The organism is Spongiactinospora sp. TRM90649 (assembly GCF_029382225.1).
GTDB lineage: Bacteria > Actinomycetota > Actinomycetes > Streptosporangiales > Streptosporangiaceae > Spongiactinospora.
In genome coordinates this window covers 56038-113280 of sequence record NZ_JARLTC010000014.1, presented here as the reverse complement: position 1 = coordinate 113280, position 57243 = coordinate 56038, and the positions used below count along the sequence as shown (strand labels likewise).

Below are 57243 nucleotides of genomic sequence, written 5' to 3'. Positions count from 1 at the left end.
ATCCCCCAGTCGCTGCCCGGCTCCAAGATGGCCAGCGCGGGCTCCGACTGGCAGACCAACCCCGCCACCCAGATCAAGTGGGGCCTCGGCTACATCAAGGGCCGCTACGGTTCCCCCTGCGGCGCCTGGGGCCACTCCCAGCGCGTCGGCTGGTACTGATCCCCACCGGCCCCTCCCAGGCCCCCAGACACCCCTAGAGCCCCCGGACGGCACCCGGGCCGGTAAGGCAGGGGGCAAGGGGCGGTATTGACACCACGCGCTTCGCGGCGTGCACGGCACGCCGCAGTGCGTACGGCACGCGCTGCGCGCAGGCTTGCCGTCATGGGTGTGAAGGTCAGCGTGGTCATGCCGGTCCGCAACCCCGGCCAGGAGGCCGACGCGGGGTTCCGCTCGGTGCTCGAACAGTCGCTCCCCGCGGACGAGTACGAGGTGATCATCGCCGACGGCGGGTCCGTCCCCGGCGTCGCCGCCCGGCTCGACGCCATGGCCGCCGACCGCCCCAACGTGCAGGTGCTGCACCTGCCCCGGGCGGGCTGGCCGATGCGCGCCCGCAACGCCGGGCTCGCCGCCGCCCAGGGCGAGTACGTCTACCTGCTCGACCAGGGAGACCGCCTCGCGGCCGGCGCGGCCCGCCTGATGTACGAGCGGGCCAGGATCGCCGAGGCCGACGTCCTGGCCGGTCGGATCGTCCGGGACGGCAGCCTGCCCCCCGCCGCCTTCCAGGTGGACCGCGACCGCGCCGACATCCTGCGTGACCGGCTGCTCGGCCAGCTCACCCCGCACAAGCTCTACCGGCGCGAGTTCCTCGACCGGCTCGGGCTGCGCTTCGACGAGCGCGGCGGCCCGCTCGCCGAGGAGGCGTTCGTGCTGCGCGCCTACCTGTCGGCCAAGGTGGTCGCGCTGCTCGCCGAGTCGATCTGCTGCCGGGTCGCCGCCAGGACCCGCCGTGAGCAGCGGCCCGCCTCCGCCGCCGCCGAACTGGACGCCCTGCTCGACATCGTGGACGACCACACCCCGCCCGGCAGGCAGCGCGACCGCATGTACGCCCACTGGTTCCGCACCGTGGTGCTGCGCCCGTTCTCCACCGGCAGGTTCCTGTCCTCCTCCCAGGACCGCTCGGAGATGTACGGCGCCATGCGGGAGATCACCGTGCGCCGGTTCCCCGCCCGGCTCGACCCGCTGCTGCCCGTGCATCTGCGCGCCGTGGCCGCGCTGCTGCGCGCCGGACGCCTGGACCGGCTCATCGTCCTCGCGGGCGTCACCAAGGGCGTGGGCCTGCGCGTGGGCCTGCGCGAGGCCCACTGGGACGAGGGCGTGCTCACCATGCGCCTGGCCGGCGAGCTGACCCAGCCGGACGGCGACCCGATGTGGTTCCGCGTCGCCGACGACCGGCTGTACTGGGTCCCGCCGACCGACATCGACCCTGTCGTGCTGCCGCCCGCCCTCACTGAGGTCGGAGACGCCGTGGCCAGGGCCCGCCTGCACGTCTACGTCCGCCACGAGGAGAACGGCGAGATGTACGTCGTCCCCACGACGAGCGAGATCCACGTCTGGGGCGAGGGCGACGACGTGCGGCTCGTGCTCGCCGCCGAGGCCCGGCTGGACGTCTCGACCGTGGCGGTGGGCCATCCGCTGGTCAAGGGCATGTGGGAGGTCCACGCCAGGCTGCAGGGCGGGGCCTACCACGCCCGCGCACGCGTGACCGGCGGACGCGCCGGGGGAGCCACCGGCCGGGTCGGCGTAGGCACCGACCCCGGCCACGCGTGCGCCGGTGCGGTGGCCGAGCACCCGCGACGTCTGGTGGTCCCGTTCTGGTGCGACGGCGGGACGCTGCATGTGTGCGTGGAGCCCCGCTCCTATGCCGAGTCCATCGCGCTGGTGTCGCCGGGGGCGGCGATCACCCGGCGCGACGGGCACGTGTTCGTCGTGATGCCGGTGCCGTACGTGCCGCCGAGCGGCGGGCCGCCCGTCGAGCTGGTGCTGCGCAACGGCGCCCGGGAGGTCTCCGCCCCCGGCCTCGTCGAGCCGGGGGAGCCGGGACGGCTGGCCGGGCAGCTCGTGGCCAAGTTCCCGGCGCGGCGGCTGCCGTCGGCCGGGTTCCTCGGCCCGGGGGCCTGGGAGCCCGCGCTGCGCGCCGACGACCGCGAGACCGCGCTGCGTTTCACGCTGGACGTGGCCGTCGGCGGCGCGATCGCCGTACGGCAGGCGGGGGAGGCTCCGCCCGTCCCCCTGATGCGGCGGCTGCTGGCCGGGCTCCCCGGCGCCCGCCGCGCCGTGCGCGGGGTCCGGCGCTACCGGTTCTAGCCGCTCACGCGTTGGGCGGGCGGGTCATGGACAGCACGTCGAGGATCGCGTCGAGTTGCTGCTCGGTGAGCGTGCCCTTGGCCACGTGCCCGCGGTCGAGCACCGCCTGCCTGATGGTCTTGCGCTCGGCCAGGGCGTCCTTGGCGATCTTGGCCGCCTCCTCGTAGCCGACGTGCCGGTTGAGCGGCGTGACGATCGACGGCGAGGACTCCGCGTACTCCCGGCACCGCTCGGCGTTCGCCGTGACGCCGTGCACGCAGCGGTCGGCGAACAGCCGGGAGACGTTGGCCAGCAGCCGGATCGACTCCAGGATGTTGCGGGCGATCACCGGCATCATCACGTTCAGCTCGAAGTTGCCCGCCGCGCCGGCGAACGCGATCGCCCCGTCGTTCCCGATGACCTGCGCGCACACCATGCACACGGCCTCCGGCACGACCGGGTTCACCTTGCCCGGCATGATCGAGGACCCCGGCTGGAGGTCGGGCAGGTTGATCTCGCCCAGCCCGGCGCGCGGCCCCGACCCCATCCAGCGCAGATCGTTGGCGATCTTGGTGAGCGCCACCGCCGTCACCCGGAGCTGACCCGACAGCTCCACGATCGCGTCCCTGGCGCCCTGGGCCTCGAAGTGGTCGCGGGCCTCGGTGAACGGCAGCCCGGTCGCCTCCCGCAGCCCCGCGATCACCTTCCTGGCGAACCCGGGCGGGGTGTTGATCCCGGTGCCCACCGCCGTGCCGCCCAGCGGCAGCTCGGTGACCCGGGTGAGCGCGGAGTTGACGCGCGCCACCGCGTTGTCCACCTGCGTGGCGTAACCGGCGAACTCCTGGCCGAGCGTGACCGGCGTGGCGTCCATCAGGTGCGTACGGCCGGACTTCACCACCTGGGCGAACTCGATCGACTTGGCGCGCAGCGAGGTCGCCAGATGCTCAAGGGAGGGGATGAGGTGGAAGACCGTCTCGGTCGTCGCGGCGACGTGGATGGAGGTCGGGAACACGTCGTTGGAGGACTGGGAGGCGTTCACGTGGTCGTTGGGGTGGACCCGCCGTCCGCCGCCCAGCCGGGCCTCGGCCAGGGTGGCGATCACCTCGTTGGCGTTCATGTTGGACGAGGTGCCGGAGCCGGTCTGGAAGACGTCGATCGGGAACTCGGCGTCCCATTCGTTCTCCGCGACGTCGGTGGCGGCCTGCGCGATGGCCTCCGCCAGCTCCTTGTCGATCACCCCCAGCTCGCCGTTCACCTCCGCGGCCACCGCCTTGACCAGCCCGAGGGCCGCGACGTGGGCGGGTTCGAGCCCACGGCCCGAGATCGGGAAATTCTCCACGGCCCGCTGGGTCTGCGCACGCCACTTCGCCCCGGCGGGCACGCGCACCTCGCCCATCGAGTCGTGCTCGATCCGAAACTCGCTCATGTCCTAAGTCTGCGCCGTGGCCCGCGCGCGCGGACCACCGGCTCAGCCCAAGGCCCACACCACGAAGATCACGACCACCGCGAGCAGCAGCGCGCCCGTGCAGACCAGGATGAACATCCGCGCCCGGCTCTTCGAGTCGGTCGCCTCGGCCGGAGGCGGCCCGGCGATCGCGAACAGGTCCGTACCCAGTCCGCCGCCCAGCGTGTCGCCGTCCTCCGACATCGACGGCACCCGCCCCGGCCTACCGGTGCCCGGCACCCCCGCCACGGGAATCCCGGGGTAGGAGGAGGCGGGCGGCCCCGAGACGGCCTGCCCCTGCGGCCCACGCGGCCCCAGCCCCGGAAGCCCGAACCCCTCGGTACCCGGAAGCCCACCTGCCGCGTACCCCTCGGCCCCGGGAGGTTGGCCCGGCGCGTATCCCTCAGTTCCGGAAGGTCCGCCCGGGGGGTATCCCTGAGCGCCTCCGGGACCACCCGGTGCGTACCCTTCGGCCCCGGGAGGTTGGCCAGGCGCGTATCCCTCGGTCCCCGGAGGTCCGCCCGGCGGGTATCCCTGAGCGCCCGCGGGTCCACCTGGCGCGTACCCTTGGCCGCCTCCAGGCCCGCCGGGGGCATACCCCTGGCCGCCCGAAGGGCCGCCCGGCGCGTATGCCTTCGCTCCCGCAGAGCCGAAACCCTCGGCCCCGGCCGGCGCCCCCGATCCATACCCATCGGGCCCCGGTGCGTGTCCCTGAGCGCCTGGACCACCCGGCGCCTGCCCCTGGGCGCCCGGGGTCCCGGGCGGGCCGTAGCCGTTCTGCGGGATCCGCCGCTCCTGCGTGGGCGTGCCCGCGCCCCAGGGGGCCTGTCCCGGAGCCCCCTGTGGCCCGTGCGGGGCCTGCGGGCGCGAGTCGGGCCCGGAACCCATCCCGCCCCGCGCCGGCGGCCCCTGGGGCGGCTGAGGCCCCGCCGGGCTCACCAGGGGGCCGGGGACGTGCCGCGGCGGCGTCCGCTTCACCCCGGACGGCCGCGACACCGCGATCGTCTGCTCCGGGTCGTACCGCGGAGCGTCCCGCTCCCGCTCCCGCCCGGCGCTCGGGCCCGAAGCGGGCGCGGGAGTGGGGCGTGAGGTAGGTCCGGAGACAGGCCCCGAAGTCGGCCCCGAAGATGGCCCGGAAACCGGTCCGGAGGGTGGCCCGGAGTCGAGGTCGCCGGTCGATCCGGGCACAGCCGGCCCCCGCCCGCGCTCCGCGCCACCGACCTCTCCCGGCCCCGCCCCACGACCATCAGAGCCTGGCCCCTGCCCGGCCCCGAACGCCGAGCCGTGTCCACTGCCGGGCCGAGATCCATGCCCGTGCCCGTCACCGAAGCCGGGTCCGTGTCCGGTCCCAGAGCCGGTGCCGGTGCCGGTGCCGAATGCCGAGTCGCGTCCGCCTCCAGAGCCGGTCCCGGGGCCGGGGCCGGAGGCCGAGTCGTGTCCGCTTCCGGGGCCGGCGTCCTGGGCGGGGCCGAAGGCTCCTTGGGGGGGTGGGGCGGACGGCGCGCCGAAGGCGCCCGCTCCGGCTGGGGGGCCGAAGGCGCCCTGCCCCTGTCCCCTGTTCGCGCCGAAGGCCCCCTGGCCCGGTACGGCCGCGCTCGGCGGATACGTGGGGGCCCGGTCCGGGACCGGGCCCGGACCCGGCCCGTGAGGGCCCTGAGGGCCGCGGCCGGGGGTTCCCGGCGGTGGCGGTACCGGGCTGGACAGCGGCGGCGCCGCGTGTCCCTGAGGCGGGGCCGCGAAGGTGCCGCCCGCGACGAACCCCTGCCCCGTGCCCGGTCCTTCCTGCACCGGCTCGTCCGACGGAGTGTCGGCGACCGCGCGCAGCATCGACGCCGCCCGCCCCGCCGTCAGCCGGGTCGCATGGTCCTTCTCCAGCAACGCCTCCAGCACCGGCCGCAGCGGCCCAGCCTGCGTGGGCGGGTCGGCGCTCTCGGTCATCAGCGCGGCCAGCGTCGCGGCCACCGACGACCGCTCGTACGCGGGCCGTCCCTCCACCGCGAAGTACAGCGTGGCCCCCAGCGACCACAGGTCGGACTCCGGCCCGGTGTACTCGCCGCGCGCGCGTTCGGGCGCGGTGTAACCAGGGGACCCGATGACCATGCCGGTCTTGGTGAGGTTCTTGTCACCCGCGGCCTTGGCGATGCCGAAGTCGGTCAGCACCACCCGGCCGGTCTCGGTGAGCAGCACGTTGCCGGGCTTCACGTCGCGGTGCAGGATGCCCTGGGCGTGCGCGGCCCGGAGCGCGCCGAGCAGGTCGGAGCCGATCTCGGCGACGAGCCGGGGCGGCAGCGGCCCCTCCTCGTCGATGACCTGTTCGAGGGAGCGGGCCTGGACCAGTTCCATGATGATCCACGGCCTGCCCTCCTCCTCGATGGCGTCGTAGACCACCGCGACGGAGGGGTGGTTGATCCTGGCGGCCGAACGGCCCTCGCGGAGCATGCGTTCGCGCAGCTCGGCGCGCTGGGGCTCGCTCAGCCCGGATTCCTGGCGGATTTCCTTCACCGCCACGTCGCGGCCGAGTGAGTGGTCGCGGGCTCGCCAAACGGTACCCATGGTGCCACGGCCGATGGGGGAGATCAGCTCGTAGCGGTCGGCGAGCAGGCGGGGCTGACGGTCGGGCGGCATGGATAGACGATAGCCATATTCGGTTACGAACCGCTTTAGCCTCGCTTGCGAAGCTCCCGGGGCCAGAGGCGGCGGGGCAGCACCATTCTGATGATCGTGGACATGCGCAGCACGAGTGGCCTGGGCTGGGGCGGCTCGACCGGCTTGCGGTGGGAGCCCTCGGCCGCCCTGCGATGCCCGCGCTGCGGCTGCTGCTGAGGCGGGATCGACGGCGTCGCGAAGGGCTGCGGGCGCTGCGCCGTGCTCGGCACGTGGCGGGTCACCGGAGGCCGCGACGGCTCGGCGCGGTGCACGCCCCGGTGCCCCGGACGGCGTGGCATCACCGGCTGCGCCGTGGTGCGCACGGACTTGCGCGCGGCCTGGCCGAGCGGTTCCTCGGCCGCGCCGCCCGCCGCCACCCTGGCCAGCATGAGCGAGGCGCGGGCGGCGTCGAGGCGGGTGTCGGGGTCGATGCGGAGCAGGCCGCGCAGCACCGGGGCGAGCGGCCCGGCCTTCTCCATCGGGATCGGCTCGCCACTGGTCAGCGCGGCCAGCGCGGCGGCGGCCGTACGCCTGCCGTGCAGGCCCTTGCCCTCGGCTGCGGTGTAGAGGGTGGCGCCGAGCGACCAGAGGTCGGCGGCCGGGCTGGCCTTGTCCCCGAGCACGCGCTCGGGCGCGATGTACCCGGCCGAGCCGAGCACGATGCCCGCCTGCGTGATCGACGCGTCGCCTTCCAGCGCGGCGAGGCCGAAGTCGGTGAGCACGGCGCGGTCGTGGGTGACCAGCACGTTGCTCGGCTTCACGTCGCGGTGCAGGATGCCCTTGGAGTGGACGGCGCGCAGCGCGCCGAGCACCTGGCGGCCGATCTCCGCGACCTTGCGCGGCGGCAGCGCGCCCTCCTCGCGGATGAGCTGCTCCAGCGATCTCGCCTGCAACAGCTCCATCACGATCCAGGGCCGGTCGTCCTCGGTGACCACGTCGAAAACGGTGATCACGGACGGGTGGGCGACCATGGCGGTGGCACGGCCCTCGCGCTCGGTGCGGGCGCACAGCTCGGCGCGCAGATCTTCGTCGAGGACGAGCGGGAGGCGCACTTCCTTGACCGCCACCTGACGGTCGAGAAGCTCATCGCGTGCTCGCCAAACGGTGCCCATGCCGCCGCGCCCGACCGGTTCGCTCAGCCGATAGCGCGCGGCAAGAAGGTATCCCGAGGGCGCACGCATGGGTGGCAGCTTACCGATTTGCGTAATGCGACCTGTAGAGACAGCGCCGCTTTTTTGTTGAGATCTTCGGTCAGAGCCAGCCGGGGGTGTGCGTCCCGCGCGCCCCATGCTCTCAGAGATCACAGTCAGCCGGTAGGGCGAGCCACTATTGCGAAGAACTTGCAACTGCGTGGAGTTGCGGGGGCCCGACGAGAAGCCGGTGTTCGAGGGCGTCGACATGTGCAACGAGTACACCGGCGCCGTGATCGACAAGGGCGTGGTCAAGCTGCCCCGGGCGGGGAAGTACGACCTGACGGTGGCCGACGAGGTGGACATGTGCGACTCGTTCAGCGGCGCCGTCCAGGACCGGCCCGACGTGCGGCTCCCGCGACGGGACGGTACGACCTCGTGGTCTCCGGCGCGGAGGACGTCACCGGCTCCTACCGGTTCTCCGTCAGCCGCCGATCCTGATCTCGCGCGCGTCGCCGGGCGGCGCCAGGAAGCCGAGCAGGTCGCCGCCCTCCTTGGTCAGCTCGTCGACGTCGGCCGGGCGCAGCGGAGCCCACGGGCGGATCGTCAGGACGGAGGTCTGCCGTTCCCTGGTCACCCGCCAGTCCCCGGCCGTGAAGCCGTCGATCAGGAACAGGTTCGGTATCCACCCGTGCGGGTCGTACCGCTGCGCCGCGAAGGCGTCGGTGACCACCCGCGTGCGGTCGGCGTGGGAGAGCAGCAGGTTGTCGAAGTCGTAGAGGAAGCGCGCGGGGGCCGGGGTGTCCGCGTCGGGGCGCGGGGCACCGGGCAGGTCGAACAGCCGCACGCCGTGCTCGTCGCGGAAGGTCACCAGGTCGCCCAGGCCCGCGACGATCTCGGACAGCCGCGTCAGCCCCGACCACTGCTGCACGTCCTTGACCGACGCCGGGCCGAAGGCCGCCAGGTAGCGCCGCACCATCGTCTCCGGCGTCATCGGGGGCACGTCGTCACGCCCGAGCCAGGTCTCCGCCGTGGTGTGCGCGACGGGCCCGCTGCGGCCCCACAGCCCGCGCGGCGGCACCTGGACGAGCGTCAGCCACGCCCGCGCGCCCTGGCCGAGCGCGTGGGCGTCGTGCTCTGGCCACTCCTCGGCGAGGAGCTTGCCCAGCTCGGCGAACGTCAGCGGGCGCTCGGCCAGGTGGGCGCGGGCGGTTGCGGCCAGCCGTACCGGATCGACCCCGGCCAGCCGCTTGCGGAACGCGCCCATCGTGCCGCGCTCGATGACCGGCTGCACCAGCGGGCGCAGCGCCATGCAGTCGTCGGCGGAGACCAGGTGGATGGTGCCGCGCATCAGCGCGACCCGCACCGCCCGGCGCTCGGTCAGCAGCTCGGCCGCGTCCTGCGGCCGGAAGCCCGTCAGCCGCGACCACAGCCCGGTGTACCAGGTGTGCGGGGTCTGCGCCTGGAGCCCGCCCAGGTGCTCGACGGCGTCGAGCACCGAGAACTCGGCGGGCTCCGCCCGGCGCAGCAGCAACTGCCTGGCCAGGGTCGCCCGGTTGATCGCCCGCCTGCTCAGCACGTCGTCCATGCGTCACACGCTAGAGGGCGATTAGGACGACTCCCGACCGCATTGCCGCTAATGCCCCCTTTTCATCGGGAGGATCGCCGACCGATGGACAGCGCCGGCCCCGTGGTGTCGGTGAAGAAGTCGTTGCCCTTGTCGTCCACCACGATGAACGCCGGGAAGTCCTCCACCTCGATCTTCCAGACCGCCTCCATGCCCAGCTCCTGGTACTCCAGGACTTCCACCTTCTTGATGCAGTCCTGCGCCAGCCGGGCCGCCGGGCCGCCGATCGAGCCCAGGTAGAACCCGCCGTTGCGCCGGCACGCCTCGGTGACCTGCCCCGAGCGGTTGCCCTTGGCCAGCATCACCAGCGAGCCGCCCGCAGCCTGGAACCGCTCGACGTAGGAGTCCATCCGCCCGGCCGTGGTCGGGCCGAAGGAACCGGAGGCGTATCCGGCCGGGGTCTTGGCCGGTCCGGCGTAGTAGACCGCGTGGTCCTTCAGATACGACGGCATCTCCTCGCCCGCGTCGAGCCGCTCGGCGATCTTGGCGTGCGCGATGTCGCGGGCCACCACCAGCGGCCCGTTGAGCGACAGCCGGGTCTTCACCGGATACTTCGACAACTCCGCCAGGACCTCGCCCATCGGGCGGTTCAGATCGACCCGCACGACGTCGCCGCCGAGCTGCTCGCCGGTGGTGTCGGGCAGGAACCGCGCGGGGTCGGTCTCCAGCCGCTCCAGGAACACGCCCTCCGGCGTGATCTTGGCGAGCGCCTGCCGGTCGGCGCTGCACGACACCGCGATCGCCACCGGGCAGGACGCGCCGTGCCTGGGCAGCCGGATCACCCGCACGTCGTGGCAGAAGTACTTGCCGCCGAACTGGGCCCCGATGCCGAGCCCCTGGGTCAGCTCGAAGACCTTCTTCTCCAGTTCCAGGTCACGGAAGCCGTGCCCGGTGAGCGAGCCCTCGGTGGGCAGTGCGTCCAGGTAGCGGGCCGAGGCGTACTTGGCGGTCTTCAGCGCGAACTCCGCGCTGGTGCCGCCCACCACGACCGCCAGGTGGTACGGCGGGCACGCCGCCGTACCGAGCGAGCGGATCTTCTCCTCTAGGAACTCCAGCATGCGCCGCTCGTTGAGCACCGCCTTCGTCTCCTGGTACAGGAACGACTTGTTGGCGCTGCCGCCGCCCTTGGCCATGAACAGCAGCTTGTACTCGTCGGCGTGGCCGTGCGGGTCCTCGGCGTAGATCTCGACCTGGGCGGGCAGGTTGCTGCCGGTGTTCTTCTCCTCCCACATGGAGATCGGCGCCATCTGCGAGTAGCGCAGGTTGAGCCGGGTGTAGGCGTCGTAGACGCCGCGCGAGACGTGCTCGGCGTCGCGGCCGTCGGTCAGCACGTGGCGTCCGCGCTTGCCCATCACGATCGCGGTGCCGGTGTCCTGGCACATCGGGAGCACGCCGCCCGCCGAGATCGAGGCGTTCTTCAGCAGGTCGAGGGCGACGTAGCGGTCGTTGCCGCTGGACTCTGGATCATCGACGATCTTCCTGAGCTGGGCCAGGTGCGACGCGCGCAGGTAGTGGGAGATGTCGTGGACCGCCGCCTCGGTCAGCGCGCGCAGCGCCTCCGGCTCCACCTCCAGGAACGTACGCCCGGCCGCCTCGACCTTCCGCACCCCCTCAGTGGTGATCAGCCGGTACTCCGTCTCGTCGGGGCCCAGCGGCAGCAGGTCGGTGTAGTCGAACTCGGGCATCGTCGCGTCGTCCTCCTCGGTCGTCCCCGGGCGTCCCGGCGCCCGCCGGTCGCTCCGCCCTGTTGAGATTACGGCGGACGGCGAGCGCGCGAATCACCCGCCCGCCGTACAGGCCGACGGCGATGCCCGCGATCACCAGCCCGGCGCCGGCCAGGTCGCCCGGAGTCGGGACGGCAACCCCGAGCAACAGGCCGGTGACGATCGCGCCGACCGGGATCATCCCGGCGAACAGCCCCGCCACCGCCGGGCCGAGCCGGGGCAGCGCGGTGTACCAGAGGAAGAACGCGCCGGTGGTCACGGCGATCGCCAGGTAGGCCAGGCCCCCGGCCTCCGGCAAGGTCGGTACGCGCAGCATGCCCGCGCCGTCGGTGACCAGCCCGAGCACGAGGAACAGCGGCACGGACAGCGCCGTCGAGTACGCCGACACCAGCACCGCGCCCAGCCTGGGCAGCAGCGGCAGCGCCAGCAGCGAGAACGCCACCTCGCAGGCCAGCGCCACCAGCGCCCACAGCAGCGCGGGCAGGTTGCCGCTGCCCAGGCCCGTCGCGATCGTCGCCCCCGTGACGACCACGCACGCGCCGGCCAGGACATGCGGGGCCGGGCGCCGCCCGCCCAGCAGGGCGAGGGCCAGCGGGACCGTTCCCAGGACGGTGCCGACGAGAGCCGGTCCGGCGTGCCTGGCGGACTCGATGACGGCGACGTTGAACACGATCAGCCCGGTCAGCGTGAGGGCGAGCAGTCGCAGCCACTCGCGGAGCGTCGGCCGCAGCAGGCGCCGCCCGAGCAGCCGCGCCAGGACCAGCAGGGCCGCCGCCCCCGCGGCGTAACGCATCGCCTGGCCACCGTGTACCGGGTAGTTCTGGATGAGGTCGGACACCCCGGCCAGGGTGCCGACCAGGAACATGGCCGTCGCGGCCATGGTGATGTTCTGTGCTGAATTACCACCCCTGGAGCTCATAGCAGGAGATGCTAGGAATTGATTGGACCGATTGCCGGGTCCAATCTGTGGCCGGAAATGAGGACCATTTGGCGGATCTGCACCTTTCTGTGGACCGGACGTCGGGCGGGGTGACCTCGCAGATCGCGGGGGAGCTGCGCACCGCCGTACGGGAAGGACGGCTGTCGCCCGGCGCGCGGCTGCCCGCCAGCCGCGACCTCGCCCGCGACCTCGGAGTGTCCAGGGGAGTCGTGGTCGAGGCGTATGAACGCCTGGTCGCCGAGGGGTTCCTGATCTCCCGGGTGGGATCGGGCACCCGCGTCGCCCCGGCCGCCGGGACGCGCCCGCGCGCCCAGGAGGCCATCTCCGACCAGCCGTACTACGGCGAGCGCGCCACCACGCCCGACCTCACGTCGTTCCCGCGCGAACGATGGATGGCCGCGCTGCGTCACGCCCTCGCCACGATGCCCAACGAGGCGTTCGACTACCCCGACCCCGGCGGGGTGCCGGAACTACGCCGGGAACTGGCCGCGTACCTCCGGCGGGTGCGCGCAGCCGACGCCGAGCCCGAGGACGTGATCGTGGCCGGTGGCGTGGCCCAGGGCCTCAGCATGGTCGTCCGGCTGCTCGCCAATGACGCGGGCGGGCACGTACGGCTCGCCGTCGAGGACCCCACCACGAATCGCCAGGTCCCGCTGCTCACCACGGCGGGCGCGCGCCTCGTCCACGTGCCCGTGGACGAGGAGGGCATCGACGTCGCCGCCCTGGCCCGCAGCGGGGCGCGCTACGTGCTGCTGACCCCCGCCCACCAGTACCCCACCGGCGTCGTGCTGTCCCCCGGCCGCCGCGCGGAACTGATGGCCTGGGCCGCCGCGCGAGGCGCGATCGTGCTGGAGGACGACTACGACGCCGAGTTCCGCTTCGACCGCGACCCCGTCGGCTGCCTCCAGGGGCTCGACCCGCGCCACGTCGCGCTGTGCGGGTCGGTGAGCAAGCCGCTGGCCCCCGGCCTGCGGCTCGGCTGGATCGTGGCCCCGCCGCAGCTCAGCGCCCGGCTCAGGCAGGCCCGCGCCGACCTGGACCTCGGATCTCCCGTGATCGAGCAGTACGCGCTCGCGCACGTGATCCGCAGCGGCCAGTACGACCGGCACCTGCGCCGGATGCGCAGGGAGTACCGCAGGCGCAGGGACGCCTTCGTTACCGCCCTCGCGACGCACCTGCCCGAACTGAAGGTGCGCGGGGTGGCGGCCGGCCTTCACGTGTACGTGGAGCTTCCGCCAGGACTGCGCGAGGAGACCGTCGCCGAGGTGGCCCGGATCGCCGGTATCACCGCCGAGGCGGTGGGCCCGATGCGCGGGGCCGGGCCGGGCGACGAGGCCGCCGTGGTGGTCGGGTTCGCCAAGCTGCCGGCGCACCGGGCCGAGCCGGCCGTCCGGTGCCTGGCCGAGGGCCTGCACACCGGTCCCTGATGGATCGTATGTGTTTCACCAGGCCGTTTGCGGGGAGAGAAGAGGGTTCGTGCACTGTCGATGACGCGCCGGCCGCGTCGCGGAGGTGGTTGGATGAAGATCGCGGGTGCTCCCATGTCGTGGGGTGTCTGCGAGGTTCCAGGCTGGGGATATCAGCTCGACCGGACCAGAGTGCTCGCCGAGATGCGCGACCTCGGGCTGACCGCCACCGAGCTGGGCCCACCCGGATTCCTGCCGCCGTCACCGGCCCGCCGTACCGCCCTGCTCGGCGAGTACGGCCTGCGTGGTGTGGCCGGTCTCGTCCCCTTGGTGCTGCACGACCCCGACCTCGACCCGATGCCCGAAATTCGCGCCAGCCTGCGCGGCTTCCAGGACGGGGACGTCGAGGTCGCCGTGTTCGCCGCCGTCACCGGCGGAGAGGGCTACGACATACGCCCCGAACTGGACGGCACCGGCTGGAAGACGCTCACCGCCAACCTCGACCAGATCGTCGCCACGGCGAAGGAGTTCGACCGTGAAGTTGCGCTGTACCCCCACTTCGGCACGATGATCCAGACGCGTGACGAGGTGAAGCGCGTGCTCGACGAGTCGCGCGTGCAGCTGTGCCTGGACACCGGCCACCTGCTGGTCGGCGGCACCGACCCGGTCTCCGTCGTCGGCGCGGCCCCCGAACGCGTCGGCCACGTCCACCTCAAGGACGTGGACGGCGACCTGGCCGACGAGGTCGCCGCCGGAAACCTGACATACACCGAGGCCGTACGCGCGGGCCTCTTCCGCCCCCTGGGCGAAGGCGAAGTCGACGTCGGCGCCATCGTCACCGGCCTGACCCTCGGCGGCTACGACGGCTGGTACGTCCTCGAACAGGACACCATCCTCACCGAACCCCCACCCCCGGGCGAGGGCCCCAAACAAGCCGTCCACACCAGCCTGGAACACCTTGCATCCCTGACCTGACCCCTCCGGCCCCCCTCCAGCGGGTCGCGGGAAAGCCCGGGGCCGCCCGCCCAAATGCCCTCGCTCCGCTCGGACGCTTTCCTGAGCGGGGCTCCGCCCGACCTCCCGGTACCGGTAGTCCCGAAACCGACGCTTGTCACCACTTTCATGGGGCGCATTGCGCGGCATCCGCGCTCTGAGGGGGCAGGGGTGAGGACTGGTGTTGGAGCAGTTCCTGGCAAATCAGGCGATATACGATTTGCCGGTGGATGTGGAGCGTTGGACTGCCTATCTCTATGAGCGTCACTCTCCAGGTGAGCTGCGGGGATGGGCCCGGCGGCTGGCTTACTTTCGGTTCTGTCGGGCGTACGGCGGGCATGCGAATGACGGTGATCGGCTGATGCTCAGTCTGCGGGTCGGGAGTGAGGCCGATCTGGTGCGGACGTTGGCCGTGTTGGGGGTGCCCGTGCGGTGGCTGGGGCCTGAGGTGGTGCGGCCGACTCCTGGGGTCGCCTACTCGGCGGGGGAGTTCGCTCGGTTTCCGACGCCTGTGGCGCGGTTTCCGGGGGTCGCGCAGCCGGGGCATGCGGGGGTCGCCGGGGAGCGGGCGCATGTGTGGGTGGTCGGGGACCGGCTGGAGATCAGCGTCAGCGACGAGAGCGACCCCTACAGCGTCACCGAGGCCGCCGTCGCGGCGGCCAAGAGGATCGAGGTGGTGTTGCCGCCCATCGTCGCGCAGGTCGTGGATCCGCCGCAGGACGACAGGAACTGTGTCTGTCCTCGGTACTACCCGGAGGTGTGGTGGTGAGAAATGGGGGCGCGGACGGGCCGGATGGAGCAGGCACCCGGGCCGTCCGCGCCCCTGGCACGGGACGAGGGGACCCGTGCCGCGCGGTGGTGTGGTCACCGCGTTTCCAGAGAAGCCGCGTTTCCAGAGAAGCCGTGATGTAAGGGGCGTGCGGCGCGGCGGCGGCCTCACCTCGCCGCCGCGCCTGTTCGTGGGGCCACGCGGCGGGCGGGGCTCACCCCTGGACCCGCCCGCCGGTGACCGTCACCGGGTGCCGGGGCGCTGCCGGGAAGGCGCCGCGCGTCCCGGCGGTCCGGTGATCCGGGCGCGACGGTGGTGATCCCGTGCACACCGCCGCGTCCGGTGGCGACATGTGTCCCTATCCGGTGGCGTTTGAGGAGACCGTCAGTGTCACGGGGATCTCGATGACGGGCTGCCGGCCGCTGGCGGACTGGACGACGACCTTGCCGGTGCGGGTGTCACCGGGCGCGAGGCCGGCGGTGGACGCCGTGACGGTGACGGTGGCCGACTGGTTCTGGAGGAGGCCGCCCGATGCCGGGGCGGCGGTGAGCAGGGCGGGTTCGGTGGTCACCTCGTAGGGGCTGGGGGCGGTGCCGCCGTTGGTGAGGGTGAGGGTCGCCGTCGTAGTGGCGCCCGGTGGGGCGGCCAGGCTCAGCGACGTGGGCGTGGCGGTGACCTTGCCGGTGATGAGGGCCGCGCCGTCCGTGGTGACGGTGCCCGGCGCGACGTTGATTGTCCGGGTGTGGGTGCCGTAGAGCTGCTTGGACACCTTCACCTGGTGGCTCCCGGCCCGCACCAGGCCGCCGTAGGTGCCGTCCTCGCCAGTGGTGAACGTGGCCACGTGCGGGAACTCCACCTTCGCCCCGGCCAGGGGGCGGCCGTCGTTGGCGTCGGTGACCATGCCGCGCACCGCGCCGTGGGCGCCGGCGGTGAAGGTCAGGCTCATGCCGTCCTTGAGCGACGGGCTGATGTGGGAGTACTGGAGCGCGTCGGTGCCGTCGGCGTTCTCGATGCCGACGGTGGCCGACGGGCCGTGGTCGCCGGTGCCGTCGATCTCCTTGTAGCGGAAGCCGATCGTGCCGTCCTCGCCGAGCAGGGCGGAGACCGACAGGCGGTCGTCGTCGTCCGGCGGTTCCTTGTCGAGCCGGACGTTCCGCCATTCGATCACGAAGGATCGGTGCGGGGCGGTGCCGACCGTGCCGGTGTGCAGGGAGGAGTTCCCGTCCAGGTTGAGGCCGTCCCAGAAGGGATAGACGGCCGCGTTCGGAGCGCTCGGGCTCGGGAGGGGGCTGTCCTCGCCGTCCGGGTGATCCGTGAAGGACGCGACGCCGTTCCCGGTGATCCAGATCTGGGAGTAGGACTCGCCGTAGAACGGCACGGGGAAGGGCAGCGCCATCCGCCCGACGTTCGACTCGGTGGTGCCCGCCACGTACGGTTCGGCGCCGACCTCGCAGGTGTATCCGAAGGTGTCGTGCCTGCGCTCCAGCGCGATGTCCTTCGTCAGGTCGCCGGACACGGAGATCTGCGCCGTCGCACCGTCAATGCACGGTGAGGAAGCGGTGATCTCCAGCCGGTGGGAGCCGTGCGGGAGGTCGATCCGGTAGCGGCCGGAGGCGTCCGTGACGGCCTTGACCGGCGTGCCGGAGACCGTCACGGTGGCACCGGCGTCGGCGGCGCCCCCGACGGTGACCGTGCCGGAGACCGCGCTGTGCGGCAGCCTGGTCAGGGCCAGGTTCCCGGTCGTGGTCTGGCCGTCCGTGACGGTCACCGTCCCGGTGGCGCTCTGGTGGCCGAACCTGGACGCGGTGACCTGGTACTGGCCGGGGGGCACGCGCGACAGCGCGTAGGCGCCGCTCTGATCGGTGCCCGTGGTACGGCCGCGCTGCCCGGTGATCCGCACTTCGGCGCCGCTCAGCGGCTGCCCGTTCACGGTGACCGTGCCGCGCAGGTCGCCGAGCGCGTCGTCGGGCGCGGCCTGAACCGCCGCGTACACGTCCAGCGCGCCCTCGCCGAAGGTGTTGTTGTTACTCGGCGTCCCGCCGCAGGTCTCGTCGGACATGTCGACGGCGGTGCCGTCGAGCACCTGCCGGGTGGCGGCGATGTCGCCCCGCAGCGACGGCGCGGCCGACCACAGCAGCGCCACCGCGCCCGCGACATGTGGGGCCGCCATCGAGGTGCCGGTCATGACCTTGTACTCGCCGTAGGGCGTCGAGGAACGGATGTCGACGCCGGGGGCGGAGATATCGGGTTTGATCTCGCCGTTCTCACCGGGGCCCATGACCCCGCCCTGCTGGAGCATGCCTTCGATGTCGAAGGACTGGGCGGCGTAGGACTCGGTGTAGTGCGCCGGCTTGCCGACCGAATCGCACAGGCCATTGCCCCCGTTGCCCGCGGAGAACATCGGGAAGATGCCCGCGGCGATCCACCCCTGGATGATGGTCCGGTACCAGTTCGCATCCTCGTTCTTCCCCCAGGAGTTGTTCACGACGTCCGGGACGAGGTCGTAACGGATGTTCTGGCCGTTCAGGTCGGTCGGAGTGATCAGCCATTGACCGGCCGCGACCAGCGCGTCGGAGTCGCAGCAGCCGTTGACTGCGATCCACTTGGCGCCGGGTGCGACGCCGATTCCGTTCTCGCCGACGATGGTGCCGGTCACGTGCGTGCCGTGATCCTCGCTGCCGCACGGGACGGGGGTGGGGCAGCCTCTCGCGGTGTCGAACCAGTTGTAGTTGTGATCGACGCTGCCGTCGGGCTTCCGGCCGCGGTACTGCACGTCGATGGCGGGGTGCTCGAAGTCGACTCCGGTGTCGATGATGGCGACGGTGATGCCCTCGCCCCGGTTGTTCAGCTCGTTCCACACGCGGGGCGCGTTGATCCGGTCGACGCCCCACTCGACGGCGGCGGCGGCCTTGGCGCCGGTCTTCGCCTTGGCCTTGCCCGCCTTGGGCTCCGGCCGCTCGATCTTGCCGATCGGCTCGATGGCGGTCACCTCGGGCAGGGCGGCGATCTCCTTGGCCAGGCTCGCGTCGGCGGTGACCTTGACCGTGTTGACCAGCCAGAATGGGGTGAAAGCGGCCTTCCGGCCGGTCAGCAGCGCGCGGAGCCCGGCCTGTGACCTGGCGGCGTACGCGGACTTGGCCTCGTAGACCGCCTTGGCCTTGCTCTCCTTGGTCTTGGCGGTGCGGGCGGCGGCGAGGTTCGCCTCGCCTTTGAGGTGAACGAAGAAGGTGGCCTTGCCGTCCTTCAGGTCGGTGCGCACCGCGGCGGCGATCTTGTTCTCGCCGGGGTCGGCGTGCGCGGTGGTCGGCGGGCTGAACAGGGCCAGGACGGCGAGCAGCCCGATCAGCGCCCGGGCGAGGACCCGGGCACGGGTCCGAAGCCGTAAGCGAGGGGACACGTGCTCTCCTAAGCAGTTCGGCGACGCGGCGAGCGGGCCCGGGGGTGAAACCGCCCGCCGCGCCGGCTTGTGGGGACACTGCGGCGAGCAGTCTCCGCCGTCCCGCTGATCGCGGGACAGCCCATTCACCGCTCAATCCCTGTCCACTTGCCACGCGGGCACAGTGGCCCCGCCGGGCCGCTCTAGGAGGCGTCGCCCTTGCGCGCGTAGTCGCCCAGGCCGTCTTCGAGCAGGGCGAACGCCGTCGCGCCCGCCTGCCGTACCCGCTGGGCGAGCCCGGCGGGGGGAGCCTCGGCCAGGACGGTGTCACCCTAGAAATATGGAGGTTCCGATGAGCGACGTACTCGACCTGGTCCACCGCTGGGCCGCCGCCGCTCCAGGCCCCGCCCGGACGATGACGACCGAGAGGGAGGCGACGGCCATGCGCGTCAGCGTCAACGTGACCAACTACTCCTGGCCGGACGGCCCGCGCCGGATCGCCCCGGAGCTGGCACGGCTGGCCACCGAGGCCGACCAGGCCGGCATCGACACCCTGTGGGTCTCCGACCACCTGATCCAGGCCGACCCCACGGCCGCCCCCGGGCAGACCGAGATGCTGGAGGCGTACACCACGCTCGGGTTCCTGGCCGCCGGCACCGAGCGGGTGAACCTCGGCACCATGGTGACCGGCGTGACCTTTCGCCCGCCCACGCTGCTGGTCAAGGCGGTCACCACGCTCGACGTCCTCACCGGCGGGCGGGCCTGGCTGGGCGTGGGCACCGGCTACCACGCCGACGAGGCGGACGACATGGGCCTGCCCATGCCGCCGCTCCCCGAGCGGTACGAACTGCTGGAGGAGACGCTGCGCCTCGCCCGCCAGATGTGGGCGGGCGACGAGTCGCCCTTCGAGGGCGTCCACGCCCGGGCGCGACGTCCGGTCGGCAGCCCGCGCCCGCTGGCGGCCACGGGCAGGCCGAAGGTCCTGATCGGCAGCATGGGGGAGCGCCGCACCCTCCCGCTGGTGGCCAGGTACGGCGACGCGTGCAACCTGTTCGACGTCCCGGACGGCGGGCGGATGCTCAGGCACAAGCTCGACGTCCTGGCCCGGCACTGCGAGGAGGCGGGCCGTCCGTACGACGAGATCGAGAAGACGCTGTCCACCCGGCTGAACCCGGGGGAGAGCGGCGCGGAGTTCGCCCGGCGCGGCGCGGACGCGGCGGCGCTCGGCATCGACCACCTGGTGGTGATCACCCCCGGCCCCTGGACGCCGGAGCGCCTGTCGGCGCTGGCCGACGCCGTCACCAGGCTCCGGTGACCCGCCGCCTCCCCGAGCGGAAGCCTGGCCGCCCCGCACACAAGACGCCGGGACGGCCGGGCCGCCGAACCGTGGATGGCCGGGCGGCGGCCGGGCCGCTGAAACGTGTTACCGGTCGCAGACGCCGGAAATATCGCACACCTTCCGCGCCATCGCCGTGGCGTCCTTCGACTGACGACGGAAATCGCCGTTCTTGAACGTCACCGCCCGCCGGTTGTCGTAGGTGGTGTGCACCTTGTAGACCACGAACGCGGATCCGCGTCGTGTGACGACGGCCCGTTCACCGGCCCCGGCGTCGCCCTTCTCGGTGTCCTGGCCGATCACGCGCAATGCCTCGTCACCGATTCCGGCGACCGCCCGGCCCGGGAAAACGTACTTCTTCCGCTCCGGTTGTCTCGCGCATTTCCGGAGCGCGGAGCGGAGCCCATTCATCGCGTCGTGCGCGAGCTGTTACCGACCCGCCATATCGTGTCACCGACCTCGACGCGCTTTCTCGCGTCCTTGTGCTCGTACTTCAGGAACTTGTGCGGAATCTCCGCCTGCGGCGTGGCCGCGTGGGCGGCCTGGCCGGAGAACATGAACGCCAGTACGCCGCCCGCGACGAGGAGCGATCGTACAACCCCGAAAACAGTAGTCACCTGGGCTTGGATGTCGCCACGAGACGGAAGGTTCGGAATCGAGTTCACCTTGCACGGATGCCACTCGAATGCGCGCCGTTCGCGCTGTTTCCGCCGTTTTCAATCTATAGCCGGAGGGTGGGCTTGTGGCAAGACCCCGGTATAGGCGCACAATCGGTGTTCGTGAGTCGCACCGCCCTGCCGAACGGGCGTGTGCGGGGGGCTTTCTCACGCTGGGGCTCAACACCACACCAAGCCGGACTCGGGGGTCATCATGCGCGTGTTGCTGTCCACGATCGGATCACGGGGTGAGGTTCAGCCGCTGGTGGCGCTGGCCTTGGAACTGCGCGACCTGGGGCAGGAGGTCCGCCTTTGCGTACCTCCGGACTTCCGGCACTGGATCGACGGCCTCGGCTTCCCCGTCGTGCCCATCGGCCCCGAACTGCGCTCGACCGCCACGCCCGGCCGGGCCCGCCCCACACCTGACCAACTGCGGCAACTCGCCCACGGCACGGTTGCCGCCCAGTTCGCCACGATTCCGGTGGCCGCCGCCGGGTGCGACGTCATCGTGGGCGCCGGTTCCCTCCAGATCGCCGCGCGGTCGATCGCCGAGCGGATGGGCGTGCCGTACGTGCACGCCCACTTCTGCCCGATCACGCTGCCCTCGCCGCACCACCCGCCGCCGGTCCTGGGTCTGAGCGGGCCGAGCGGGCACGCACCGGCTCGCGAGGTGAGCAACCCGGCCCTCTGGGCCGAGGACGCCGAACGCTGGAACGCGACCTGGCGCGACGCGCTCAACGCCCACCGCACCTCGGCGGGCCAGGCCCCGGTCACCGACGTGCGCCGCCACCTGCTCACCGACCGGCCGCTGCTGGCCGCCGACGCGACGCTCGGCCCGTGGCCGTCGCCCGCCGACCTCGACGTCGTGCAGACCGGGGCCTGGATCGTCCGGGAACGGCGTCCGCTGCCGATCGAGCTTGAGGCGTTCCTGGCGGACGGGGAGCCGCCGGTCTACTTCGGGTTCGGCAGCGCCCGCGCCCCGGAGGGCCTGGCCGAGGCGATGATCCGCGCCGCCCGCGCGCTCGGACGACGGGCGATCGTGTCCCGTGGCTGGACCGGGCTCTCACCCGTGGACGGCGAGCCCGACTGCCTGCCGATCGGCGAGGTCGACCAGCAGGCGCTCTTCCCGAGGGTCGCCGCCGCCGTCCATCACGGCGGGGCGGGCACCACGACCGCCGCCGCCCTGGCGGGCGCGCCGCAGGTCGTCGTGCCGCAGATGTTCGACCAGCCGTACTGGGCGGGACGGGTGGCGGCGCTCGGAATCGGCGTCGCGCACCCGCAGGCCGTCCCGACGGCCGGCTCCCTGACGGCGGCGCTGGAGGAGGCGCTCAGACCGGGTGTGGCCGCCCGCGCCCGTGCGGTCGCCGCCATGGTGACCACCGACGGCGCCAGTGTCGTGGCCCGCTACGTGCTGTCCATGGCGTCCACCCAGCGGCTCCAGGCCCAGGACACCGCCAAGCAGCCCGGCTGAGCCCCAGCGGCCGCGGGTCTACGGCGACGGTCTACGAACCGCCGCCGTAGACCTGGCGCCAGAGCTCACCGCCCTCGGCGTCGTAGCCGACGAGCCGGGAGGCGTCGCGGTACGCGTCATCGGTGTGCCGCCGGGTTCCGGCGAACAGGCGGAAGTCGCCGAGCTTCCACGGATTCGGTCTGGTCTCGGCCCGTACGGTGGTGCCGTCCTTGAAGACCAGTTCGACGCGTGCGGTCGCGGAGTTCGTGATGCCGAACCAGCGCTCCTTGTCGGTGCGCAGCTCGGCGCTCGACGGCTTGCCGTCCAGGTCGGTCAGGAACGCGCCGCGCGTGAGGATGTGGGTGCCGACGGGCCGGCCGTCCAGCGTCCACTGCAAGGTCTTGGCCGGTGTCTCGTACAGGCCGGCGACCAGCCTGCCCGGCATCTCCACGGCCGGGTCCAATCGCTTGTCCGTGGCCTCCGGCGACCGGGGGTCCGTCCGGGTGAACTCGGCGAGCAGCGTGCCCTGACTGTTCGCGAACTCGAATCCCTGGACCGTTCTGCCCGAGGGGACGGCGACCGTCCAGACGTCCAGGGGGGCGTCCTTGAGGCGGTGGATCTTCCCGGACACCTTGTCCGCACCGGTGACGGCGGTCACGGTGACCGCCTTGTCCGTCGTGGTGCCGTAGTACAGCACCAGCCCGGTGGCCGGGCCGGGGGGAGTGGCGCCCTGTTCGGCCATCTCCCCGGGTTGCAGGGGCTGCCCGCACCACGGGACACCGGTATCCGTCCCGCCCTTGATCCGCCGGCAGAGCAGAGTGCCCTTGTCGCCCTTGGCGAACCAGAACGTGATCGGCCGCCGCTGGGAGGGATCTTCGATCTGCAGGAACTCGCTGATCCGGAACTCGTCGGCCGTGTAGTCCTGCGGGCCGGCGGTCACGCTGGGCACGACGGTGCCGGTGGCGACCTCGGCGGGTCCGGCGTCTCGCGCGGCGGCCAGGCCGAGCGGGACGGCCACGGCCGTAACGCAGACAGCGGCCAGCAGGGCGTTGCGCGCCGTCCGGCGCCGGTGGGCCCTCGTGACCACCTCGGCGGGGAAGCGTGACGGCGCCTTCGGGGCACGCTCGGCGGCCCGCCCGAGCGCCGAGCGCAGCCGGGTCTCCTGGTCCTCGATCATGATGAGCTCCCCTTCGCTGTGGGGTCGGGCACGGTGATGCGAAGCTTGGCCAGACCGAGCGACGCGTGGCTGCGCACGGTTCCTCTGGCGACGCCGAGCACGACGGCGATCTCCTCGTCCGAAAGGTCCTCGTAGTAGCGCAGCACCAGCACCGCCCGCTGCTTCTTCGGCAGGTCGGCCAGCGCCGACCAGAGGCCGTCGTCCGAGGGCAGGTGGTCGTTCCGCGCGGTCTCGGGAAGCGCCCAGTCGAGCCGTTCCCGCCTGCGTAACCGCCAGGTCCTGAAGTGCAACCTGGTCATGATCATCCGCGTGTACGCCTCGGGCGCGTGTTTCTGCCGCACCCGAGGCCACGCACGGTGCAGCCGGACCAGCGCCTCCTGAGTGAGGTCGGCCGCGTCGTGCGGGTTGCCACTGAGGAGGTACCCGTACCGCAACAGGGCGTCAGCCCGCTGCGCCACGAATTCCTCGAACCGCTCGTCCAATGCCGGCTCTGCATTTCCCATGGTCTCTTCATGGGATAGAGCACTCCGCGGGCCGGGAGTGTTGAATCTCAGCGGCTACGAAGATACGCGGTGAACTCGCGGGCGTGGACGGTGTCCTTGTAGGGCCGCAGGGCTTTGGCGAAGTGGGTGATGCGGTCGTTGAGGCGGGTCGAGGTGAGGGCTCGTGCGCCGGGGACGGCGGCGCGGGCGGCGTCGATGGCCTGGTCCAGTTCCCCTGCGGCGAGGTGCGCTTCGGCGAGGCTGATTCGCGTGAGCTGGGCCGATCGGGAGCGGGATTCGTCGTATTGGGGGAGCACGGATTCCAGCAGCCCGGCGGCGCGGCGATGTCGGCCGATGAGGGTCCAGCAGCGGGCACCTTCGGCGACGGGCTCGGTGGGCTGGTACCACGCCACCCAGTGCGGATCGCGGTCGGTCGGCCCCTGCCCGTAGGCGTGTTCGGCCTCGCCGAGCAGGCGAACGGCGGCGGCCTCGGTGTGCGCGTCGCGGGTCTCGGCGCTCGCGGCGCGCAGCGACATGGCCCACGCCTCCCGGCCGAGCAGCAGCGACAGCACACGCGGCGGCGCGTCCGCCTGGCGGGCGGTGTCCAGCGCCGCCCGGGCCAGCCGGGTGGCCCAGACGGGCTCTTCGAGGTAGATGGCCTGGTGGGTCAGCGCGGTCAGCACCCAGGCGGCGGAGAACCGGTCACCGCCGAGCTTGGCGAGTCGCAGGGCCTGGCCGTAGTAGTGCTGGGCCTGCCCGTGGCGGCCGAGGTCGAAGGCCGTCCACCCGGCGATCTGGGTCATGGCCGTGGCGGCGGTCATCAGCTTCGCGCCCACGCGCTCGTCGTATCGGCCGCGCAGCAGGGGAGCGACCTGCGTGTGCAGGTAGTCCACGATCGCGGGCCTTACCAGGCCCGCGCCGAACTGGTGGTCCATCCGGTTGAAGGCCCGCCAGGCGTCCATGACCCGGTCGGCGTCGGAGCCGCCCACGGCAGGGCTCCCGCCACGCGCCACCGGAGCGGCCGGCCGTCCATGGCTCCACTCAGACAGCCAGTCGCCCAGCGCGGCGGGCACGAACGGCAGGGCGACCAGCATCTGTCGCCGCTCCGCGTCCACGTCGCACCTCCACAGGCGTACGGCTGACCTCACCGTATGCTCGGGCGACACATCGGCGAAGTCCGGCATAGGCCATATCTCCGTTTCGACCGGAGCGCCGTCACCGTCCAGCCAGTGCTCGATCTCGGCGGGCTTGACCCCGAAGATCTGCGCCATCCGCGCCCGGTAAGCCGGGCGGACGCCCTGCACCCCGCGTTCCCACCGGCTCCAGGTCGTCATGGACACCCACAACGCCTCCGCCGCCTGTTCCTGTGTCAGCCCCAGCCGTACCCGCGCCCGTCGCAGCGCCACCCGCTCGCCCACCGCACACTCCGACACTCGGTCATCGTTCCGTCACTCATTGTCGATGATTCCAATAGGGGCCGCCGCCGAACGACCAGGAAACGCTCAATCCCGCCGGCACGCGTCAGGGTGCAGGGCGATCGACGTATCCGCCTTCTGCACGGGCCACCTCGGGGCGGGGTTTCCTGCCGCCCGGAGGACAGCCGACCAGTGGGAGATCTCGTGAGCCGTCAACTGCAAGTCACATCCCTTCCCGTCGACGGGGCCGTGCGGGCGGCCCGTGCCGTGGTGCGTGACGCGCTGCGCGGGCTGAAGGAGGACGATCTCCGCGACGCCGAGCTGGTGGTCGCGGAGCTCGCCGGGAACGCCGTGCGGCACGCGTGCCCGCCGTACGAGGTGCGGGTGTTCTCGGTCGGCGGGCGGGCCGTGTGGTGCGAGGTGGTGGACGGGGACCCCGGTGGCGTCGGGGCGGTGCTGGCGGCGCTGGGCCGTCCTCGGGCCGATCCGGATCTGGCGGCCGAGGACGGCCGGGGCCTGGTGGTGGTGCGCGCGCTGAGCCATGGGCGCTGTGGCGTCTACGCGATGGCCGTGCCGCGACCGGCGAAGGCCGTGGGGTTCGTGGTGCCGTGCCGGGCGTTGCCCTCGGGGCCGGTCCGCTACGCGTGGCTGAATTGAGTGGGGCTCGTATTCGCTATGTCCACGTGGTGGAGTCCGCCTGCGGGTTGCGCATTCTTCTCCTTGAAATGCGGGACTGCTTGGCGTGCGACCGGAAAACACCTGAAAAGCGGAGGAGCAATTTTCAGGGCAATCAATTGGGCCGGTCAGTCGATCAGGCGGGCGCGCATCTTCCACACCGCGAGGCACCACATGAGCGCCGCGAAGGCCGCGAGCACCGCCACGTGGAGCAGCGAGCCGAGGCCGAGCGTGCCGAAGACGGCACCCCGGACCAGCTCGACGCAGTGGTAGAGCGGGTTGAACTGGGCGACGGTGGCCGCCCACCCGGGAAGCTGCTCGACCGGGAAGAAGGTGCCCGCGACCAGGAACATCGGGGTCAGCGCACCGGTGATGATGTAGTCGAAGGTGTTGATGGACGGCACGATCGCCGACACCCACATGCCGAACAGCGCGAACCCGAGCCCGGTCAGGAAGCCGATCAGCGGGACGAGCAGCATCCCCCAGCTCGGGTCGAGGCCGAAGGCCATGCCGACCAGCATGGGCGCGCAGCCGTACACGCCCGCCTTGACCGCCAGCCAGGACGCCTCGGCCGTGACCAGTTCGTGGACATCGACCGGGGCGGCCAGCATGGCGTCGTAGGTGTGCTGGAAGGTGCGGCGGATGAAGGTGTTGAACATGCCGCCGAACGCCCCGATGAACAGCACGGCGGTGGACACCACGCCGGTGGCGACGAAGTCGCGGTAGGCGTAGCCGTACATGGCGCCGATCACCGAGCCGAAGCCGTAGCCGAAGGCCAGCAGGTAGATGGTGGGCTCGACCATCGCGGCGAAGGAGGTGGAGGCCCAGTAGCGACGGTAGAGGGCCAGCTCCCTGCGCCACACCGCGCGCACCGGGGCCCACTCGAACGCGCGGGGCGAACGCGGCTCGCCCTCGGTCTCGGCGCCGATCCGCACGGTGGTCATTCGACGGACTCCCCGGTGAGCACGACGAAGACGTCTTCCAGGTTGGCGGGACGCTTGATGCCGGGCGGGGGCAACTGTTCGGCGACGGCGTCGGACAGCCGTTCGGCCTGCAGCAACGACACCGAGGGGCCGGTGCGCCTGGTCGGGAAACCGGCCGCGCGGGCGGCCTGCTCGATCTCGGCCAGCCGGTCGGGCGGGCCGTAGTGCTCGTGCACCTCGCTGCCCGCGTGTTCGAGGATCAGCTTCTCTGGGGTGCCCCTGGCCACCACGCGCCCGTGCGACATGAGCGCGCATTCGTCGGCCAGGCGTTCGGCCTCCTCGATGTAGTGGGTGGACATCAGGCTGGTCACCCCTTCGTCGCGGAGCCGGGCGACCAGCGCCCACAGCTCCTGGCGCACCTGCGGGTCGAGCCCGACGGTGGGCTCGTCGAGCAGCACCAGGCGCGGCGAGTGGACCAGGGCCCGCGCGATCAGCAGACGGCGGCGCATTCCGCCGGACAGCTTGACGGTCTTGGTGTCGGTGCGGTCGGTGAGCTGGGCCAGCTCCACCGCCCGCCGCACGGCCTCCCTGCGGCCGGCTTTGGGAACCCGGTAGAGGTGGGCGAAGACCTCAAGGTTTTCCCGGACGGTCAGTTCCTCGTCGAGATTGTCCATCTGCGGCACCACGCCCATCTGGGCGCGGGCCTGCTTGGCCATTTTCGGCAGGCTCATGCCGAGGACGGTGATCTCGCCCTCGTCGGCGCGCGACTGGGCGGTGAGCAGGCGCATCGTGGTGGACTTTCCAGCGCCGTTGGGGCCGAGCAGCCCGAGGCAGACGCCCTCGGGCACGTCGAGGTCGAGATGATCGACGGCGGTGACCTCGCCGTAGCGCTTCACCACTCCTGAAATGCGGATCGCGGGAGCGGAAGTGATCGCCGTATCGAGTGCGACCGGCGAGCGAAAATTGCCCATACGCTTACTGTAGGCCCCGGCACCGACATTTTCTCAAACGCTTTTCCGGGCCCGCGGGAGCCTCCGAAAAGCGTTACGTGAATTTCATTGATGCGGTCGGCGGGCCGGGGGCTTATTGTCGAGGCATGGACGAACGCCCCGGGGCCTGGCTGCCCCGTCTCACCGAGGTCGGTGAGCGCCTGGCCGAGGAGTGGCAGGCCGCACGGCGTGCCCGCGAAGGCGCGTCGGCCCCGGCCGAACGCTCGCGCGACGCCACCGGCCCGCACGCGATGCGCGCATCCGACGCCGACCGGGAGCGGATCGCCGAGGTGCTGCGCGAAGCGGTTTCCGACGGCAGGCTCGGCATGGCCGAGTTCGAGGAACGCCTGGAACGCGTCTTCAAGGCGCGCACTCTCGGCGACCTGGCGGGCATCACCGAGGACCTGCTGCCCCCCGAGCAGCAGCCGCTGCGGCTCGACGGCGGGCAGGTCTCGGCGATCTTCAAGAAGGAGCACCGCGAGGGCCGCTGGGTGGTGCCCGCCGAACTGCCGGTGACGGCGATGTTCGGCACCACCAAACTCGATCTGCGCGACGCCATCATGCAGAGCCGCCGCGTGGTCATCAACGCCACCCTGGTGTTCGGCGGGCTGGAGATCCACGTGCCCGAGGGCGTCGAGGTGATCCGGGTGTCCAAGGACAAGACCGTCAAGCTCACCCGCCAGCCGGTCGAGCCCGACTCCCCGGTCATCGAGGTCCGCACCAGCAACTTCCTGGGCGAGGTCAAGGTCAAGGAGCCGCCGAAGCGCCGCAGGGGCCGCCGCTGACCCGCACCCCCGCACGGCGCCTTCCGTACGGCGGGCGCCGTACGGAAGACGAAGCGCGGGTCAGCCTGCCGTGTCGAAGTTGATCGCGCTGTAGGCGCGCAGCTTCCACAGCCGGTGTTCGCTCTCGATCTTGCGGATGGTGCCGGAGCGCCCGCGCATCACCAGCGAGTTGGTGATCGCCACGCCGCCCCGGTAGCGCACGCCGCGCATCAGCTCGCCGTCCGTGATGCCCGAGGCCGCGAAGAACACGTCGTCGGAGCGGACCAGGTCGTCGGTGGTGAGCACGGCTTCGAGGTCGAGCCCGGCGTCCAGCGCGCGCTGCCGCTCCGCGTCGTCCTTCGGCCACAGCTTGCCCTGGATGACGCCGCCCAGGCACTTCAGCGCGCAGGCCGCGATGATCCCCTCGGGCGTGCCGCCGATGCCCAGCATCAGGTCGATGCCGGTGCCCGCGCGGGCCGCCATGATCGCGCCCGCCACGTCGCCGTCGGTGATGAACTTGATCCGCGCCCCCGTCTCCCTGATCTCCTTCACGATGCGCTCGTGCCGGGGACGGTCCAGGATCACCACCGTGACGTCGGACGGGCTCGCGCCCTTGGCCTTGGCCACCGCCGCGATGTTCGCCGCCACCGGGGCGTCGATGTCCACGGCCGTCGCCGCCTCCGGCCCGGTCACCAGCTTCTCCATGTAGAAGACCGCCGACGGGTCGTACATCGAGCCGCGCTCGCTCACCGCGATGACGGAGATGGCGTTGCTCATGCCCAGCGCGGTCAGGCGGGTTCCGTCGATCGGGTCCACGGCGACGTCGCACTCGGGGCCGCTGCCGACCCCCACCCGCTCGCCGTTGAACAACATCGGCGCGTTGTCCTTCTCACCTTCGCCGATCACCACCACGCCGTCCATGGAAACCGTGTTGATGAGCTGACGCATGGCGTTCACCGCGGCGCCGTCGGCGCCGTTCTTCTCCCCGCGTCCCACCCAGCGGGCCGCCGCCATGGCCGCGGCCTCGGTGACACGGACCAGTTCGAGTGCGAGGTTGCGGTCGGGCGCGTGTGCGCCCGTGGCAAGTGCGGATGGAACCGACGTCTGGGGTGTTTGTTCGGACATTCCGGCGAACCCTCCTGTAAATCTCGACGTCTACCTCCTGCCCACGCGAGCGCCCGACGTGCGCGTCAACTGCGCGCGAACCGTCTGCGAGCCGCGTACGGCATGCGCCGGCGCCCAAGGCGTACGTTCCGCGCGAGGGCCCGTCCGGCGGTCCGGCCCTTCCGCGTGGATCACCTCGTGCCGATCCCGGCGACTGCATCGATCGTAGTTGGCCCCCTTTCGACGGCTGGAGGAGGATAATGACCCCACCATGAGCAGCGACGATGAACGGCCGGTGACCGCCGCGTCCGCCCCGGCGCGCGGGCCGGCGCGCACCTCGGAGCGCGGGGCCGCCACGCGTGGCGCGATCCTCGAAGCCGCCCGGCACATCTTCGTCACCAGCGGCTTCGCCGACGCCGGGGTCACCGACGTCGTCGCGCGGGCCGGAGCGAGCGTCGGCAGCCTCTACCACCACTTCTCCGGCAAGGCCGACCTCTACCTCACCCTGTTCGAGGAGTTCCAGGAACGCCAGACCCAGCGCACCCGCCAGGCCGTCCAGGACGCCAGGGCCGAGGGCGAGGCCGACCCGATCCGGCTGTTCGTCGCGGGCGCGCGGGCCTACCTGGACGGATGCCTGGCCGAGCGGGAGCTGTCCGCGCTGTTCCTGCGCGGCGACGGCCCGCCCGGGTTCGAGGTCATCATGCGCGACCGGCTGCGCCAGTGGACCAGGCGCAACGCCGCCCTGTTCGAGGGCGACGAGGGGGCGCTGGTGGTCGTGCTCACCGGGGCGCTGGCGGCGGTGGTCTCGGAGGTCTCGCTGTCCGAAGACGCCGACGCGTCGCGCGCGCTGGCCGAAGAGGTCCTGATCATCGTCGGGGCCATCTCGCGCCCGGCGGTCCAGGCGGCCCCGGCGCGGCCCGAAGAGCGGACCATCCCCGCCAGCGGGTAGTCTCCCCAACTGTGCAGCGCTTCGCCCAGGGGTTCTACGGCTATGTCTTCGCCCTGCTCGTCTGTTTCGGGTTGGTGGGCGTCTTCCTGCTGGTCACGCCCGTGGGCCGGTCGGAGCACATTCCCAGCGTCGACTACTCGATCGACCTGGCCAACGCCCGCCGGTCGGCCGCCTACCAGGTCTGGGCGCCGCCGGCCCCGCCGAAGGACTGGATCCCGACCAGCTCCCGCATGGTCGCCGACGACGGCAGCGGCACCGTGACCTGGCGGCTGGGCTTCGCCACCGCCGCCCGCTCGCACGCGATGCTGGCCCAGAGCGACGAGAAGCCGCAGGCCACCTTCGCGGGCCGGATGGCGGGCATCGAGAAGTCGCAAGGCACCCAGCGGATCGGCGATGTCACCTGGGAGCGCCGCTTCCGGCCCGACAAGAAGCAGCGCTCGCTGGTTCGCGTGCTTCCCGAGGCCACCATCGTCATCACCGGCACCGCCGACTGGCCGGAACTGGCCGCGCTCGCCGCCGCGCTCAAGCCGCAGTCGTCGGCCTGACACATCGGCCCTGAGGGCTCAGAACGGCGAGTCGTCGTCGTCCGGCTGCCTGCGCTTGGCCATCGCGGCGGCGAGCTTCACCCGCGCGCCCTGCAGCCACTCCTCACACAGCGCGGCGAGCTTCTCACCGCGCTCCCACAGCTCGATCGACTGTTCGAGGGTCAGCCCGCCGGCCTCCAGCCGCCGGACCACCTCGGTCAGCTCCTCGCGGGCCTTCTCGTACGAGGGCGCGTTCTCTTCTGCCACGTGCCTACCCTAGAGCCCCACGAGGCGTCTTCGGCCTGTCGTGGTTGGAGCCTTCACAGCAGGGCAACACAGCAGGTATGCAGAACCTCGTGATCCGCGTCAACGAAGTGGAGCACCGTCTCGACGTCGATCCCCGCACCTCGCTGCTCGACCTGTTGCGCGAGCGGCTGCGGCTGACCGGCTCGAAGAAGGGTTGCGACCACGGGCAGTGCGGGGCCTGCACCGTCCTCGTGGACGGCAGGCGGGTCGTCTCCTGCCTGCTGCTCGCGGTGGCCTGCGACGGCCTCGACATCACCACGGTCGAAGGACTGGCCACGGCCGAAGGCCGGCCGGGCGCTGACGGCGCGACGCACCCGCTCCAGGCCGCGTTCGTCGAGCACGACGCCTTCCAATGCGGCTACTGCACCCCCGGTCAGCTCTGCTCCGCCGTCGGGATGCTCTCCGAGGACGGCCCCAGCGCGGTGACCGCCGATCTCACCGCCGAGGTGACCCTCGACGACGCCGAGATCCGCGAGCGGATGAGCGGCAACCTGTGCCGGTGCGGCGCGTACGTCAACATCGTGGCGGCCATCCGTGAGACGGCCGCCCGCGAGCCCGTGGCGGAGGCGGCCGGATGAGGGAGTTCGACTACGTTCGGGCGGCGCAGGGCCGCGAGGCCGTCGGCCTGTGCGAGCCGGGGGCGATGTATCTGGCGGGCGGCACCAACCTGGTCGATCTCATGCGCCTGGGGGTCGCGGCCCCCGACCGGCTCGTCGACGTCAGCCGCCTGCCGTACGACCGGATCGAGGAGGTGCCCTCGCACGGGGGCCTGCGGATCGGGGCCACCGTCCGCAACAGCGACCTGGCCGCCGACCCGGTCATCCGGCAGCGTTACCCGATGCTCGCGCGGGCCGTGCTGAGCGGCGCGTCCGGGCAGGTGCGGAACATGGCGACGGTCGGCGGCAACCTGCTGCAACGCACCCGCTGCTCCTACTTCCAGGACATCTCGAAGCCGTGCAACAAACGCGAACCCGGCACCGGCTGCCCGGCCATCGACGGCGACCATCGCAATCTCGCGATCTTCGGGCACTCCGACTCCTGCGTGGCCACCCACCCCTCCGACATGGCGGTGGCGCTGGCCGCCTACGACGCGCTGGTCCAGGTCACCGGCCCCACGGGTGACCGCGCCGTGCCGATCCCCGGCCTGCACCGGCTGCCCGGCGAGGATCCCGAGCGCGACACGGTCCTCGAACCGGGCGAGCTGATCACCACGATCGAGCTGCCCGCGCCCCCGGAGGGCCGCGCCACGTACCGCAAGGTGCGCGAGCGCGCGTCGTTCGCGTTCGCGCTGGTGTCCATCGCGGCCCTGCTCGACGTCGATCCGGGCGGCGTGGTCCGCGAGTGCCGGATCGCGCTGGGCAGCGTCGCCCATGTGCCCTGGCGGGCCGGCCGTGCCGAGGAGGCGCTGATCGGGCAGGTCGTGAGCGACGACGCCTTCGTGGCCGCGGCCGACGCCGAGCTGTCGCTCGCCCGGCCGCTGCCGGGCAACGCCTACAAGGCGACCCTGGCCCGCCGGCTGATCGTGGCCACGCTGCGGGAGCTGGCCCCGTGAGCCGCGTCGAGGGCCCCGACAAGGTCACCGGCCGGGCCACCTACGCGTTCGAGTACGACGTGCCGGAGGCCGCGTACGGCTACGCCGTCCAGGCCACCGTCGGAAAGGGCCGGATCACCGCGTTCGACGCGGGGGAGGCACTGGCCATGCCCGGCGTGCTCACCGTGATCTCCGCGATGGATCCCCCGGAGCTGGGCGACGGCGGCGATCCCGAGCTGGCCGTCCTGCAGGCCACCGAGATCGCCTACCACGGGCAGGTCATCGCCGTCGTGGTCGCCGAGACCCAGGAGATCGCGCGGGCCGCGGCCGAGACCGGCCTGCGCGTCGAGTACGCCGCGGAGCGGCCCGACGTCGGGCTGCGCGCCGACCACCCCGGGCTGTACGCCCCGGAGAAGGTCAACCCCGCCTACCCGGCCCGCACCGAGAAGGGCGACGTCGAGGCCGGGCTCGCCGACGCCGTGGCGACGGTGGACGAGGTATACCGCACGCCCATCCTGCACAACAACGCCATGGAGCCGCACGCCACCATCGCCGTCTGGGAACCGGACGGCACGCTCACGCTCTACGACTCCACGCAGGGGCCGGGCACCCACCGCGACATCGTCGCCAAGGTGCTCGGGCTGCCCCCCGATCAGGTGCGCGTCATCTCCCGGCACGTCGGCGGCGGGTTCGGGTCCAAGGGCACGCCTCGGCCGCACGCGATCCTGGCCGCGCTGGCGGCGCGGGCGGCGGGCCGTCCGGTGAAGCTCGCGCTGACCCGCCAGCAGATGTACGACATGACCGGTTACCGCACCCCCACCATCCAGCGGATCCGGCTGGGCGCCGACGCCAGGGGACGGCTCACCGCCGTCGACCACCATGTGGTCGAGCAGACCTCGACCCTGGCCGAATTCGCCGAGCAGACCGCGGTGGCCACCCGCGTCATGTACGCCACGCCCGCGCTGCGCACCGCCCACCAACTGGTGCGGCTCAACGTGCCCACGCCGTCCTGGATGCGCGCGCCCGGCGAGACGCCCGGCATGTTCGCCCTGGAGTCGGCGATGGACGAGCTGGCCGTCGCGCTCGGCATGGACCCCGTCGAGCTGCGCGTCGTCAACGACCCCGACGCCGAGCCGCAGGGCGGGCGGCCGTTCAGCTCCCGCAACCTGGTCGCCTGCCTGCGCGAGGGCGCCCGCCGCTTCCACTGGGCCCGCCGCGACCCCGAGCCGGGCATCCGGCTGGAGGGCCGCTGGCTGGTCGGCACCGGCGTGGCCTCCTCCACGTACCCCGTCTACCGCCGCCCGTCGTCGGCGTCGGTGCGCGCCCGCGACGGCGGCTACGTCGTCCGGATCGGCGCCGTGGACATCGGCACCGGCGCGCGCACCGCGCTGACCAGGATCGCCGCCGAGGTTTTGGGCGCCGCGCCCGAGCAGGTCGAGGTCGAGATCGGCGACAGCGCGCTGCCGCCCGCCTCGCTCGCGGGCGGCTCGATGGGCACCGCGTCCTGGGGCACCGCCATCACCCGCGCGTGCGAGGCGCTGCTGAAGGACGGCGGCGAGGAGGCCACCGCCGACACCGCCGAGGAGGTCGCCAACACCGCCGACTTCGCCCGCCACGCCTTCGGCGCGCAGTTCGCGGAGGTCCGCGTCAACGCCGACACCGGCGAGGTGCGCGTGTCACGCCTGCTCGGCGTCTTCGCGGCGGGCCGCATCATCGAGCCGACGCTGGCCCGCTCCCAGTTCATCGGCGGCATGACCATGGGCCTGGGCATGGCGCTGATGGAGGAGACCTACATCGACGAGCGGTTCGGCGACTTCCTCAACCACGACCTGGCGCAGTACCACATCGCCGCCTGCGCCGACGTGCCCGACGTCGAGGCCGCCTGGATCGACGAGGAGGACCCCTACCTCAACCCGATGGGCAGCAAGGGCATCGGCGAGATCGGCATCGTCGGCACCGCCGCCGCCATCGCCAACGCCGTCCACCACGCCACCGGGCGGCGCGTCCGCGACCTGCCCATCACCCCGGCGAAGCTGCTGTAGGTCAGCCGGGGTCGGAGGTGCCGTCGGCGCGGGCCGTGACGCGGGCGTCGGGGAAGCGGATGGTCAGCTCGTCGCCGGTGGCGACCTCGGCGGCCCGCCGTACGACCTCGCCGTCCGGGCGCTGCACGATCGCGTAGCCGCGCTCCAGGGTCGCGGCCGGAGACAGCGCGACCAGGCGGGCGCGCAGGTGGGTGAGCGAGTCGTCGGCGCGGTCGAGCGAGCCGCCAAGGCAGCGGCGGGCGCGGTCGCGGAGCTGGTCCACCTGCTCGGCGCGGCGCTCGATCTCGCGCACCGGATCGGCCAGCGACGGCCTGGTCCGCACCGACGCGAGCCAGGCCAGCTCGCGGTCCAGCCAGCCCTTGACCATCCGGCGTCCCCGGTCGCGGAGCTGACGCACCAGCGTGAGCTGCTCGCCGACGTCGGGCACGACCTTCTTGGCGGCGTCGGTCGGCGTCGAGGCCCGCACGTCGGCCACCAGGTCGAGCAGCGGGCTGTCCTGCTCGTGGCCGATCGCGCTGACCACCGGTGTACGGCACGCCGCCACGGCGCGCACCAGCGACTCGTCGGAGAACGGCAGCAGGTCTTCCATGGAACCGCCGCCGCGCGCCACCACGATCACCTCGACCTCGCGGTCGGCGTCGAGCCGGTGCAGCGCCTCGGTCACCTCGGTGACCGCGTAGGGCCCCTGGACGGCGACCTCCTCGACCTTGAAGCGCACGGCGGGCCAGCGACGGCGGGCGTTCTCCAGCACGTCGCGTTCGGCCGCCGAGTCGCGCCCGCAGATGAGCCCGACCGTGCCCGGCAGGAAGGGGAGCCGCCGCTTGCGGTCGGTGGCGAACAGCCCCTCGGAGGCGAGGACCTGGCGCAGCCGCTCCAGCCGGGCGAGCAGTTCTCCGACGCCCACCGGCTTGATCTCCAGGGCGGTGAAGGCGAAGGAGCCCTTGTTGACCCAGAAGTCCGGCTTGACGTGCACGACGACGCGCGCGCCGTCCACGGGGCGCGGGACGGTCGCCTCGTACACGCCGCGCGGGCAGGTGACCCGCGCCGACACGTTGGCCACCGGGTCGCGCAGCGTCATGAACACGGTGCCGCCACGGGCGATCAGTTCGGTGATCTGCCCTTCGACCCAGATCGTGCCCAGCTTGCCGATCCATCCGGCGACCATCTGCAGGACGGTCCTGATCGGGATCGGCTGCTCGGGTGAGGTCTTCTGCGCCATGCCGCACAACCTATCGAGGCCGTGCGACGAGCGGGCGCGGGTACGCGAGCCGGGAAGGGGCTATTCGCCTCCCGCCTCGGCCATCTTCGCCAGCCGGTTCTCGAACATCTTCACGATGTTGGCGCGGTTGGCGGTGGCCTGCTCGTAGGTGAGCAGCGCGCGGACCTCGTCGGCGGACTTGTTGCGCAGCCGGGCGCGCAGCGAGGCCAGGGTCAGCTCGGAGTAGTTGGGCATGGGCTCGGGCAGCTCACCGTTGGAGGCGGCGGCAGCGGCGGGGGCCTTGGGCTTGGTGGCGCGCTTGGCGCGAGCGGGCTTCGGCTCCTCGACGGGCTCCTCAGCGGCCTTCTCGGTTACCGTCTCGGCGGCCTTCTCAGTGACCGTCTCGACCGGCGCCGCGACCTCGGCGGGAGCGGGCGCCTCGGCGACCGGGGCCGGGGCAGGGGCAGGGGCCGGGGTCTCCACGACGGGGGCGGCCGCTTCGGCCGCGGGCTCCGCAGCGGGCTTCTCGACGGGCTTCTCGGCCGCCTTCGGCTCGGCGGGCTTCTCCACCGGCTTCTCGGCGACGGGCTCGGTCTTGGGCTCGGCCTCGGGCTTGGCGTCGGCCTCGGGCTTCGCGGACTTCCCGCCCCTGGGGGCGAAGATGACCGGCTGACGGCGCGCGGGCTTGGACTCCGTGTCGGCGGCGGTCGTCTCCGCCGTTTCCGCAGCCGTGGCCGTTTCGGTGGCGCTCGCGGTGCTCTTGTCGTCCGCGAGCTCCTTCGCGGCGTCCTTGTTCTCGTCCTTGTTCTCGTCCTTGGCCCCGAGGCGCTTGAGCGTGGCGCGCACCCGGTCGCCGAACGTGAGGGCCTGGCCGACGCCGCTGATCGTGGTGTTCAGCGCGTTCAGCGGCAGGTCCTTGGCCTTCTCCTTCAGTCCGTCACGATCGGAGAACGCGTCGCGGACGGACTTCGCGACGTTGCGTACGACGTCGGGTAGGGACATGCCGGGCTCCTTGGAGTTTTGTCTACGTGGCGGCTAGTCTGGCAAAAGACTGGCGTGTGGGGTAAGCGAACGGTCGGGTACGCGTACGGGGTCCCCCGCTCGCTCCACGTAGCATGGATACATGACTAGTGAGACCCCTGCGACCCGCCGTGTGCTAGTTGCCAAGCCTCGTGGCTACTGCGCCGGGGTCGATCGCGCGGTGGAAGCCGTGGAACGCGCACTTGAGCGCTATGGTGCGCCGATCTACGTCCGCAAGCAGATCGTGCACAACACCCACGTGGTCAAGACGCTCGAATCGCGCGGCGCCGTCTTCGTCGAGGAGACCGAAGAGGTCCCCGAAGGCGCGATCGTCGTCTTCTCCGCGCACGGCGTGTCGCCCGCCGTCCACGAGCAGGCGGCCGAGCGGAGCCTGCGCACCATCGACGCCACCTGCCCACTGGTCACCAAGGTCCACAACGAGGCCAAGCGCTTCGCCGCCAAGGACTACGACATCCTGCTGATCGGCCACGAGGGGCACGAGGAGGTCGAGGGCACCGCCGGTGAGGCCCCGGCCCACATCCGGCTGGTGGACGGCCTCGACTCGGTGTCCGGCGTGCAGGTCCGCGACCCCAAGCGGGTGGTGTGGCTGTCGCAGACCACGCTGTCGGTGGACGAGACCACCGAGACGGTCGGCCGGCTGCGGGAGCGCTTCCCGAACCTCATCGACCCGCCGAGCGACGACATCTGCTACGCCACCCAGAACCGCCAGGTGGCGGTGAAGGAGATCGCGGCCGAGTCCGAGCTGGTCATCGTGGTGGGCTCGACCAACTCCTCCAACTCCAAGCGGCTGGTCGAGGTCGCCCTCGACGCGGGGGCCGACGCCTCCTACCTGGTCGACGACGCCTCCCACATCCAGGACTCCTGGCTGGAGGGCGTCACCACGGTCGGGCTGAGCAGCGGCGCGTCCGTGCCCGAGGAACTGGTCGACGGCGTGCTCGCCCACCTGGCCGCGCGCGGGTTCGGCGAGGTGCGCGAGGTGGAGTCGGTCCAGGAGAGCGTCCGTTTCGCCCTGCCCCACGAGCTGCGCCGCGACCTGCGCGCGGGCTGAGCGGGTCCGCTGTGGGGCGTCACCGCACGGTGGCGCCCTCCGGCAGGTCGAGCAGGTGCAGTTCGTCCCGGGTGGGCAGACCGTGCCAGCCGCCCTGCCGACCGCTGTGCGAGGCGACGGCGAAGGCGGCGAGCGTCACTCCCCGGGCCAGCCGTCCGGGCAGCGGCAGGCCGTCCAGCAGGCCCGACAGGTAGCCGGCGGTGAACGCGTCGCCCGCGCCCACGGTGCCGGCGACCGGCACCCTGCGGGCGGCGGCCCTGGCGTGCTCGGCCCCGCGCCACGCCTCCGCCCCGTCCGCGCCGTGCTTGACCACGACCTCGGCGATCCCGGTCACGCCCTCGGGGCCGCCGACGAGCGGCAGCTCGCCGGCCGAGACGATCAGCACGTCCACGAAGGGCAGCAGCCTCGACAGCGCCGACGTGGCCGTGTCCGCGTCCCACAGCCGCGACCGGTGCTTGACGTCCAGGCTCACCATGACCCCGGCGTCCTTGGCGAGCCGGACGGCGTGCTCCATGGCGGCGCGCGGCTCCGCGCCCAGGGCCGGTGTGACGCCGGTGATGTGCAGGACGCGGGGCTGTTCGGCGAGGGCGGCGGTGGCGTCGGCGGCCGAGAGCGTCGCTCCGGCGGAACCCGCGCGGTAGTAGTGCACCCGGGTGATGTCGGCGACGCGGCTCTCCTGGACGAGCAGGCCCGTGGGCCGTTCGCCGTGCACGCGCGCCGTGCTCACGTCCACGCCCTCGGCGCGGAGCGTCCGCAGCACCAGCCTGCCGAACTCGTCGTCGCCGACCACGCCCGCCCAGCGCACCGCGTGCCCGAGCCGGGCCAGGCCGATGGCCACGCTCGCCTCCGCCCCCGCGACGCTGAGCCCCAGCGTGCCGCCCAGCCGCAGCGGGCCCTGCCCGTGCAGCGAGGCCAGCGACTCACCCAGCGTCGTCACATCGGTGCGGCCGGTAGATGTCGCGTGCAGCGGATCCATGCCGACCACTTTGCCAGCGCCCCGTTCGCGGCCCCGGGCGGGGGCGGTGGAGCGCGCTATTCGGCGGGGTCGCGCTGCTTGCCGTACACGCGGGGCTCGAAGTAGCCCTCAGGCTCGGGCACGTATGCGCCGCCGCCCGCGGGGGCCGTGCGCTCCGGACCGGGCGGCGGCGGACCCGCCGCCGGGTCAGCCGATCCGCCGGAGCCGGCGGCCTCGTTCGCGCCGCCCGCCGCCTGGGCGGCGCTCACCGCGCGGGCCGCGCGCAGCTCCTCGCGCAGCTCGCGGACGTTGGACGGCAGGCCGCGCCGCCACGCCACGCCGAGCACCAGCGCCGACCCGGCGAACAGCCACGGCGCGCCCGCCGACAGCGAGGTGAACAGCCCGAGGCCGAGCGCCTGGAGCATCGACGCCGAACTGGCCAGCGCCCGGACCAGCTCGGAGACCAGGGTGGCCGCGAAGAACAGCAGCGGCGGCGTGACCACCAGGGACAGCAGGTCGCGCGGGTTGACCAGGAACACGGCGGCCAGGCAGCCCGCGAGGAAGGTCACGCCCACGGTGATCGTGGAGCCGAGCAGGCTCTGCAGCACGTTGCCCAGCAGTGTCGCCAGCACCACGACGGCGAGGGCGCCGCGCACGGTCAGGCGCACGCCGGCGGACCGCGCCGGCTCAGCGCTCATGGTCGCCCCCCTTGAGCCACCCGATGCCCCCTCCAGTGTGCGCCCCGACCGCCCGCAAGGACAGGTCAAGGCCAACTTACCGCCAGCGCGCAGGAGGAGAGCGGAGGTTACGCCCTCTTCCGCCACCAGCCGGGGTCCATCGCACCCGCTTCGTCCGTTAGACCCTCTTCGTACTGGGTGCTCTTCTCCAGCAGTTCGGGACTGGAGAGCCCTCGGGGCAGGCCCTCGACCATCTGCGGCTGTTCGAGCTCGCCGTCCACCAGGCCCAGGTCGTTCAGCTTCCGCGCGCTGACCATCACCCGGGTCTCCAGGGAGCCGACCGTGCGGTTGTAGGCGTCGACCGCGCGGGTCAGCGCCCGGCCCAGGGAGTCGACGTTGCGGCCCATCGTGCCGAGCCGTTCGTACAGCTCCTTGCCCAGGTCGAAGACCGCGCGGGCGTTCTCCGTCAGTGCCGCCTGCTGCCAGGCGTAGTGGGCGGTGCGGAGCATGGTGACCAGGGTGGTGGGGGTGGCGATGTGGACGCGTTTGCCCATCGCGTACTCCAGCAGGCCGGGGTCGCGCTCCAGCGCCGGGGCGAGGAACGCCTCGCCGGGGATGAACAGCACCACGAACTCCGGGGTCGGGCTGAACGCCTGCCAGTACGCCTTGGCGGCCAGCCGGTCGACGTGCTCGCGCAGGTGCCTGGCGTGCGCGTCGAGGCGGACGGCCTGCGTGCCCGCCTCGGCGCTCTCGGCGGCCTCCAGGTAGGCGGCCAGGGAGACCTTGGAGTCGACCACGATGTTCTTGCCGCCGCTCAGCCGTACGACCATGTCGGGGCGCACCACGCCGTCGGCGGTGGACGCGCTCGCCTGCTCGTCGAAGTCGCAGAACCGGGCCATTCCGGCGATCTCCGCGACCCGGCGGAGCTGCAGCTCGCCCCACCGGCCCCGGGCCTCCGGCCGTTGCAGGGCCCGGACCAGCGCGCCGGTCTGGGCGCGGAGCTGGTCGGAGCTCTGGCGGACGAAGTCGATCTGCTTGCTCAGCTCGGCCTGCGACGCGCGGTGGCCCAGTTCGCTGTCGCGGAGCTGCGTCTCCACCCGGGCCAGGGTCTCCTTGAGCGGGCCGATCAGGTGCTCGACGGCCTGCCTGCGCTGGTCGAGGTCGCCCGCGGCCTCGGCGCGGGAGGTCGCCAGGCGGTTCTCGGCCAGTTCCAGGAAACGCAGGTTGTTGACGTCGAGGGCGCGGGCGGACAGGGCCTGGAAGCGCTCGGCGAGCTGCTCCTCGACGTAGCCGAGCTTGCCCTCGGCGACCTTGGCGCGGGCCTGGGCGTCGGACACGGCGGCCGTCGCGCGTGATCTGGCCAGGACGAATCCGATCGCGAATCCGAGTGCGAGGCCGACGGCGAGCAGGAGGATCACAGCCATGACGTCCACGACGGCAATGATCCCAGCCGCGGCTCCCGGCCGTACGGCCCGACACGCCCAGGTCCGCCGTACCCGCGCACGCGCGTAGACTCGGCCAACGTGAGCTTGAGCATCGGCATCGTCGGGCTGCCCAACGTCGGCAAGTCCACTCTCTTCAACGCGCTGACCCGGAGCGGTAACGCGCTGGCGGCGAACTACCCGTTCGCCACGATCGACCCCAACGTGGGTGTGGTCGGCGTTCCCGACGACCGCCTGGGCAAGCTGGCGGAGATCCACGGCTCGGCCAAGATCCTCCCGGCGAAGGTCGAGTTCGTCGACATCGCGGGCCTGGTCCGCGGGGCCTCCGAGGGGCAGGGGCGGGGCAACCAGTTCCTCGCCAACATCCGCGAGACCGACGCGATCTGCCAGGTCATCCGGGTGTTCACCGACCCCGACGTGACCCACGTGGACGGCGATGTCTCCCCGCAGCGCGACATCGAGACGATCAACACCGAGCTGATCCTCGCCGACCTGCAGACGCTGGAGAAGGCCGTGCCCAGGCTGGCCAAGGAGGCCAAGGGCAACAAGGACCGCAAGGCCGCGCTCGACGCCGCCGAGGCCGCCGTCAAGGTCCTCGACACCGGTACCACCATCTACGCGGGAGCCAAGGGAGCCGGCATCGACCCGGCCGACCTGCGCGAGCTGCACCTGCTCACCGCCAAGCCGTTCCTGTACGTCTTCAACCTCGACGCCGACGAGCTGTCGGACGACGCGCTGCGGAGCCGCCTGGCCGGGCTGGTCGCCCCGGCCGAGGCCGTCTTCATGGACGCCAAGATCGAGTCCGAGCTGGTGGAGCTGCCGGAGGACGAGGCGCTGGAGCTGCTCCAGTCGGTCGGGCAGGAGGAGTCGGGGCTGCGTCAGCTCGCGCGCGTCGGCTTCGACACGCTCGGCCTGCAGACCTACCTCACCGCCGGGCCCAAGGAGGCCAGGGCGTGGACCATCCGCAAGGGCGCCACGGCCCCCGAGGCGGCCGGGGCCATCCACACCGACTTCCAGCGCGGCTTCATCAAGGCCGAGGTCATCTCCTACGACGACCTGGTCGAGGCCGGTTCGGTCGCGGCCGTCCGCTCGGCGGGCAAGGCCCGCATCGAGGGCAAGGACTACGTGATGCGCGACGGCGACGTCGTGGAATTTCGCTTCAACGTCTGACCCCCATGCGCCCGATTGGGCACTGAGTGGACTGTCATATGGGCACCGGCTCGGCCGAAGGTGGACTCGGCGGCGCGCTTTGAGGACGCGCCGCCGTCATGCCTCCGGCACTCGGTTTCCCCGGTGCCGGTGACGTGATCGATCCGGCCGTCGGACGCACGGAGCCAATGTGCTCACGCCACCGTGCGCCGACGGCCGTTTCCCTCCTCACCCTGGGGCGTGTCTGGCGTTTCTTCGGGCGCGGATCGCCTCGTAGCCGTCTACCAGGCGTTCGCGCTGTTCACGCAGGCCGCGGCGGATCTCCTCGCCGGCCTGCGCGATGCGTCTGCTGTCGGCCTGGATGGCACTCGATCGGCCCTTGACCTTCGCCGCCGTCGCGCGCAGCCTCGCCAGCCGCGACGCGTCGCCGGTGCTTTCTCGTGGACACTCGTCGGAGTTCCGCATCTGACCCATCACTCCCTCGCGGAGCGGCCCCGTGGAGGCCCGGGTTCCGGCCTGCCCACCACGATCGCCCCCGTCGGTGATCCGGATCAACTTACCGGGCAGGTCAGTTTCAGTAGTAGGCGTCCCAGCCGATGTCGGCGATCTGCGTTGTCGACGACCGAGTGGGCGACGCCCCGGGGCGACTACATTGTGCGGCCCGACGGGGCGGCCGGGGCCCGATCGCGGGGAGGGAGCTGGTCGCCGGCTCGACGGTCGCGCGGGCGGCGGATCGCGGTGAGTACCGTCACGGCGGTGAGGGCCAGGCAGAGCCAGGCGAACCAGTCGCCGAGACGGGTGTAGGGGGTGGCTCCCGGGCCCGGCCGTACGTCGGCGACGACGGTGGTGAACGGGGCGGGGCCTCCCGTCGCCTGCTCGGCGACGACCCGGCCGTAGCCGTCCGAGATCATCACCTTGCCGGTACGGCTCGCCCAGACGATCGCCTCGCCGTTCTCCACTCCGCGCAGCAGGGCCGTGCGGGCCATCTGCCACCCGTTGTCGTCCTCGGTCGAGGCGGGCATGGCCATCAGTCGCGCGCCCGCCGCCGCGTACTGCCTGCCCGGATCCCGGAAGGTCACGTCGCCGCAGATCATCACGCCGACCCGGGCGCCCGAGGCGACCGGAGGGAACGACAGGTCGTGGCCGAGCACGCTCGCCGAGTCGTGGTGCTTGAGGTAGGTGACCGGGGCGCCGCCGTCCGACGGGAAGGTGAGCGCGTAGTTGTACTTGGCCGGGTCGTCCCAGTGCGCGAAGCCGGCCACGATGTCGATCCCGCGTTCCCTGGCGACCCGCCGCATCGGCTCGAACAGCGCCTTGGGGGCGGCCTCCGTCGAGCCCACCGCGGCCTCGGGCAGCACGGCCAGCGTGACGCCCTCCGGGAGGGCGGCGATCGCCTCGGCGTAGGCGGTGGCGAGGTCGCGAGCGGCCGGGGTGGCGAGGTCGGGGGCCCAGTCCCGCTGGTTGGTGGAGATCGCGGCGACCCGCAGGACGGGGGTCTCGCCGCCCGCGCCCGCGAGCCGCAACGCGCCCGCCCCGAGCGCGACGGCGAGCAGGGCGGTGGCGACGGCCGTGGCGCGCAGCCGGGCCGCGAGCCCGGGCTGCGCGGTGGCGAGCGCCGCGACGGCCGAGGGCGCGAGCATGACCAGGAAGTCCACGCCCCACATGCCGGTGACCGAGGCGGCCTGCATGATCAGCGGCATGTCGCCCTGGTGGTTGGCGAACGTGCCGAGCAGCCCCATCGGGTTGGACACGGACACCAGGTAGAGGGCCCCCGTCCACACGGCGGGCGCGGCCAGTACGGCGAGCAGTGGACGCCCCCGCCGCATCTGCGCGCCGAAGGCCAGGACGGCCAGCGCCAGCACCGCCGACATCCCGGTGTTGATCATGATGCCCGCGGGCCACATCGGCATGTCGTGCGAACGGAGCTGGAACGCCCAGATGTTCGCCGTGCCGAGCAGCGACCCGAGGAACGCGACCCCGGCGGCGGCCCAGCCGGGCACACGCGGGGCCAGCAGCAGGGCGGGCAGCGGTGCGACCCAGGTCAGCGCGGCGACCGGAGCCAGACCGGTGCCCAGGTAGAACAGCACCGCCGTGCCCGCGAGGGCGCCTGACACCTGCCACGCGGCCCGGGGTTCACGGACGGAGACCATGGATCACCCTCCTGATGGTCCGCTTGCACAGGGCGCGGAAGTCGGCCTCCGGCATCTCCATGCGGCCGCCGTGGTAGAGCTGGACCAGGCCCATCGCCGGGGTGACGATGGCGAGCGTGACCTCCAGCGGGTCGTCGTCGGCCCGCAGTTCGCCCTCCTCGATGCTCTGTGCCACCGCCTCCAGCACCGGGGCGAAGACGGGGCTGCCGCCGTCGCGGAAGTCGCCGGGGAAGCGCAGCGCGTCGTCGCGCAGCTCGGCGACCACGAAGGTGTAGAGCTTCGGCATCCCGAGCGCGAAGTCGAGGAAGGCGTCCGTCAGCCCGTCGAGGCGGGCCTCGAAGGTGCCGGCGTCGCGCCGTGCCTGCCAATCCTTGGTCACCTGGGCGATCGCCTCGTCGGCGACGGCGCGCAGCAGCGCCTCGCGGTTGGAGTAGTGCCGGTAGGTGGCCATGGCGGTGACACCGGCGTCGGTGGCGACCCGGCGCATGGTGACCGCCTGGGCCCCCTCGTCCAGAAGGATCTTCAGCGCCGCCGTGGCGATCCTCTCGGTGGTTCGTTTCTCGACCATGTCTACACTGTACACAGGAATGTGTACGTTGTAGACGAACGTCAGTCCTTGGCTGCCTTGTACGGGCTTGTACGGAGAATTCCGGCGGCCTTCACCTGCGGCGTCCGGGTTCCGATCATCGAGTGACCCGGCCCTTTTCTGGGGCCGGATCACCGACCTGGAGGTCACCTTGAGATCCGGATCACTCCCCGGCGGGCGCGTGGCGGCGTACCTGAAGCGCGTCGCCCTGCTGGCCGCCGTCCTCGCACTGTCGCTGGCCGCCACCACCCCGGCACAGGGCGCCGTGGCGGTCATGATCGTCTCCAAGCAGTCCGGGAAATGCCTCGACGTCGCCGGCTACGGCACCCACGACGGCGCCAACGTGTGGCTGTGGACCTGCCACGGCGGATCCAACCAGCGGTGGATCTTCGGTAAGGTCTACGGCGACCCGCCGTTCTACTGGATCAAGAACGTGCACAGCAACAAGTGCCTCACGGTGAGCGGCGGCGGCCTGGCGAACGGCACCGACATCGTGATCTCGACCTGCGCGGGGGCCGCGCACCAGAAGTGGTGGCTCGGCTACACGAGTGCGCCGTCCTACTACCACCACCAGCCCAAGCACGCCAACCACGCCTCGTGCATGGACGTGGCCTGGGGTGACACCTTCGACGGGGCCGACGTGTGGCAGTGGAGCTGCCACTGGCCGTACGCGCCGAACCAGGAGTGGATGACGGTGGTCTGAGCCCGGCGTCCGGTCAGTCCGGCTGGTCGTGCCGCCGCGGCGGGGTGGCGGCGAGGATCGAGGTCAGCAGGCCGGGGAACCTGCGCTCCAGGTCGTCGCGGCGCAGGCGGCTGGGGCGCGCGGTGCCGACGAGCCTGGTCGAGACCAGGCCGCTGTGCCGCAGGACGTTCATGTGGTGCGAGACGGTGGAGACCTTCACCGGCAGGTCGAGCGCGGTGCAGGTGGACTCGCCCAGCTCGTCGAGCAGGTGGATCATCCGTAGGCGGATCGGGTCGGCCAGCGCGGCGAGGATCGTGCCGATCTCGATCTCGTCGAGATCGGGCTGTGCCAGCCAGGTCTCCATCGAACCTCCACCGATCGTGCTCCCCAACTACGATACACATCGGAACAGAGTTACGATGAGCGTCGTAATAGCTGACACCCATCGGAAGGTTCCCGATGACCTCGACAACTTCCGCCACCCCGGCCGAGAGCCCGGCCGCCGCCCGCTGGCGGGGCCACGCGGCGGTGCTCGCCTTCGGCGCGTTCGCCGTCGGCACGGACGGCTTCGTCGTCGCCGGGCTGCTCCCGCCCATCGCCGCGTCCCTGCACGTGAGCGTGGCGGCGGCCGGGCAGCTCGTCACGGTGTTCTCCATCGCCTACGCCGTGCTCGCGCCGATCCTGGCGATCCTCACCGCCTCCTGGTCGCGGCGGACCGTCCTGATCGTCGCGCTCGCCGTGTTCGCGATCGGCAACGCGATCACCGCGCTGGCCCCCGGCTACGGCCTGGTCCTGGCCTCCCGCGCGGTCGCGGCGGCCGGGGCGGCCCTGTTCACCGCCACGGCGAGCGCGACGGCCGCGGCGCTGGCGGGGGAGAGCCGTCGCGGGGGCGCCATCGCGATCGTGATGTTCGGCCTGACGTCCTCGCTGATCCTCGGCGCGCCGCTGGGCACGATCGTGGGCGGCGCGCTCGACTGGCGGGCCACCATGTGGTTCGTCACCGGCCTGGCGCTGCTCGCCGCCCCGGCGATCGCCTTCCGCCTGCCCGCCGCCGGACGGGCGAGCGGCGCGGGGATGCGCGCCTTCCTGGCCCCGCTCGGCAGCCGCTCCGTGGTGACGGTGCTGCTCGGCACCGTGGTCGCCTTCACCGGGATCTACATCCCCTACACGTACATCAGCGAGATCTTCGCGCCCGCCGCCTCCGGTCCCACCGCGCTGGCCGCGCTGCTGCTGGTCTTCGGGCTCGCCGGTACGGCGGGCAACCTCACCGCCGGGCGGCTCTCGGACCGGCGCGGCCCCCGGCGGGTGATCCTCGTCGTGACGCCGGTCCTGGCGGCGGTCTTCGCCCTCATGCCCCTCGGGCGGGCCGGGACGGCCGCCGCCGTGATCGCCGTCGCGGTGTCCGGGTTCTTCTCGTTCTCGATCACCACGCCGCAGCAGCACCTGGTGATCGGGCTGGCGGACGGGGGATCGGGAATGGTCACGTCCCTCTATCAGTCGGCTCTCTACCTGGCGGTGTCCCTGTCGGGGGCGGTGGGCGCACTCGGGCTGGAGCGGTGGGGCGCGGTGGCGCTGCCGTACATCGCGGCGGTGCTCATGCTCGCCGCGGCGGCCCTCACCTGGACGGTCCGCCGTGCCCCGGCGGCGCGGGCGTGAACGCCCCGGTGCTCAGCCGGTCGGGAGGCGGACGGCGGCCCTCGCCGCTCTCCTCGACGGCGGCCCGTCCCAGGACGGCCAGCAGGTAGCCTCCGTGCGGCCGGGCGTTGACGCTCCACTGCTCGTCCAGCACGGCCCCGAACCGGCCCGCGCCCTGCGAGGTCAGCGTCGACGGCGATCCGGAGACCCTCGCCCTCGGCCTGTGGTCGGCCGCGCACGGGTGCGTCTCGCTGTTCATCGCCCACCCGTCGCTCCCGTGGCCGACCGACCGCGAGGGCTGATCGACCACATCGTGCGGGTGGCGGGGTTCGGCACGGCGATGTATTCGCGATTGCCGCGTGCCGTACCCGAGAGTTCGCGACTGGCGGCGGAACTGGACGAGTTCGGCGCACGGCTGGCCGCCGATGAGCGGTCCTGAATAACGGGTTTACTCGTCATTACCGATTTGGCAACAACGCTGTGGAACGCTGGGTAGCGAGGTGTTTTCTCCGGGTTTCTGGGTCGTTTTTGGGGAATCGGGGAGCGCGACGGTCGGGGGCCGGACTGTGATCGGGCCCCGGACGGTGTGACGGCCCGAGCGCCGCAGCCGTCTTAGGGGGCCGCGACGGGACGGCAGGCGGTGCCCTACCGCATCGGATCCCCCGGCGAGACCGGCGAGACCGAATCGGTGTGGCGCCATGGGCGTGTCCTGACGCTCCCTGCCCGGCCGCGAGTGCGCGCGTGCGTGTCACGGGCGTGCCATCGTGTCGCCGGACGGCCACATACGTGCAGGTCGCGACAGTCCAGGAACGATGGGGACAGCAACACGTGGCTGTTAGGTAATTGTGGGGCCTCTGGCCTGCTCTAACCCGCTTTCGGCCTCGGTCGGGCGGCCTGCGCCGGGTCAACGGGGACGAAGACCCGGTTTGCTCGGTTACGGTGATGCCTGCAGCATGGGCGTGGCTTTCCTGGAACAATTGGCGGGGCCGCTAGGGTGATTGCTTCACCACCGATAACGGGATCGAGAGTAAGACGACACCGCGCCATGCCGTGGGGATCGGCGCGAGCGGAGGCGTGATGGCTCGAAGGTCGATCGTCCAGCAGGATCCACGGGTCCCTGGCGATCCGGAGCTGTCGGCGTACCCTGAGTCCGGCGGGCCCGACGTCCCCGCGCCGCGCGGGCGCGGCGGCGCCCGGCGCGGCCGATGGTCCGGCGGCGGCGGTCGCTGGCTCGTCTGGATCGGGCGCGCGGTGCTCTGGGCGGTGATCGTAGTCATCGTGGTGAATGGGGTTCGTGCGCCTTTCGAGCGTTTCACGCAGGGCGCCACTCCGGCCGGACAGGGCGCCGAGCCATCCGCGTCCGGCTTTCCCACCGATCGGGCGTCCTCTTTCGCCATTCAATTCGCCGCCGTCTATCTGAATTTCGACGCGACCCGGCCGCAGGAAAGGGCCGGGAAGCTCGCGCCGTTCCTGCCGGAAGGCGCCGACGCCCAGTTCGGATGGGACGGCGCCGGCCAGATGTCCGCCGGGGCCATCCAGCCCTACGGCGTCGAGGTGATCGACTCCCAGCGCGCGGTGGTCACGCTCATCTTCCAGTCCGGCAACCGCCGCATGCGGCTCTCGGTCCCGGTCTACTACTCGGGCGACGAGTTCGTCGTCTCCGCCCGGCCCGGCGTGCTGCCCGCGCCGGCGAAGCCCGCGCTGCCCCAGTCGGCCGAGCCCGACCTCGACGACGCCACGGCCAACGAACTGCGGCCCCAGCTCCAGCTCTTCTTCCAGGCATACGCCGGTACCGACCCCGCCGCGCTGGGTCGTTTCGTCACCGGGAACAAGCCGCTGGAGAACTTCAAGGGCGCGTTCACCTTCGTCGAGATCGAGCGGCTCGTGGTGCCGCTCGGCGGCGCCATCCGCGACATCGAGGCCACCGTCATCTGGAGCATGCCGCCGGCCGCGACGCCCAGCCCCGACCCGTCGGCCCCGGCCGCGACCGCGGGCAGGCTCACACAGTCATACCGCCTCACCGTTGAGAAACAGGGCGGTAAGTGGTTCGTCCAGGACATCCGCGGCGCAGGCGGGTCCGTGGGGTGAGAACGTCAGTGGTCGCTCGATTCCCCCGGGAGGACAAGAATTGATCGTGAAAAGCATGGTGCTGAGCGCGCTCGACCTGGCGTCGACACCGCTGGACCTCGCCGCAACGCCCACGACCCCGGCCCCCGAGGGCGTGGACACCCAGGGCCTGGCCGACTTCCTGCGCCAGTTCTTCGGACCGCTGTTCCTGGTGATCGTGTCCGTCGTCGCGCTTTTCTTCCTCTTCACCCGAGAGATCACGAGATTCGTCCAGTTCATCATTCTGGCGATCGCGATCGGGGTGATCTTCTACGTGCCGAACATCATCGAAGTGACCGCACGCGCCATAGCCGGTGCGCTGGGCATTCAATGATGGGCACCCGATGAAGGGTTGAGAACGGGCCCGGGCGGTCATTGAAGGATGAGGTGATCCGGACACCGGGAAGTGAGGCGACCGAAGTACTGCCCGTTCGAGCGCGACGGTTCTAAGGTGCGGAGAGGAGGAGCGCGTGGACCTGCCCACGTATACCAATATCTGGCGTATTGAGAAGCGGCTCTACAAGCTGTACGACCTACGGCTGCCGATGCCGCTACCAATCGTGTGGATCGGTGTCTTCCTGGGCGTCCTCGTTCCCTGGTCGCTGCTGCTCTGGCTGGTCGGGCTGCCCTTCGCCACTCCATGGCACGTCGTATACCTGGTTCCGCCGGGCGTGGTCACCTGGCTGTCCACCCGGCCGGTGATCGAGAGCAAGCGGCTCAACGAGCTCATGCAGTCCCACCTCCGCTACCTCGGTGAACCGCGCACCTGGTGCCGGATGGCGCCGAGCGCCGAGCCCGCCGAGATCACCTTCCACGCCCGCGTCTGGCAGGTGGGGCCGAGGGCCGAGCCGGTACGCGTCAAGGCCGCCCGCAAGGCCCGCCACGCGTCCAAGACCCGCGGCCGTCCGCAGCGCGCCACCCCGGCCCGCCAGGTCCGCCCGGCCGTCGCCGCCGCCGCGGCGGCGGCCTCCACCGCGCCGGTCGCGCCCGAGGTCGCCCAGGCGGCATCCGGTCAGTCCACCCGCGAACCGGTGTCCTGGGGCCGCGCCCGCGCGGCACGCCGGGGCGCCGCCCCCGCCCTGGCGGCGGGCGGCTCCGCCACCCCGCCCGACCGCCCGTCGGTGGCCCTGCCGTCCGTCGCCTTCCGAACCCCTGCGACCGACCCCCCGCACCGCCCCTCCGCGGACCGTCCCAACTCCCCACCCGCCCTCGACCCCATCGGATCCCCTGCCTCCGACCCGTCGGAGAGCCACCGGTCGTTCCCTCTGCGCCCGGCCGCCGACGCGTCCTCGCCTGGGCGGGCCGAGCGCGCCCCACGCCGCCTGCGCGGCCTCCAGGGCGGCAAGGACCGCTCCACGTCGCCGGAGTGGCCCGCCGCCACCCCCGACCCGTCCACCGAGCACGCGGCCCAGGCCCCATCGGCGCCCATCCCGCCGATCGCCCCTGACGCCCTTCGCCGCCTCCGTCGCCTCGCCGCCTCCGTAGACGGCAACACCACCGCCAAGCCCCCCACCGCCCACACCCCCCACCCAAAGCCCACCACCAACGTCCCCCACCCCGCCGACAGCGGCGAACCCGCCAGCGGCAGCGACACCACCGGTAGTGCCGCCTCGGCCAGGCCCGCCACCGGCGGCGACGCAGCCTCACCCACCAGCCACACCGCCGGCGATGCCCGCTCCGACAGCGCCGCCGCCGGCCGTCCCATAGTCGGTGCCGGTGCCGCCTCCGGCGCGACGGCGGACGGCAGGGGACACCAAGCAGGTGCCGGTGCCGCTGCCAGTGGCCGTTCCTCGGACGAGGCGGAGGCCGAGACGAGTGCGCGGCGTCGCCGAGGGCGGTCGGGTTCCGGAACGCCGGTTCCCGACGCACAGCGTGTGTGGCCCCCGGAAACGGCTCAGGGCCGGTCGGAGCGGGCTGAGCCGGAAGCGGCACCCGCAGAGGCAGAGCCCGTGGCCGCCCAGGCACAGGCTGGAGAGGCCGACTGGGAGGCCGCCCAGGTCGCCGCAGCGTGGCGGGAGGCCGAGGAGCGCGAAGCCGCTGCCGCCGCCCGCGAGCGGGGCGAGCGGGAGGCCGCCGACCGCGCCAAGGCCGAAGCCGCCGCCGCGCGTGCGGAGGTCGGACGGCAGGCGCTGGTCGAGGACCTCACCCGCCGTGGCGCGATGAGCGAAGAGGCCGGTGCCTCGGAGCAGACCCTGCGCGAAGACGCCGAGCGGGAGGCCGCGCAGGTCGCCGCCGCGTGGCGGGAGGCCGAGGAGCGCGAAGCCGCTGCCGCCGCCCGCGAACGGGGCGAGCATGAGCAGGCCACCAAGACCGGACGCCAGACCGCCATCCCCCGCGAACAGTCCCGCCGCGAGGCCGAAGAAGAGGTCCCCCAAGGCGAGGCCCGTGCGGTGGAGGACGGTACGGCCGGAGACGGTGAGGCGGAAGCAGGTGCGGGCAAGGGCCGTGAGGCTCAGGACGTTAGGGCCGACCAGCGGGTGGCGGTGGGTGAGGAGGCTCGGCGCTCTGCCGACGCTCGTCGCCTGGGCGAGGTCGAGGACCAGCGCGCGGGTGAGGAGGATGACGCTCGGCGGGTGGTTGAGGAGCGGGAGGGGGCGGCGGTTCGGGAGAGGGCTCGGCGGGACGCTGTGGAGCGGGAGGCGGCCGCGGCTCGGGAGCAGGCCCGTAGGGAGAGCGAGGAGCGTGAGCGGCCGGAGAGTTCGCGGCGGGCCGAGTTGGAGCGGCAGGCCGCGGCGGCTCGGGAACAGGCTCGCCGGGAGGCGGCGGAGCGTGAGGCCGCGACGCGTGAGCGGGTGCGCAGGGAGGCCGCCGAACGGCAGGCCGCCGCCGCCCGCCGGGAGGCCGAGGAGCGTGAGCGGCGGGAGATCGCCGCGCGCGGCGAGACGGTCGCCGGGAGCCAGATGCCCGGCGTGCCGACGCTGCCCGGAGCCGGCGACAGGGCCGCCAGGGTCTCGATCAGGGCCGTGCAGGAGTCGGCCGCGCCGGTCCCCGTGGCGCCCCCCGTGGAGGGCGGCGGCAAGGTCCGCCGCGTGGAGTCGGTCGTGGGCCGCGACACCTCGGGCGGCTGGCGACGGCTCGCGCAGGTCGTCATCGGTTCCAGCAGCAGCCGTTCGGACGGCTCGGAGATCGACGAGGCCCGCGCCCGCGCCGTGTTCCCCGGCAGCCGCCGGGTGGTCGTGCTGGGCTGCACCGGCGGGGCCGGGCAGACCACTACGGCGCTGATGCTCGGCCACGCCTTCGCCATGCACCGCGAGGACGGCGTGCTCGCCCTCGACGCCAACACCGGCGACAACACGCTGACCAGCAAGATCCAGGCCGATTCCCCCGAGACGCTGGCCTCGCTGCTCGCCGGTCTCGACCAGGTCGGCGGCTACCTCGGGATGCGCGCGTACACCACGCGCACGCCGTCCGGGCTGGAAGTGGTCGGGGCCGACACCGACATCGGCGCCGAGCAGCGGATGGCCGACCGCACGCTGTTCTCCGACCAGCGGCTCGGCCAGGCGATGAACCTGTTCGACCACTACTACAAGCTCGTGGTGGTCGACCCGGCGGCGGCGCTGGCCGCGCGCGTCCTGCCGTACGCCGACCAGCTCGTCCTGGTGGTCCCGGCGAGCGAGGACGGTCCCGACGCCGTGGCGATGACCTACGAGTGGCTCGACGGCCACGGCTGCGCCGAGCTGCGCCGCCGGGCGATCATGGTGGTGAACGGCGTGAGCCGCCGCAGTATGGGCGACGTCGAGCAGGCCGAGGCGGTCGCGCGCGGGCGCTGCCGGGCCATTGTGCGGGTGCCGTGGGAGGACGACCTGGCGCCCGGTGGGTCGGGCCCGGCCGAGCCGGCGCGGATGCGCGCCGCCGGACGCAGGGCCTATCTGGCGCTGGCGGGCGTGGTGGTCGCGGGTTTCGCGGTGCCGCACGCGAGCAAGCGGAGCGAGGAGGAAGTGGCGCAGTGACCGTGGCACGCATCGCGGTGGCGGACGGCAGATGAGCGGCCGGTCCTCGCGGGCACGCAGCCGCCTCGCGGTGAGATACTTCGACGATCGGGTGCTGCTCACCGACTCGGCCGCCTGGGCCTACTTCCGGCTGCCCACCGTGAACTACGAGTTCGTCACGCCAGAGGAGCGCGAGGCGCTCGCCACCAACATCACGATCGCGCTGGCCGCGATCCGGATGTCGGACGCCGAGGTCCACCTGCGGGTCGCGCATCGCACCTACCCGGCCGCCGACTGGGCGATGGCGCTGAACGCCACCTCCGACGAGGGGCCCGGCTGGCGCGACTACCTGGAGGAGATGTACGGCCACGTCTGGGCCAAGGACTTCTGGAGCAAGGAGGTCTACCTGGGCGTCCGCCTCGGCCCGCGTGGCGCGCAGCTCGGCACCGGCGTGCTGGCCCAGCTCTTCGGCTACTACCAGCGGAGTGAGAAGGCGCTCGGCCTGGACGACGACCACGTCCCGGACAACGAAATCGCCAAATGGACCGACCAGGCCGAGCGGCTGGGCCGGGCCCTGGCGTCCAGCGCCCTGTACGCCAGGCACGCCACCTCCATCGAGATCGCCTGGCTGTTCCAGCACGCGGCCACCGGCGCGCTGGGCGACCCGCCGCCGTCGGCGAGCCCCAAGCGGCGCTGGGGGAGGGGCGAGATCGAGGCCCTGGTCGAGGGGCAGATCCACAACGGCAGGTCGCTGCTGCGCATCGAGCAGACCACCGGCGACTCCTACGTGGCCCACCTGTCGTTCGCCCGCTTCCCCGACCTGATGCCGTTCCCGGACGGCGAGCCGTGGAGCCACTTCGCCGACCAGCTCCCCTTCCCGGTGGAGCTGTCCAGCCGGATGCGGCTGATCCCCCCGGTGAAGGCCAGCAAGGACGTCGCCCGCAAGCTCGCGCACGCCCGTGACATGGACATCCACATCCGCGAGGCGGGCGCGGAGGCGCCGATCGCGCTGGCCGAGCAGATCGACGCGGCGCGCATGCTGGAGCACGGCATCACCAAGGAGCGCCTGCCCTTCGTGTACGGCTGGCACCGGCTGATCGTCTCCGCCCCGACCGAGGAGATCTGCGTCCAGCGGGTCGAGGCGGTCGTGGAGCACTACCGCGACGTGGGCATCGACATCGTCAACTCCACGGGCGACCAGTTCTCGCTGTTCTGCGAGGCGCTGCCGGGCGAGCGGGTGCGGGTCAACGCCTACGCCCAGCGGCAGCCGCTGCGCACCATCGCGGGAGGCATGTCGGTGGCGACGGTCGACGTCGGCGACCGCATCGACGAGACCAGCGCGGGCTGGGCCGGGCCGTACATCGGCGAGTCGGTGGGCAGGGCGCGCAGCATCGTGCACTTCGACCCGCTGGTCGCGGCGGCCCGCAACCGGCCGACGGCGATCGCGATCACCGGCGAGCCGGGCGGCGGCAAGACCACGCTGGCGCTGCTGCTGATCTACCAGATGGCGCTGCGCGGGGTGACGATCGCCGTGATCGACCCCAAGGGTGACGCCGAGTCGCTGGTGGCGCTGTTGCGCAGCCGGGGACGCCGGGCGAGGATCATCCCGCTCGGGTCCGCCGCGCCTGGGCTGCTCGACCCGTTCTCGTTCGGCGACGACATCGCGACGAAGAAGACCATGGCCACGGAGACGCTCCGGCTGCTGCTGCCCCGGATGTCGGAGGAGCGCGAGTCGGCCATGATCCAGGCGGTGGCGGCCGTCTCCAACGGCGAGGATCCGTCGCTGGGCAAGGTCGTGGACTACCTGGAGCAGGCCGAGGACGCGGCGTCGAAGAACCTCGGCGCGGTGCTGCACTCGATGTCGGACATGCATCTGGCCCGGCTGTGCTTCGACCCCTCGGGCGGCGACCAGATCGACAGCGAGGGCTGGACCACCGTCTTCACGCTGGGCGGGCTCACCCTGCCCGATGTCACGACCGCCCGCGACGACTACTCCTACGAGCAGCGGCTGTCCGTGGCGTTGCTCTACCTGGTCTCCCAGTTCGCCCGGCGGCTGATGAACGGGCTCGACCGCCGCTCGCCGAAGGCGATCTTCCTGGACGAGGCGTGGGCGATCACGTCCACGCCGGAGGGCGCCAAGCTGGTGCCCGAGGTCAGCAGGATGGGCCGGTCGCGCAACACGGCGCTGGTCCTGGTCTCGCAGAACGCGGGTGACCTGCTGAACGAGCAGGTCACCAACTGCCTGTCGTCGGTGTTCGCGTTCCGCTCGACCGAGCGCGTGGAGGTGGACCACGTCATGTCCCTGCTCGGCGTGGAGCCGCTGGAGGAGCACAAGGCGGTGCTGCGCTCGCTGGGCAACGGCGAGTGCGTCTTCCGGGATCTGGACGGCCGGGCGGGCCGTATCGGGGTGGACCTGATCTCGGAAGAGCTGTTGCGCTGGCTTGACACGAATCCGACACACGATAAGCCCGGTCAGAACGGGAATGATCCTGGGGGAATCGGCAGGCCGGAGACGGCGGCGCGGGAGGTTCGGTCATGAGTGGCCCCCCACAGGGACCGGTGCTGGGCGTCCTCGCCCGCAGGCGACGGCGTAGCGCAGACTCCGAGAAGTCCGACAAGACAGCACCCAAGTCCCGCCGGTCTCGGCTGCGCCGGATCGTCACGGTGGGGCTGATGCTGGTCGTGGGCCTGCTGGCGATGCCGGTCGCCGCGCCGCAGCCGGTCTCGGCGGCGGTGCCGTTGTGCGACCTGTCTCCCGACCTCGCGCCCGAGATCGTCGGCGGCGGTGTCGACGGCCTGCTCCAGCCGCCGCCCCCCGAAGGCACCGCGCCGCTCGGCGGACCGGGCGCGCCGCCCCCTCCCGGCCAGCAGCAGACTCCGCAGGGCCCCCAGACCAACTACTCCACGTACGGCATGTCCGGCCTGTCGTGGCACACCCACGACCTCGGCTGCGACGACGTCGTCGCGGTGCTCGGCAACGCCTGGGCCAACATGGTCTTCACCCTGGCCAAGGCCGTCGACCGGCTGACCATCACCACCTACCAGGCCGCCGCGACCGAGGGCCCGCTCCAGTCGATCAAAGACGTGGTCGACGACGTCGTGACCAACCTGGCCAACGCCATGTACTGGCCCTACCTCCGCCCGCTGGTGATCATCGGCGCGATCTGGCTCGCCTGGTACGGCCTGCTCAGGAAACGCGCGACCACCACCGCCGAGGGCGTCATCTGGATGATCATCGCGGTGGTGGCCGCCGTGTGGTTCTTCAGCCGCCCGGGCGACTTCACCGGCATCGGGAAGGTGGTCACCGACAAGACCGCCGAGGTGGTCAACAGCGCGTTCGCCGGGCTGCCCGGCGCGGGCGGGGCCTCCTGCCTGCCCCCGAAGGGCACCACCGGCGACCAGGCGAAACCCACGGCCGGCGGTTACGGCCAGGCCGGAACCGCCGGAGTCGACCAGAACGCCGACGCGCTGTGGTCCACGCTGGTCTGTAAACCGTGGCTGATGGGCATGTTCGGCACCGCCGACCCCAACGCCCCGGTCGTGAAGGACTTCGGCGCGCTGGCGCTCGACATCCAGGCGCTCGACCGGCAGGAACAGGCGGCGGGGGAGAAACCGACGCCCGCCGCGCACCAGAAGCGGTACGAAGAGGAGGTCGCCAACAAGCTCCAGGGCACCGCCATCTACCCGCTGCTCACCGGCCAGGACTGGACCAGCCGCCTGGGCATCGCGCTAGGCGCGCTGATCGCGGCGATGGTCGCCGGGCTGTTGATCTTCCTGGTCGCGGTGTCGCTGCTGGTGCTCAAGGTCGGGTTCCTGCTGTTGCTGATCCTCGCGCCGGTCTTCCTGCTGATCGGCGTGCATCCGGGGTCGGGGCGGATCATCGCGCTGCGCTGGCTGGAGATGGTGATCGGCACGCTGCTGCGGCAGGCCGTGCTGGCGCTGGTGCTCGGCGTGCTCGTGTACGGCTACGCCCTGATCATCTCC

50 protein-coding genes (2 of these 50 cut by a window edge) are annotated in these 57243 nt (G+C 72.3%); 24 read left to right on the top strand and 26 right to left on the bottom strand.

Features of this window, described 5'->3' with window-relative positions:
• Both P3X83_RS19245 and P3X83_RS19240 read left to right on the top strand, forming a co-directional pair.
• Window positions 1-159 carry the final stretch of a transglycosylase SLT domain-containing protein gene (locus tag P3X83_RS19245; RefSeq protein ID WP_277306507.1) on the top strand. The gene continues 627 nt to the left of window position 1, outside the view, so 159 of the gene's 786 nt are visible here — the last part of the coding sequence; its start codon lies beyond the left edge, outside the window; its stop codon occupies window positions 157-159.
• Window positions 160-321: 162 nt separating this feature from the next.
• The gene (locus P3X83_RS19240) at window positions 322-2304 is read left to right on the top strand and encodes a glycosyltransferase (protein WP_277306506.1); all 1983 of its coding nucleotides are present in this window, start codon (window positions 322-324) and stop codon (window positions 2302-2304) included.
• A 4-nt stretch (window positions 2305-2308) separates the two neighbouring features.
• Here the strand turns inward: P3X83_RS19240 and P3X83_RS19235 are convergent, their stop codons facing one another.
• The 6 genes from P3X83_RS19235 to P3X83_RS19210 form a co-directional block, all read right to left on the bottom strand.
• Window positions 2309-3709 (bottom strand): class II fumarate hydratase, encoded by a 1401-nt coding sequence (locus P3X83_RS19235; RefSeq protein WP_277306505.1) that lies wholly within the window; start codon window positions 3707-3709, stop codon window positions 2309-2311.
• A gap of 42 nt (window positions 3710-3751) precedes the next feature.
• Entirely contained in the window at window positions 3752-6352 is a 2601-nt protein-coding gene (locus P3X83_RS19230) for a serine/threonine protein kinase (RefSeq protein ID WP_277306504.1), read from the bottom strand.
• 35 nt (window positions 6353-6387) lie between these two features.
• The gene (locus P3X83_RS19225) at window positions 6388-7554 is read right to left on the bottom strand and encodes a serine/threonine-protein kinase (RefSeq protein WP_277306503.1); all 1167 of its coding nucleotides are present in this window, start codon (window positions 7552-7554) and stop codon (window positions 6388-6390) included.
• A 433-nt stretch (window positions 7555-7987) separates the two neighbouring features.
• Window positions 7988-9091, bottom strand: coding sequence for a winged helix DNA-binding domain-containing protein (locus P3X83_RS19220; protein ID WP_277306502.1), 1104 nt, complete (start codon window positions 9089-9091; stop codon window positions 7988-7990).
• Between the two features lie 62 nt (window positions 9092-9153).
• Window positions 9154-10815, bottom strand: a complete 1662-nt coding sequence (locus P3X83_RS19215; protein WP_277306501.1) for a fumarate hydratase — start codon at window positions 10813-10815, stop codon at window positions 9154-9156.
• Window positions 10742-11773: a DMT family transporter gene (locus P3X83_RS19210; protein ID WP_277306500.1), complete on the bottom strand. Its 1032-nt coding sequence runs from the start codon at window positions 11771-11773 to the stop codon at window positions 10742-10744. The genes P3X83_RS19215 and P3X83_RS19210 overlap by 74 nt, the downstream gene beginning before the upstream one ends.
• Window positions 11774-11841: 68 nt before the next feature.
• Between P3X83_RS19210 and P3X83_RS19205 the strand changes: the two genes are divergently transcribed.
• The 3 genes from P3X83_RS19205 (at window position 11842) to P3X83_RS19195 (ending at window position 14962) form a co-directional block, all read left to right on the top strand.
• The gene (locus tag P3X83_RS19205; protein ID WP_277306499.1) at window positions 11842-13221 is read left to right on the top strand and encodes a PLP-dependent aminotransferase family protein; all 1380 of its coding nucleotides are present in this window, start codon (window positions 11842-11844) and stop codon (window positions 13219-13221) included.
• Between the two features lie 93 nt (window positions 13222-13314).
• Entirely contained in the window at window positions 13315-14175 is an 861-nt protein-coding gene (locus tag P3X83_RS19200) for a TIM barrel protein (protein ID WP_277306498.1), read from the top strand.
• Between the two features lie 379 nt (window positions 14176-14554).
• Window positions 14555-14962, top strand: a complete 408-nt coding sequence (locus P3X83_RS19195; protein ID WP_277306497.1) for a hypothetical protein — start codon at window positions 14555-14557, stop codon at window positions 14960-14962.
• A gap of 358 nt (window positions 14963-15320) precedes the next feature.
• On the opposite strand, the gene P3X83_RS19190 is transcribed toward P3X83_RS19195, so the two are convergent.
• A complete protein-coding gene (locus tag P3X83_RS19190) occupies window positions 15321-18359 on the bottom strand; it encodes a S8 family serine peptidase (RefSeq protein WP_277306496.1) in 3039 nt (1012 codons plus the stop codon).
• Between the two features lie 331 nt (window positions 18360-18690).
• Between P3X83_RS19190 and P3X83_RS19185 the strand changes: the two genes are divergently transcribed.
• Window positions 18691-19653, top strand: a complete 963-nt coding sequence (locus P3X83_RS19185; RefSeq protein WP_277306495.1) for an LLM class flavin-dependent oxidoreductase — start codon at window positions 18691-18693, stop codon at window positions 19651-19653.
• A gap of 108 nt (window positions 19654-19761) precedes the next feature.
• Here the strand turns inward: P3X83_RS19185 and P3X83_RS19180 are convergent, their stop codons facing one another.
• Both P3X83_RS19180 and P3X83_RS19175 read right to left on the bottom strand, forming a co-directional pair.
• A complete protein-coding gene (locus P3X83_RS19180; RefSeq protein WP_277306494.1) occupies window positions 19762-19977 on the bottom strand; it encodes a hypothetical protein in 216 nt (71 codons plus the stop codon).
• 104 nt (window positions 19978-20081) lie between these two features.
• Complete coding sequence (locus P3X83_RS19175) at window positions 20082-20339, bottom strand: hypothetical protein (RefSeq protein WP_277306493.1); 258 nt, start codon at window positions 20337-20339, stop codon at window positions 20082-20084.
• Between the two features lie 205 nt (window positions 20340-20544).
• Here P3X83_RS19175 and P3X83_RS19170 point away from each other — a divergent pair, with 205 nt between their 5' ends.
• Window positions 20545-21801: a glycosyltransferase gene (locus P3X83_RS19170; protein ID WP_277306492.1), complete on the top strand. Its 1257-nt coding sequence runs from the start codon at window positions 20545-20547 to the stop codon at window positions 21799-21801.
• 31 nt (window positions 21802-21832) lie between these two features.
• On the opposite strand, the gene P3X83_RS19165 is transcribed toward P3X83_RS19170, so the two are convergent.
• Genes P3X83_RS19165 through P3X83_RS19155 form a run of 3 tightly spaced genes read right to left on the bottom strand, consistent with a single transcriptional unit; the run spans window position 21833 to window position 24872 of the window.
• Complete coding sequence (locus P3X83_RS19165) at window positions 21833-22957, bottom strand: hypothetical protein (RefSeq protein ID WP_277306491.1); 1125 nt, start codon at window positions 22955-22957, stop codon at window positions 21833-21835.
• The gene (locus tag P3X83_RS19160) at window positions 22954-23460 is read right to left on the bottom strand and encodes a SigE family RNA polymerase sigma factor (RefSeq protein WP_277306490.1); all 507 of its coding nucleotides are present in this window, start codon (window positions 23458-23460) and stop codon (window positions 22954-22956) included. Before P3X83_RS19160 ends, P3X83_RS19165 begins: the two co-directional genes overlap by 4 nt.
• 47 nt (window positions 23461-23507) lie before the next feature.
• Window positions 23508-24872 carry a helix-turn-helix transcriptional regulator gene (locus P3X83_RS19155; protein WP_277306489.1) on the bottom strand — a complete coding sequence of 455 codons (1365 nt, stop codon included), beginning with the start codon at window positions 24870-24872 and terminating at the stop codon, window positions 23508-23510.
• Between the two features lie 186 nt (window positions 24873-25058).
• Between P3X83_RS19155 and P3X83_RS19150 the strand changes: the two genes are divergently transcribed.
• The gene (locus P3X83_RS19150) at window positions 25059-25511 is read left to right on the top strand and encodes an ATP-binding protein (RefSeq protein WP_277306488.1); all 453 of its coding nucleotides are present in this window, start codon (window positions 25059-25061) and stop codon (window positions 25509-25511) included.
• A 146-nt stretch (window positions 25512-25657) separates the two neighbouring features.
• Here the strand turns inward: P3X83_RS19150 and P3X83_RS19145 are convergent, their stop codons facing one another.
• Together P3X83_RS19145 and P3X83_RS19140 are read right to left on the bottom strand one after the other, a co-directional pair.
• Window positions 25658-26473, bottom strand: a complete 816-nt coding sequence (locus P3X83_RS19145; protein WP_277306487.1) for an ABC transporter permease — start codon at window positions 26471-26473, stop codon at window positions 25658-25660.
• A complete protein-coding gene (locus P3X83_RS19140; protein ID WP_277306604.1) occupies window positions 26470-27351 on the bottom strand; it encodes an ABC transporter ATP-binding protein in 882 nt (293 codons plus the stop codon). Before P3X83_RS19140 ends, P3X83_RS19145 begins: the two co-directional genes overlap by 4 nt.
• Before the next feature lie 197 nt (window positions 27352-27548).
• Between P3X83_RS19140 and P3X83_RS19135 the strand changes: the two genes are divergently transcribed.
• Window positions 27549-28226 (top strand): DUF1707 domain-containing protein, encoded by a 678-nt coding sequence (locus P3X83_RS19135; protein ID WP_277306486.1) that lies wholly within the window; start codon window positions 27549-27551, stop codon window positions 28224-28226.
• Between the two features lie 60 nt (window positions 28227-28286).
• On the opposite strand, the gene glpX is transcribed toward P3X83_RS19135, so the two are convergent.
• Window positions 28287-29330 carry a class II fructose-bisphosphatase gene (gene glpX / locus P3X83_RS19130; protein ID WP_277306485.1) on the bottom strand — a complete coding sequence of 348 codons (1044 nt, stop codon included), beginning with the start codon at window positions 29328-29330 and terminating at the stop codon, window positions 28287-28289.
• 250 nt (window positions 29331-29580) lie between these two features.
• Here glpX and P3X83_RS19125 point away from each other — a divergent pair, with 250 nt between their 5' ends.
• Together P3X83_RS19125 and P3X83_RS19120 are read left to right on the top strand one after the other, a co-directional pair.
• Window positions 29581-30258: a TetR/AcrR family transcriptional regulator gene (locus P3X83_RS19125; protein ID WP_277306484.1), complete on the top strand. Its 678-nt coding sequence runs from the start codon at window positions 29581-29583 to the stop codon at window positions 30256-30258.
• Window positions 30259-30269: 11 nt separating this feature from the next.
• On the top strand, window positions 30270-30803 hold the full coding sequence (locus tag P3X83_RS19120) for a DUF4245 domain-containing protein (protein ID WP_277306483.1): 534 nt from the start codon (window positions 30270-30272) through the stop codon (window positions 30801-30803).
• A gap of 18 nt (window positions 30804-30821) precedes the next feature.
• Here P3X83_RS19120 and P3X83_RS19115 read toward each other — a convergent pair whose 3' ends face one another.
• Window positions 30822-31049, bottom strand: coding sequence for an exodeoxyribonuclease VII small subunit (locus tag P3X83_RS19115; RefSeq protein WP_277306482.1), 228 nt, complete (start codon window positions 31047-31049; stop codon window positions 30822-30824).
• A 77-nt stretch (window positions 31050-31126) separates the two neighbouring features.
• Between P3X83_RS19115 and P3X83_RS19110 the strand changes: the two genes are divergently transcribed.
• From P3X83_RS19110 to P3X83_RS19100, 3 genes are read left to right on the top strand one after another with little or no spacing between them, the layout of a single operon-like run.
• Entirely contained in the window at window positions 31127-31666 is a 540-nt protein-coding gene (locus P3X83_RS19110; RefSeq protein WP_277306481.1) for a 2Fe-2S iron-sulfur cluster-binding protein, read from the top strand.
• Window positions 31663-32640 (top strand): xanthine dehydrogenase family protein subunit M, encoded by a 978-nt coding sequence (locus P3X83_RS19105; RefSeq protein WP_277306480.1) that lies wholly within the window; start codon window positions 31663-31665, stop codon window positions 32638-32640. Before P3X83_RS19110 ends, P3X83_RS19105 begins: the two co-directional genes overlap by 4 nt.
• Window positions 32637-34661 (top strand): xanthine dehydrogenase family protein molybdopterin-binding subunit, encoded by a 2025-nt coding sequence (locus P3X83_RS19100; protein WP_277306479.1) that lies wholly within the window; start codon window positions 32637-32639, stop codon window positions 34659-34661. The genes P3X83_RS19105 and P3X83_RS19100 overlap by 4 nt, the downstream gene beginning before the upstream one ends.
• A gap of 1 nt (window position 34662) precedes the next feature.
• Here P3X83_RS19100 and xseA read toward each other — a convergent pair whose 3' ends face one another.
• The gene (gene xseA / locus P3X83_RS19095; protein WP_277306477.1) at window positions 34663-35880 is read right to left on the bottom strand and encodes an exodeoxyribonuclease VII large subunit; all 1218 of its coding nucleotides are present in this window, start codon (window positions 35878-35880) and stop codon (window positions 34663-34665) included.
• A 60-nt stretch (window positions 35881-35940) separates the two neighbouring features.
• The gene (locus tag P3X83_RS19090) at window positions 35941-36861 is read right to left on the bottom strand and encodes a hypothetical protein (RefSeq protein ID WP_277306476.1); all 921 of its coding nucleotides are present in this window, start codon (window positions 36859-36861) and stop codon (window positions 35941-35943) included.
• A 151-nt stretch (window positions 36862-37012) separates the two neighbouring features.
• Between P3X83_RS19090 and P3X83_RS19085 the strand changes: the two genes are divergently transcribed.
• Window positions 37013-37948 (top strand): 4-hydroxy-3-methylbut-2-enyl diphosphate reductase, encoded by a 936-nt coding sequence (locus tag P3X83_RS19085; protein ID WP_277306603.1) that lies wholly within the window; start codon window positions 37013-37015, stop codon window positions 37946-37948.
• A 19-nt stretch (window positions 37949-37967) separates the two neighbouring features.
• Here the strand turns inward: P3X83_RS19085 and P3X83_RS19080 are convergent, their stop codons facing one another.
• The 3 genes from P3X83_RS19080 to P3X83_RS19070 form a co-directional block, all read right to left on the bottom strand.
• A complete protein-coding gene (locus tag P3X83_RS19080) occupies window positions 37968-38924 on the bottom strand; it encodes a sugar kinase (RefSeq protein ID WP_277306475.1) in 957 nt (318 codons plus the stop codon).
• Between the two features lie 56 nt (window positions 38925-38980).
• Window positions 38981-39601 (bottom strand): DUF6542 domain-containing protein, encoded by a 621-nt coding sequence (locus P3X83_RS19075; RefSeq protein ID WP_277306474.1) that lies wholly within the window; start codon window positions 39599-39601, stop codon window positions 38981-38983.
• A gap of 107 nt (window positions 39602-39708) precedes the next feature.
• Window positions 39709-41013 carry a DNA recombination protein RmuC gene (locus P3X83_RS19070; RefSeq protein WP_277306473.1) on the bottom strand — a complete coding sequence of 435 codons (1305 nt, stop codon included), beginning with the start codon at window positions 41011-41013 and terminating at the stop codon, window positions 39709-39711.
• Window positions 41014-41103: 90 nt separating this feature from the next.
• On the opposite strand from P3X83_RS19070, the gene ychF reads away from it, so the two are divergent.
• Complete coding sequence (gene ychF / locus P3X83_RS19065) at window positions 41104-42192, top strand: redox-regulated ATPase YchF (RefSeq protein ID WP_277306472.1); 1089 nt, start codon at window positions 41104-41106, stop codon at window positions 42190-42192.
• Window positions 42193-42399: 207 nt separating this feature from the next.
• On the opposite strand, the gene P3X83_RS19060 is transcribed toward ychF, so the two are convergent.
• From P3X83_RS19060 to P3X83_RS19050, 3 genes are all read right to left on the bottom strand, one after another.
• Window positions 42400-42636 (bottom strand): hypothetical protein, encoded by a 237-nt coding sequence (locus tag P3X83_RS19060; protein ID WP_277306471.1) that lies wholly within the window; start codon window positions 42634-42636, stop codon window positions 42400-42402.
• Window positions 42637-42818: 182 nt separating this feature from the next.
• Window positions 42819-44321: a nitrilase-related carbon-nitrogen hydrolase gene (locus tag P3X83_RS19055; protein ID WP_277306470.1), complete on the bottom strand. Its 1503-nt coding sequence runs from the start codon at window positions 44319-44321 to the stop codon at window positions 42819-42821.
• The gene (locus tag P3X83_RS19050; protein WP_277306469.1) at window positions 44305-44889 is read right to left on the bottom strand and encodes a TetR/AcrR family transcriptional regulator; all 585 of its coding nucleotides are present in this window, start codon (window positions 44887-44889) and stop codon (window positions 44305-44307) included. The genes P3X83_RS19055 and P3X83_RS19050 overlap by 17 nt, the downstream gene beginning before the upstream one ends.
• Before the next feature lie 169 nt (window positions 44890-45058).
• On the opposite strand from P3X83_RS19050, the gene P3X83_RS19045 reads away from it, so the two are divergent.
• On the top strand, window positions 45059-45610 hold the full coding sequence (locus P3X83_RS19045; RefSeq protein ID WP_277306468.1) for an RICIN domain-containing protein: 552 nt from the start codon (window positions 45059-45061) through the stop codon (window positions 45608-45610).
• A 13-nt stretch (window positions 45611-45623) separates the two neighbouring features.
• On the opposite strand, the gene P3X83_RS19040 is transcribed toward P3X83_RS19045, so the two are convergent.
• A complete protein-coding gene (locus tag P3X83_RS19040) occupies window positions 45624-45953 on the bottom strand; it encodes a helix-turn-helix domain-containing protein (protein ID WP_277306467.1) in 330 nt (109 codons plus the stop codon).
• Between the two features lie 95 nt (window positions 45954-46048).
• Between P3X83_RS19040 and P3X83_RS19035 the strand changes: the two genes are divergently transcribed.
• On the top strand, window positions 46049-47245 hold the full coding sequence (locus tag P3X83_RS19035) for an MFS transporter (RefSeq protein WP_277306466.1): 1197 nt from the start codon (window positions 46049-46051) through the stop codon (window positions 47243-47245).
• Here the strand turns inward: P3X83_RS19035 and P3X83_RS19030 are convergent.
• A complete protein-coding gene (locus P3X83_RS19030; protein ID WP_277306465.1) occupies window positions 47205-47483 on the bottom strand; it encodes a hypothetical protein in 279 nt (92 codons plus the stop codon). The two genes, P3X83_RS19035 and P3X83_RS19030, sit on opposite strands and share 41 nt — an antisense overlap.
• Before the next feature lie 18 nt (window positions 47484-47501).
• Here P3X83_RS19030 and P3X83_RS19025 point away from each other — a divergent pair, with 18 nt between their 5' ends.
• The 6 genes from P3X83_RS19025 to P3X83_RS19000 form a co-directional block, all read left to right on the top strand.
• On the top strand, window positions 47502-47663 hold the full coding sequence (locus P3X83_RS19025; protein ID WP_277306464.1) for a hypothetical protein: 162 nt from the start codon (window positions 47502-47504) through the stop codon (window positions 47661-47663).
• A gap of 638 nt (window positions 47664-48301) precedes the next feature.
• Window positions 48302-49312: a conjugal transfer protein gene (locus tag P3X83_RS19020; RefSeq protein ID WP_277306463.1), complete on the top strand. Its 1011-nt coding sequence runs from the start codon at window positions 48302-48304 to the stop codon at window positions 49310-49312.
• 55 nt (window positions 49313-49367) lie between these two features.
• Complete coding sequence (locus P3X83_RS19015) at window positions 49368-49664, top strand: hypothetical protein (RefSeq protein WP_277306462.1); 297 nt, start codon at window positions 49368-49370, stop codon at window positions 49662-49664.
• 136 nt (window positions 49665-49800) lie between these two features.
• Window positions 49801-53280: a TcpE family conjugal transfer membrane protein gene (locus P3X83_RS19010; protein ID WP_277306461.1), complete on the top strand. Its 3480-nt coding sequence runs from the start codon at window positions 49801-49803 to the stop codon at window positions 53278-53280.
• Window positions 53281-53311: 31 nt separating this feature from the next.
• Window positions 53312-55798 (top strand): ATP-binding protein, encoded by a 2487-nt coding sequence (locus P3X83_RS19005; RefSeq protein WP_277306460.1) that lies wholly within the window; start codon window positions 53312-53314, stop codon window positions 55796-55798.
• Window positions 55795-57243, top strand: partial view of a type IV secretion system protein gene (locus P3X83_RS19000; protein ID WP_277306459.1) — the 5' portion only. Its footprint extends 1053 nt past the window's final position; only the first 1449 of its 2502 coding nucleotides appear in the window; its start codon is at window positions 55795-55797; the stop codon falls past the right edge of the window. The genes P3X83_RS19005 and P3X83_RS19000 overlap by 4 nt, the downstream gene beginning before the upstream one ends.

Coding starts and splice junctions, on each gene's coding strand:
- P3X83_RS19170 (WP_277306492.1), top strand. CDS start 20,545: ATGCGCGTGTTGCTGTCCACGATCGGATCACGGGGTGAGGTTCAGCCG.
- P3X83_RS19235 (WP_277306505.1), bottom strand. CDS start 3,709: ATGAGCGAGTTTCGGATCGAGCACGACTCGATGGGCGAGGTGCGCGTG.
- P3X83_RS19110 (WP_277306481.1), top strand. CDS start 31,127: ATGCAGAACCTCGTGATCCGCGTCAACGAAGTGGAGCACCGTCTCGAC.
- P3X83_RS19125 (WP_277306484.1), top strand. CDS start 29,581: ATGAGCAGCGACGATGAACGGCCGGTGACCGCCGCGTCCGCCCCGGCG.
- P3X83_RS19050 (WP_277306469.1), bottom strand. CDS start 44,889: ATGGTCGAGAAACGAACCACCGAGAGGATCGCCACGGCGGCGCTGAAG.
- P3X83_RS19240 (WP_277306506.1), top strand. CDS start 322: ATGGGTGTGAAGGTCAGCGTGGTCATGCCGGTCCGCAACCCCGGCCAG.
- P3X83_RS19145 (WP_277306487.1), bottom strand. CDS start 26,473: ATGACCACCGTGCGGATCGGCGCCGAGACCGAGGGCGAGCCGCGTTCG.
- P3X83_RS19040 (WP_277306467.1), bottom strand. CDS start 45,953: ATGGAGACCTGGCTGGCACAGCCCGATCTCGACGAGATCGAGATCGGC.
- P3X83_RS19030 (WP_277306465.1), bottom strand. CDS start 47,483: ATGAACAGCGAGACGCACCCGTGCGCGGCCGACCACAGGCCGAGGGCG.
- P3X83_RS19055 (WP_277306470.1), bottom strand. CDS start 44,321: ATGGTCTCCGTCCGTGAACCCCGGGCCGCGTGGCAGGTGTCAGGCGCC.
- P3X83_RS19225 (WP_277306503.1), bottom strand. CDS start 7,554: ATGCGTGCGCCCTCGGGATACCTTCTTGCCGCGCGCTATCGGCTGAGC.
- P3X83_RS19035 (WP_277306466.1), top strand. CDS start 46,049: ATGACCTCGACAACTTCCGCCACCCCGGCCGAGAGCCCGGCCGCCGCC.
- P3X83_RS19005 (WP_277306460.1), top strand. CDS start 53,312: ATGAGCGGCCGGTCCTCGCGGGCACGCAGCCGCCTCGCGGTGAGATAC.
- P3X83_RS19105 (WP_277306480.1), top strand. CDS start 31,663: ATGAGGGAGTTCGACTACGTTCGGGCGGCGCAGGGCCGCGAGGCCGTC.
- P3X83_RS19135 (WP_277306486.1), top strand. CDS start 27,549: ATGGACGAACGCCCCGGGGCCTGGCTGCCCCGTCTCACCGAGGTCGGT.
- P3X83_RS19185 (WP_277306495.1), top strand. CDS start 18,691: ATGAGCGACGTACTCGACCTGGTCCACCGCTGGGCCGCCGCCGCTCCA.
- P3X83_RS19160 (WP_277306490.1), bottom strand. CDS start 23,460: ATGGGAAATGCAGAGCCGGCATTGGACGAGCGGTTCGAGGAATTCGTG.
- P3X83_RS19020 (WP_277306463.1), top strand. CDS start 48,302: ATGGCTCGAAGGTCGATCGTCCAGCAGGATCCACGGGTCCCTGGCGAT.
- glpX (WP_277306485.1), bottom strand. CDS start 29,330: ATGTCCGAACAAACACCCCAGACGTCGGTTCCATCCGCACTTGCCACG.
- P3X83_RS19015 (WP_277306462.1), top strand. CDS start 49,368: ATGGTGCTGAGCGCGCTCGACCTGGCGTCGACACCGCTGGACCTCGCC.
- P3X83_RS19165 (WP_277306491.1), bottom strand. CDS start 22,957: ATGATCGAGGACCAGGAGACCCGGCTGCGCTCGGCGCTCGGGCGGGCC.
- P3X83_RS19220 (WP_277306502.1), bottom strand. CDS start 9,091: ATGGACGACGTGCTGAGCAGGCGGGCGATCAACCGGGCGACCCTGGCC.
- P3X83_RS19200 (WP_277306498.1), top strand. CDS start 13,315: ATGAAGATCGCGGGTGCTCCCATGTCGTGGGGTGTCTGCGAGGTTCCA.
- P3X83_RS19075 (WP_277306474.1), bottom strand. CDS start 39,601: ATGAGCGCTGAGCCGGCGCGGTCCGCCGGCGTGCGCCTGACCGTGCGC.
- P3X83_RS19080 (WP_277306475.1), bottom strand. CDS start 38,924: ATGGATCCGCTGCACGCGACATCTACCGGCCGCACCGATGTGACGACG.
- xseA (WP_277306477.1), bottom strand. CDS start 35,880: ATGGCGCAGAAGACCTCACCCGAGCAGCCGATCCCGATCAGGACCGTC.
- P3X83_RS19060 (WP_277306471.1), bottom strand. CDS start 42,636: ATGCGGAACTCCGACGAGTGTCCACGAGAAAGCACCGGCGACGCGTCG.
- P3X83_RS19215 (WP_277306501.1), bottom strand. CDS start 10,815: ATGCCCGAGTTCGACTACACCGACCTGCTGCCGCTGGGCCCCGACGAG.
- P3X83_RS19090 (WP_277306476.1), bottom strand. CDS start 36,861: ATGTCCCTACCCGACGTCGTACGCAACGTCGCGAAGTCCGTCCGCGAC.
- P3X83_RS19210 (WP_277306500.1), bottom strand. CDS start 11,773: ATGAGCTCCAGGGGTGGTAATTCAGCACAGAACATCACCATGGCCGCG.
- P3X83_RS19195 (WP_277306497.1), top strand. CDS start 14,555: ATGCTCAGTCTGCGGGTCGGGAGTGAGGCCGATCTGGTGCGGACGTTG.
- P3X83_RS19230 (WP_277306504.1), bottom strand. CDS start 6,352: ATGCCGCCCGACCGTCAGCCCCGCCTGCTCGCCGACCGCTACGAGCTG.